The following is a 57,671-nucleotide window of genomic DNA, read 5'->3' as shown; positions in this document are numbered from 1 at the left end:
CCGAGGATCGAACTGACGTTGTACGAGATGCCGGACCCGGTGTAGCGCACGCTCGTCGGGAACAGCTCCGGCAGCAGCGCGCCCATCGGGCCGAAGGTCATGCCCATCAGGGTGAAGCCGAGCACCAGCCAGAGCACCACGCCGAGGGTGCCGAGGCCGATCAGCGGCACCCAGACCAGGCCGAAGACCACGATGGCGGCGGTGATCCAGATCAGGGTGGTGCGGCGGCCGTACTTGTCGGCGAGCGGTCCCGAGACCAGGGTGAACACGGCGAAGAACAGCACGCCGAAGATCATCATCAGGACGAACGTGGTGTAGCTGTAGCCGAGCCCCGGCACGTCGGCGTCCTTCGCGGCGCGGCCGTAGCTCAGCGAGAACGTGGTCATCAGGTAGAAGAGCACGTACGTCGCCAGCATGATGAACGTGCCCAGGACCAGCTGCCTCCAGTGGCCCTGGACGACCGTGGCCAGCGGCAGCTTGCGCACCTGGCCGCTCTGCCGGGTCCTGGCGAACACCGCCGACTCGACGAGCCGCGAGCGCACCCACAGGCCGATCGCGACCATCACGGCGGAGAACAGGAACGGGATGCGCCAGCCCCAGTCGGTGAAGGCTTCCGACGGCTGCGTGGGGTCGGCACCGGCCGCGGACGGCAGCAGCGCCCCGATGATCAGGAAGAGGCCGTTGCCGATGATGAAGCCGAGCGGGGCGCCCAGCTGCGGAAAGGTGCCGTACAGGGCGCGCTTGCCGCTCGGCGCGTTCTCGGTGGCGACCAGGGCCGCGCCGCTCCACTCGCCGCCGAGCGCGAACCCCTGGGCGAGCCGCATCAGCACCAGCAGTGCCGTGGCGGCCCAGCCGGCCTGCGCGTAGGTCGGCAGGACGCCGATGAGGAAGGTCGCGATGCCCATGGTCAGCAGCGAGACCACCAGCGTCTTCTTGCGGCCGAGCCGGTCACCGAGGTGTCCGAAGAAGACGGCGCCGATCGGACGCGCGACCATCGCCGCGCCGAAGACCGCGAAGGACGACAGCAGGGCCGTGGTCGGGTCGCTGTCCGGGAAGAAGAGCTTGGGGAAGACCAGTACGGCGGCGGTCGCGTAGATGTAGAAGTCGTAGAACTCGATCGTCGTGCCGATGAGGCTGGCGATGAGCACCCGCGACCGGGGGTTGACGGGCGTAGGGGCTGCTGGGCCGGAGACTGGTGCGGACATGACTCGGTCTTTCACGCGCGAAACATGGGGATCGCAACGATCTCAGGCGTCTTGGTTTTCGGAAAGCGCGTGTCACGATGTGAGACATCGTTTGCCGGGGTGCCGAGGTTCACTCGACGCACGGCTCCAGGCCCGCGTCGCGGGCCAGGAGGGCCGCTTGGACCCGGTTGTCGCAGTCGAGCTTGGTCAGGACGCGGCTGACATAGGTCTTCACCGTCGCCTCGCTCATGTGCAGGCGGGTGCCGGCGTCCGCGTTGGACAGTCCTTCGCCGAGCAGGGCCAGCACGTCGCGTTCGCGACCGGTCAGCCCGGCCAGGCGGCGGCGCGCCTCCTCGCCGCGCACGGTGGCGGCGGGGGAGGCGAGGGTGTCCACCACGTGGCGGGTGGCGGCCGGGGACAGGTAGGCGTTGCCGGCCGCCGCCGCGCGGACCGCGTGGATCAGCTCCTGCGGGGCGCTGTCCTTCAGCAGGAAGCCGGCGCTGCCGTGGCCGAGTGCCCGCAGGACGTTGTCGCGTTCCCCGAACGTCGTCAGGATCAGCACCCGTACCCCCGGCGCGGCACGGCCCAGTTCGGCCAGCGCGGTCAGACCGTCCATCACGGGCATCTGGATGTCCAGCAGGGCCACGTCGACCGCGGTGCTCCGGGCGGTGTCCACCGCCTCCCGGCCGTCCCGTGCCTCGGCGACGACCTCGATGTCCTCCGCGGAGGTGAGGATCATTCTGATGCCTGCTCTGATGAGCGGCTCGTCGTCGGCGATGAGAACCCGGATCATACGGTCTCCTGCGCGGGAACGGGTGTGACAGGCGGACAACAGGTCAGCTCATCATGCCCGATCCGGCCGGGAGCGCGGTCACAGACCTCCGGTCAGGGAGTCCACGGGTAGGACACCTTGGAGGCGAGCTTCCCGTCGCGGAAGCAGAACCGGTAGGTGATGTCCTTCTCGTCGTCCGTGAAGTGCTCGCAGTCCGCGTCGTCGGGCAGCGGGGGCCCCTTCTTCTCCTCGCCCTCGGTGAGTATCGATCCGCCTTCCGGGAGCTTCTTGCGCAGGTCCGCCTCGGCCTCGCCGACTCGTGCCCCCTCGTACACGCTCGCCGGTATGGTCCCCTTCTCCCACTCGTCGAGTCCTTTCGACACCCCCCACACCAGAAGGGCGCCGAGGCCCACGACGAGGACGACGGCAGTGGCGGCGCATCCCAGGGCGACGTTCTTCTTGCTGCTCATGATGGCGGTGAACTCCTTGTGCATTACGGCGTGTTCGAGAACGCCACCACTGTTTCCCGCCGGGGCCCCGTCGCTCTGCTCTCGGAAGTCGTCGTCCGCAGCCACCGAAGTCGCGCCGCCCGGAGGTGATTGCCGCTCGCCGCCGGCGTACGGCAGCACGCCGGCGAGGCGGAAGCCCCCGCCCGGGGTGCTGCCGGTGTGCACCATGCCGCCGACCAGACGGGCCCGCTCCCGCAGGCCCGTCAGCCCCTGTTGGCCGCCGATCGCGGGGGGCGCGGCCGGAACCCCGGCCGGTACCGGGCCGTTCGCCACCTCGACCACGAGGCTGTCCGGTTCGTAGCGCAGCGCGACCGTGATCGGGGCGCCCGGCGCGTGCTTGTGCGCATTGGTCAGTCCCTCCTGAGCGATGCGGTAGGCCGCCCGGTCGGCAGCGGGGGTGAGGGGCCGCTGGGCGCCGGAGCGGTGCAGTTCCACCGTCGCGCCCGCGGCCCGCGACGACGCGACCAGCTCGTCGACGGACACCGCGGCTCGGTCCGAGGAAGGCCCGGCTCCCTGTGGACCGGGCCCGGACGGCTCCCCGTCGTTGCGCAGGATGCCCACGGTTTCGCGCAGCTCCCGCATCGCCGATCTGGATGCCTCCCGGAGGACGCCCACCCCCTCCCGCTGACGGTCGTTGAGCTGCGGGTCCACCTCCAGCGCCCCGGTGTGCACGGCGATCAGGGCCAACTGGTGGCCAAGGCTGTCGTGCATGTCCTGGGCGATGCGCTGCCGCTCCAGCAGCCGGGCCTGGCGCGCCACCATCGCTCGTTCGCGCACCAGTTGGGCGTTGTGCCGCCGCAGGGCGTCCAGCAGGGCGTGCCGCTGGGCGCGGTACCGGGCAGCGAAAGCGGGTGCCACCACCAGCATCAGGAAGGGGCCCCCGGCCAGTACGACGGTCACCAGCGCCGGCAGTCCGAGGTCTTCGTCCGGCGCGGTGGCCACGTCGGCGGCAAGGTGGAGCCCGAAACCCGCCGCGAACGCGGCCAGTGCCCGCACCGGGCGCTCGATGCGGCTGCCGGCGGACCAGCCGGTGCAGACCAGCAGGGCGAACGCACCGGGGAAGGCGCCGGCCAGGGCCGACGCGGCCAGCAGTGCCGACGCCGGCAGGGCGCGACGCGCCAGGGACACCACGGCGACGAACAGGGCCAGTGCCCCGCCCTGCACCAGGGAGCCGGTCTCCGCCGTGCGGAGGATGCCCGCGATCCCGGAGAGCACCGGGGTGAGCACGGCCTCGCCGGCGATCCGCCGCCGGGGCCAGGGGGAGGCGGCGGCGAGACGGAAGCGGAACGACGGTCCGGTACGGGGAGTTTCTGCAGCATCCACGCGCAGACGATAAACGGCTGCTCTCGGGCGCCCGCATCCTCCCTTCGGTGCGGTCTCGCGCGACGAAAGTGGGTCCCCGGCTTTCCTGGGGGCCCTGTCTTCTTTGGTCGTTACGGGTGACGACTTATGGAGACTGCCGCAGGGCGGGCGGTCCGGTGACGATGGCTCCGCCGGACGCGCTCGGCGGCGGCACAGGGAACGACGGCTCAGGGAGTGGAACAGTGGGCAGTGCGGGACAGTGGACCGGCAGGCGCTTCACCGTCCGGCAGGAGAACCGGCTCAAGGCCGGCCGCTACACGGTGAGCGAGCTGATGCCGGACGGCTCGCAGGGCGAGGTCCTGGCCTGCGCCGAGGTGAAGCACCTCTCGCTCAAGGAGAAGATCACCTTCCACGCCGACGCGTCCGGGACCCGCGTGCTGTTCACCATCGAGGAGCGCGGCCTTCGCGGTGCCGGCGGTGGCTACGACGTGTGGGACGCGGAGGGCGACCTGGTCGGCGGTTTCGAGGAGCGGGAGATCGCCTCACTGGTGCGTTCGACCTGGGTGCTGGACGAGCCCGGATTCCCGTCCGCCGTCGGCCGCGAGCGCAACCGGTTCGTGGCCGTGCTCCGCCGCGTCTGGGACTTCCTGCCGCTGGACCTGGTGCCGTTCCTGTGGCCGTACCACTTCGACTTCGAGACGGGGGGCAAGCAGGTGCTGAAGGTGGACAGGAAATGGGGGCTGCGGGACCGCTACGTGGTCGACATCCTCATACCCGGTCTTGACCCCCGCCTGGCCGTCGCCCAGGCCGTGGCCCTTGACACGTTCCAGGACCGCTGACCCAAAGGGGCCGGCGGCGGGCAGACGGGCGCTGTCGCCGTGGCGTGATCATGGACGCGGAGGGCGAACACCTCACCCCTCACGGCCGTGAAAGGCCGGGGTCCGTTTCCCTAGCACTCGATGATGTTCACCGCGAGCCCGCCCCGGGCCGTCTCCTTGTACTTGACCGACATGTCGGCGCCGGTGTCCTTCATGGTCTTGATGACCTTGTCGAGGGACACCTTGTGGGAGCCGTCGCCGCGCATCGCCATCCGGGCCGCGGTGACCGCCTTGACCGCGGCCATGCCGTTGCGCTCGATGCACGGGATCTGGACCAGGCCGCCGACCGGGTCGCAGGTCAGGCCGAGGTTGTGCTCCATGCCGATCTCGGCGGCGTTCTCCACCTGCTCCGGGGAGCCGCCGAGCACCTCGGCGAGGGCGCCGGCCGCCATCGAGCAGGCCGAGCCGACCTCGCCCTGGCAGCCGACCTCGGCGCCGGAGATGGAGGCGTTCTCCTTGAAGAGCATGCCGATGGCGCCGGCGGCGAGGAGGAAGCGGACCACGCCGTCCTCGTCGGCGCCGGGGACGAAGTTCACGTAGTAGTGCAGGACCGCCGGGATGATGCCCGCGGCGCCGTTGGTCGGGGCGGTGACGACCCGGCCGCCGGCCGCGTTCTCCTCGTTCACGGCCATCGCGTAGAGGGTGATCCACTCCATGGCCAGCGCCTGCGGGTCGCCCTCGGAGCGCAGCTTGCGGGCCGTGTTCGCGGCGCGGCGGCGGACCTTGAGGCCGCCCGGCAGGATGCCCTCGCGGGTCATGCCGCGCTCCACGCAGGCCCGCATGACGCGCCAGATCTCCAGCAGGCCCTCGCGGATCTCGTCCTCGTCGCGCCAGGCCCGTTCGTTCTCCAGCATCAGGGCGGAGACGGACAGGCCCGTCTCCCGCGTCAGGCGCAGCAGCTCGTCGCCGGTGCGGAAGGGGTACTTGAGCACCGTGTCGTCGAGCACGATGCGGTCGGCGCCCACCGCGTCCTCGTCGACGACGAAGCCGCCGCCGACCGAGTAGTAGGTCTTGGTCAGCACCTCGGCGCCCTGCGCGTCGTACGCCCACAGGGTCATGCCGTTGGCGTGGTAGGGGAGGGCCTTGCGGCGGTGCAGGACCAGGTCGTCGTCGTAGGAGAAGGCGATCTCGTGCTCGCCGAGGAGGCTGAGGCGGCCGGAGGAGGTGATCGCCTCGACGCGGGCGTCGGCGGTCTCCACGTCGACCGTGCGCGGGGAGTCGCCCTCCAGGCCGAGCAGCACCGCCTTGGGGGTGCCGTGGCCGTGGCCGGTGGCGCCGAGCGAGCCGTACAGCTCGGCGCGGACCGAGGCGACGGAGCCGAGCAGCTCCTCGCCCCGCAGGCGGCCGGCGAACATGCGGGCCGCGCGCATCGGGCCGACCGTGTGCGAGCTCGACGGGCCGATGCCGATCGAGAACAGGTCGAAGACCGAGATGGCCACGGGGACTCCTCAGAACGGGGGTGGTGCAGAGGGGTGTGCCGCGGGCGGGGCGCCGGGCCGCTTGTGGCGGGTGCGGCGCCCCGTCCCGGGGCGCGGTGTCTACTTGTTCAGACCCGGGTACAGCGGGTGCTTGTCGGCCAGGGCCTTCACCCGGGCCTTGAGGGCCTCCGCGTCGTAGGACTGCTTGAGCGCCTCGGCGATCACGTCCGCGACCTCGGCGAAGTCCTCGGCGGTGAAGCCGCGGGTCGCCAGGGCCGGCGTACCGATGCGCAGACCGGAGGTCACCATCGGCGGACGCGGGTCGTTCGGGACGGCGTTGCGGTTGACCGTGATGCCGACCTCGTGGAGGCGGTCCTCGGCCTGCTGCCCGTCGAGCTCACAGGCGCGCAGGTCCACCAGGACCAGGTGGACGTCCGTGCCGCCGGTCAGGACGGAGACGCCCGCCGCCTTCGCGTCGTCCCGCACCAGGCGCTCGGCCAGGATGCGGGCACCGTCCAGGGTACGGGTCTGGCGCTCCTTGAAGTCCTCGCTCGCGGCGACCTTGAAGGCGACGGCCTTGGCGGCCACCACGTGCTCCAGCGGGCCGCCCTGCTGACCGGGGAAGACGGCGGAGTTGATCTTCTTGGCCAGGTCGGCCGTGGAGAGGATCACACCGCCGCGCGGGCCGCCCAGGGTCTTGTGCGTGGTGGTGGTGACCACGTGGGCGTGCGGCACCGGGTTCGGGTGCAGGCCCGCCGCGACCAGGCCGGCGAAGTGCGCCATGTCGACCATCAGGTACGCGCCGACCTCGTCCGCGACCTTGCGGAAGGCGGCGAAGTCCAGCCGGCGCGGGTACGCCGACCAGCCGGCCACGATCAGCTTCGGCCGGCTCTCCCTGGCGAGGCGCTCCACCTCGGCCATGTCGACCTGGCCGTCGTCGCCGACGTGGTAGGGCACGACGTTGTACAGCTTGCCGGAGAAGTTGATCTTCATGCCGTGGGTCAGGTGCCCGCCGTGGGCGAGGTTCAGACCCATGATCGTGTCGCCGGGCTTGAGCAGGGCGAACATCGCGGCCGCGTTGGCCTGGGCGCCCGAGTGCGGCTGCACGTTGGCGTGCTCGGCGCCGAACAGCGCCTTGACCCGGTCGATCGCGATCTGCTCGACCACGTCGACGTGCTCGCAGCCGCCGTAGTAGCGGCGGCCGGGGTAGCCCTCGGCGTACTTGTTGGTGAGGACCGAGCCCTGCGCCTCCATGACGGCGACGGGCGCGAAGTTCTCGGAGGCGATCATCTCCAGGGTGGACTGCTGGCGGTCCAGCTCGGCGTCGACGGCGGCCGCGACGTCGGGGTCGAGTTCGTGCAGGGGCGTGTTCAGAAGCGACATGCGGTCCGTGTCTCCTCAGCCGGCGGTGAAGGCGGTGTACTCGTCGGCGGAGAGCAGGTCGGCCGGCTCGTCCGTGACCTTCACCCTGAACAGCCAGCCGCCCTCGAAGGGCGCGCTGTTCACCAGCGACGGGTCGTTGACGACGTCCTCGTTGATCTCGGCGACCTCGCCGGAGACGGGGGAGTAGAGGTCGGAGACGGACTTGGTCGACTCCAGTTCGCCGCAGGTCTCGCCCGCGGTCACCGAGTCGCCCACCTCGGGAAGCTGCACGAAGACGACGTCACCGAGCGCGTTGGCCGCGTGCTCCGTGATGCCGACCGTCGAGGCGCCGTCCTGGGCGCCCGACAGCCACTCGTGCTCCTTGCTGTAACGCAGCTGCTGGGGGTTGCTCATGGCCTGAATTCTCCTGTACGCGGGGGAGCGGCTGGTGAAGGGGTGGTGCCCCCTGAGGGGCGGTGCCGCCCGGTGACCGGTTCCGGTCTCTTCCGGGCGCTTCCGATCTGAAGCTCGGAGGGGCTGAGGGGCCGGGGGGCGGAGGCTACTTCTGGCGCTTGTAGAACGGCAGCGCCACGACCTCGTACGGCTCGTGGCTGCCCCGGATGTCCACACCGACGCCCGCCGTGCCCGGCGCCGCGTGCGTGGGGTCGACGTACGCCATGGCGATCGGCCTGCCCAGCGTCGGCGACGGGGCGCCGGAGGTGACCTCGCCGACCACCGCGCCGCCCGAGACCACCTGGTACCCGGCGCGCGGGACCCGGCGGCCCTCGGCGACCAGGCCGACCAGGACGCGGGGCGGGCTCTGCTCCGCCTGGGAAGCCGCCTCGGCCAGCGCCGCGCGCCCGACGAAGTCGCCCTCCTTCTCGAACTTCACCACCCGGCCGAGCCCGGCGTCGAACGGCGTCAGCGCCGTGGACAGCTCGTGCCCGTACAGCGGCATGCCGGCCTCCAGGCGCAGCGTGTCGCGGCAGGACAGGCCGCACGGGACCAGTCCGACGCCTTCCCCCGCCCGGGTCAGCGCCTCCCACAGCTCCACCGCGTGCGCCGGCTGCACGAACAGCTCGAAGCCGTCCTCGCCGGTGTACCCGGTGCGCGCGATCAGCGCCGGGACCCCCGCGACGGTGCCGGGCAGCCCGGCGTAGTACTTCAGGCCGTCCAGGTCGGCGTCGGTGAGGCCCTTGAGGATGCCGGAGGCCTCGGGGCCCTGCACGGCGAGCAGCGCGTAGGCGTCGTGGTCGTCGCGCACCTCGGCGTCGAAACCGGCCGCCCGCGCGGTGAGCGCGTCGAGCACGACCTGGGCGTTGGAGGCGTTGGCGACCACCATGTAGTGGAGAGATCCGGCCTCGGTGTCGCCCAGGCGGTACACGATCAGGTCGTCCAGGATGCCGCCGTCCTCGCGGCAGATCATCGTGTAGCGGGCCCGGCCCGGCTTCACGCTGCCGATGTTGCCGACCAGCGCGAAGTTCAGCAGCTCGGCCGCCTGCGGGCCGGTGACGGTGATCTCGCCCATGTGCGAGAGGTCGAAGAGACCGGCCCGGGTGCGCACCGCGACGTGCTCGTCGCGCTCGGAGCCGTAGCGCAGGGGCATGTCCCAGCCGGCGAAGTCGGTCATCGTCGCGCCCAGCGCGCGATGCGTGGCGTCCAGCGCGGTACGGCGGAGTTCGGTACTGCTCATCGGTCGGTCGTCTCCCAGGACAGGACGGGGCGAGGTCGGTCCTCCCCATCTGTCATCGGAACCTGAGAGGTTCGCCGCGGCCACCGGAGTACGGCGGACTGGGCTTGCACCTTGGGTGGGACCGCCATCGGGGGCGGTCCGCTTTTCAGATGTGCCTCGCCCGCGCGGTAACGGTGCCTGAGAGATTCAAGGGAGGGACTTGCTCCTTCGGCGCCCCGGCGACGGCCGGGGACTCTCCCGCGCGGATTCGAACGGCCGGTATGCAGTTTGCGCCGCCATCATTGCACGCCCGGCCGACGGACGGCAGACCGTGATCTGTAACCGGCTTGTGGCAGTAAGCGAACCAAAACGCGAGACCCGCGCATTACCTTCTCTTTACACTCGACGGGGAGGCGGCTCGTGCACCGCCCCAGGGGAGGACGATCACGGTGAACAGGACCACGGCCTACGCCGCGAACCCGGGTCTCGCGCTGCCCGGGCAGCCCGCCGCTCCGGCTCCGGAGGCGTGCGCCGAACTGCCCGCACCCGTCGTCCGCGACCTCCGGGACCGCGGCGGCCGCAGCCCGCACGCCCTGCTCTTCGGGCCCCGGGACCTGGCGGTCATCACCGGACTGCCCGGCAGCGGCAAGTCCACGCTCATGCGGCGCACCGTGCGCGGACTCCGCATCGACTCGCAGGACACCCGCGACCGCTGGGACCGCCGCATGCCGCGCTCAGTGCCGTACGCGCTCTACCGCCCCTTCGTCCGCCTCTCCCACTACGCCGGGCTGCGCCGCGCGCTGCGCTCCGGGGAGGGCGTCGTCGTGCACGACTGCGGCACCCAGGCCTGGGTGCGCGCCTGGCTCGCCCGCGAGGCCCGCCGCCGGGGCGGCACCCTGCACCTGCTGCTCCTCGACGTCGCCCCCGGCGAGGCCCTCGCCGGCCAGCGCGAGCGCGGCCGGGGCGTGTCGCGGTACGCGTTCCTGCGGCACCGCAGGGCCAGTACCCGCCTGCTGCGCGCGGTGACCGACGGGGCCCTGCCCGGCGGCTGCACCTCGGCGGTGCTCCTGGACCGGGCGGCGGCCGACACCCTCCGCCGGATCGCCTTCACCGGCTGACGGACCCCGCGGGCCGCTGGGCCGAACGGGTTAGCCTTTCAGCCGCAACAGCGGTATCAGGCAGGCGGTAGGTAGGCAGATGGACTTCCCGGCACAGGCGCACCCCCACCCCCACCCGCACGGCGGATGGCCCGGCAACGAGCTGGAGGAAGTGCTGTCCGCCTCCTTCGGCGCACCCGGCGCCGGCGGCCGGATCGTGGAGGTGCTCGCCCGCAGTTTCGTCTGGGTCCCGCTGCCCAGCGGCGGCGGCCCCGACAGCGGCCCGCTCGACCTGCCCTCCCTGGAGATCGACGGCCAGGCCTACGTGCCGGTGTTCAGCTCGGAGGAGCAGCTCCGCCGGGTCGCGGGGGCGCACATGGCGTACACCGTGGCCCCGGCCGTGGAGTTCGCCCGCGGACTGCCCCCGCAGGTGGGCATCGCCGTCAACCCGGACGGCGTGGTCGGCGCCCCGCTGCCGCCGCCCGCGGTGGCCGAACTCTGCCGCTCCGGACGCACCGCGCTGGACGGACCCGACTCCGGCGGCCGGGTGCGCCTCTTCGAACCGGACTGGCAGGACGACCCGGTGGACTTCCTGGCCGCGGCCCGTGGGGAGTTCGCCGCCACCGGCGTCGTGCGCACCGCCCGCCGCTGCCTGGCCGCGATCGAGACCGCCGGCCCGGTCATGTTCGTCGGCGTCGAACTGACCCACTGGGAGGGCGACGCCCGAGCCCTCCCCCTGGAGGCCCTCGGCCGCGCCCTGACCGCGTCCCCGGTGCCCTGGCAGGTCAACCTGGTCCTCCTGGAGGCGGCCCACGACCCGGTCTGCGACTGGATGCGCGACCGGGTCCGCCCGTTCTACCAACGGGACCTCTGAACGCCGGCCTGGTGCGGCCGGCCCGGGGCGCGGGGCTGCGGCGTGTGCGGCCGGCCCGGGGGCGCCGGGCCGCGGGATGTGCGGCTCCGCCGCGTGGGCGCGAGAAGCCGCAGCGAGCCGCGGACGGAGGACCCGGCACCCCCCCCCGAGCGCTGAGACCCCGCCGGCCCGGCGGAGCCTTAAGCTGGTTCCGAAACCGGGGAACTTCTCGAAGGGGCGATACGCGTGAGCGCCAGCGGCACCACGACCGGGCAGGTCGAGCACATGCTGCGCCAGGTGACCCCCGGGCGCTACGACGCCTACGAGGCCCTGCTGCGCGCGCTCGCCACCCCCACGTCCGGCCAGGTCTGGATGCTGCTGTGGCAGGGCCAGTCCGGCTCCCCGGACGCCCAGTACGGGAACATGGAGGTCGACGGGTACGGCTACGCGCCCTGCGTCACCTCCGCCCAGGAGCTGTCGGCCAGCGGCTGGAACCGGTCGTACGAGGTGGTCGACGGCCTGGAGGCGGCCCGCGCCCTCTACCCGGACCACTACGGACTCTGGCTCAACCCGCACGCCCCCGGCGGCGGCGTCGGCATCCCCTGGCTCGACCTGCGCCGCATCGCCTCCGGCCTGGACCGCCAGCCCGCGGGGCCGCTGAGTCTGTCCGAACCGGCCATCGAGATCCCCCAGTTCTACGCCCTGCTCGCGCAGAACGCCCACCGCACCCCCGCAGTCCGGGCGCTGCGCCGTGCCTGGGTGCAGCCCGCGCTGGGCGCGCCGTACCTGGCCATCGGCCTCGACGTGTACGACACGTCCCCGCCGGCCGTCGACGCGGTGCGCGGGATGATGCAGCAGTCCGTCGGCGCCGTGCCGGACGGGCTGCCGGTGTCGACGGTCGCGATGACCGACGCCCACGACCCGGTCGCCATGTGGCTGCGGGCCCGCGCCCGGCCCTTCTACGACCGCGAGGCCCACGCGCCGGCCGCCGCCCCGGCACCGGCGGGCGGGTACGGCTACCCTCCCGCCGGGGGACGGTACTGACCCGCGCGCACCACACCGCCCGTCCGGCCCCCGGGTGACCGGCGGAAATCTTCGCGCGTAGATGGCGGCACAATGCCCCGCACTGTCCCTCATGTCCCAACTCGTACGCGTCCGGCCCCCGTTACCCGCTGTCCGGATAACGGAACACCTCAAACAGCATCACGGTTGCGCATCCATTCCCCGTCAAGTCTGGCTACAGATCGCCAAAGCGTTGAAGACTCCCGCTGCAAGGGGTGGAGTCTCGCTCCTTTGTACGACGGACTGATCACGCCGCTACCGCGGCAAGTGCGGGCCGGCTACCGCCGGTTGAGAGGGGTCCCTGCCAGATGACGGCACCATTGCACGAGCCGACCGCGGAAGCGGCCCCGAGTGCGGCCGAGGAAGCGGCGGTTGCCGGCGCCGACGCGAAGGCGGTCCAGGGGCGTTCCCTGGGCCGGATCGCCTGGGAGCGCCTGAAGAGGGACAAGCTCGCCCTGACGGGCGGCATCGTGGTGCTCGTCCTCATCGTGGTCGCGATTCTCGCGCCGCTGATCACCAACATCGTCGGGCAGGACCCGGACGCCTACCACGAGGACCTGATCGACCCGCTGTTCGGCACGCCCACGGGTTCCCTGGGCGGCATCAGCGGCGACCACTGGCTCGGCGTCGAGCCGGTCAACGGCCGCGACATCTTCGCCCGCATCGTCCACGGCGCCCGGATCTCGCTGCTCGTCGGCTTCCTGTCCGCGGTCGTCGCCGTGATCATCGGCACGGTCCTGGGCGTCCTCGCCGGCTTCTTCGGCGGCTGGGTCGACGCCCTGATCAGCCGCATCATGGACGGTCTGCTGGCCTTCCCGCAGCTGCTCTTCATCATCGCGCTGGTCTCGGTCATGCCGAACGACATGCTGGGACTCAGCGGCACGGGCGTGCGCCTGTTCGTGATGATCCTCGTCATCGGCTTCTTCGGCTGGCCCTACATCGGTCGCGTGGTGCGCGGCCAGACGCTCTCCATGCGTGAGCGGGAGTACGTGGAGGCGGCCCGCTCCCTGGGAGCCGGCCGGTTCTACATCCTGTTCAAGGAACTGCTGCCCAACCTGGTGGCGCCGATCATCGTGTACACGACGATGATGATCCCCACCAACATCCTCACCGAGGCGGCACTCAGCTTCCTGGGCGTGGGCGTCAAGCCGCCCACCTCGTCCTGGGGGCAGATGCTGTCGAGCGCGATCGACTACTACCAGTCGGATCCCATGTACATGGTGATCCCGGGCGTGGCGATCTTCATCACCGTTCTTGCCTTCAACCTCTTCGGTGACGGCGTACGCGACGCGTTGGACCCGAAGGGTTCCCGCTGACCTGCTGCCGTACCGCGGCAAGCGACCCGTGGCACCTACACGGGGTCTCTCATCTAATCCGGAGGATCCGAGATCGTGACTACCCAACGCACCTCAGGGCGGCGCAAGCAGGCCATGGCCGCTGCCGCAGTGGTCGCCGCGCTGCTGACCACGGCGGCGTGCGGCGGCGGTGACAGCGACAGCGGGGGATCGAAGAACGGCGCGGCCGGCTTCGACGCTGCGAACAACAAGATCGCCCAGGCGGACCAGGTCAAGAAGGGCGGCGAGCTGAAGTTCGCCAGCACCCAGGACGCCGACTCGTGGGACACCACCCGCGGCTACTACGGCTTCATGTGGAACTTCTCCCGCTACTACGCGCGCCAGCTCGTCACGAACACCCCGGCACCGGGTGAGAAGGGCGCGGGGGTCTCGCCCGACCTCGCGACCGACGTCGCCAAGGTCTCGGACGACGGCAAGACCTACACGTACACCCTGCGTGACGGCGTCACCTGGGAGGACGGCAAGCCGATCACGTCCAAGGACGTGAAGTACGGCATCGAGCGCGGCTGGGCGCAGGACGTGCTGGCCGGCGGTCCGACGTACCTCAAGGAGGTGCTCGACCCCGACGGCAAGTACGAGGGCCCGTACAAGGACAAGTCCGCGGACAAGCTCGGTCTGAAGTCGATCGAGACCCCGGACGACAAGACCATCGTCTTCAAGCTGCCCGAGGCCAACTCGGACTTCGAGGAGATGCTCGCGCTGACCTCGGCGTCCCCGGTCCGCCAGGACAAGGACACCAAGTCCAAGTACGGTCTGCACCCGTTCTCGTCGGGCCCGTACAAGTTCGAGTCCTACAACCCGGGCAAGGACCTCACGCTGGTCCGCAACACCGAGTGGAAGCAGGACTCTGACCCGGTCCGCAAGGCGTACCCGGACAAGATCTCGATCAAGTTCTTCACCAACGCGAACGAGCTGGACCAGCGCCTGATCGCCGGCGACTACGACATCGACCTGGCCCAGACCGGTCTGTCGCCGCAGGGCCGCACCTCCGCCCTGAAGGAGCACAAGGGCAACGTGGACAACCCGGTCTCGGGTTACATCCGCTACGCCGTCTTCCCGCAGAGCGTGAAGCCGTTCGACAACATCCACTGCCGCAAGGCCGTCCTCTACGGGGCCGACCACGTCTCGCTGCAGACCGCCCGGGGCGGCCCGCAGGCCGGTGGCGACATCGGCACCAACATGCTGCCGCCGGCGGTGCCGGGCTCCGAGGCCCAGAAGTACGACCCGTACGAGATGGCCGGTGCCAACAAGAACGGCAACATCGAGAAGGCCAAGGAAGAGCTGAAGGCCTGCGGTCAGCCGAACGGCTTCAAGACCACCATCGCGGTCCGCAACAACAAGCCGGTCGAGGTGGCCACCGCCGAGTCGCTCCAGGCGTCGCTGAAGAAGGTCGGCATCGAGGTCGGCATCGACCAGTACGACGGCTCGCAGACCGCCGGCATCATCGGTAGCCCCAGCAACGTGAAGAAGAAGGGCTACGGCATCATCATCATGGGCTGGGGCCCGGACTTCCCGTCCGTCCAGGGCTACGGCAAGCCGCTGTGGAACAGCGAGTTCATCCAGGAGAGCGGCAACAACAACTACGCCCTCATCGACGACAAGGAGATCGACGGGCTGTTCGACAAGTACGGCACGGAGCTGGAGGACTCGGCCAAGGCCGACATCGCCAAGCAGATCAACCACAAGGTGATGGAGGGCGCGTACTACCTGCCCTTCGTCTTCGAGAAGTTCATCAACTGGCGCTCCAGCCGCGTGGGCAACGTCTACACCTCGGACGGCTACAGCGGTATGTACGACTTCGTCAACATCGGCCTGAAGTCCTCCTCGAAGTAACCGGTACACCCGCCGTACGGCACGAAAGGCAGGTGAAGGCCGGCGCGGCGTGACCGCGGGCCGCCGGACAACCTCCGGCGGCCCGCGGTCCGCAGCGGGCCGTAAGCTGTGCTCGCTTACCTCTTCAGGCGGCTGTTCGCCGCCGCAGTGATGCTCGTGGTCATCATCCTGGTGGTCTTCGGCATCTTCTTCCTCGTCCCCAAGTGGGCGGGCGTCGACATCGCCTCGAGCTTCGTGGGCAAGCAGGCCGACCCGGCCGCCGTCGAAGCGGTGCGCCAGAAGCTGGGCCTGAGCGACCCGGTCTTCGTCCAGGCCTGGGAGTTCTTCAAGGGCATCTTCGCGGGCCGGACCTACTCGGGCGGCGGCGACGTCACCCAGTGCTCCGCCCCCTGCTTCGGCTACTCCTTCCGCAGCGAGCAGGCCGTGTGGCCGGTGCTGACCGAGCGCTTCCCGGTGACCCTGGCCCTCGCGCTCGGTGCGGCCGTCCTGTGGCTGATCTTCGGTCTCGCGGCGGGCGTGCTCTCCGCGCTCAAGCGGGGCACCCTGTGGGACCGCGCTGCGATGGTCGTCGCGCTCGCGGGCGTCTCCCTCCCGATCTACTTCACCGGTCTGCTCAGCCTCGCGATCTTCTCCCACAGCCTGGGGTGGATCAACGCGGAGTTCGTCCCGCTGGACGAGAGCTTCTCCGGCTGGTTCGGCGGCATGATCCTGCCCTGGATCACCCTGGCCTTCCTGTACGCGGCGATGTACGCGCGCATCACGCGTGCGACCATGATGGAGATCCTCGGCGAGGACTACATCCGCACCGCGCGGGCCAAGGGCCTCAAGGAGCAGGTCGTCATCCGCAAGCACGCCATGCGGTCGACCCTGACCCCGCTGCTGACCATGCTCGGCATGGACCTCGGCGCCCTGATGGGCGGCGCCGTCCTGACCGAGACCACGTTCAGCCTTCCCGGCCTCGGCCAGAAGGTGCTGGACGCGATCAAGAACCAGGACCTCCCCTTTATCCTGGGCGTCGTCCTGATCACTTCTCTCGCGGTGCTGATCGCCAACCTCGTGGTGGACGTCCTGTACGCCGTGATCGACCCCCGAGTGAGGCTCGCATGACCGAACCCAGCAAGAGCGGAGCAGCCGTGGGCGAGCCCACCGGCGACGCGCCCGGCTCCAACGCCTTCCTCGAAGTGCGCGACCTCAAGGTGCACTTCCCCACCGACGACGGCCTGGTCAAGTCCGTCGACGGGCTCAGCTTCCAGCTGGAGCGCGGCAAGACCCTCGGCATCGTGGGCGAGTCCGGCTCCGGCAAGTCGGTGACCTCGCTCGGCATCATGGGCCTGCACACCGCCGGCCAGTACGGCAGGCGCAAGGCCCAGATATCCGGCGAGATCTGGCTGGACGGCACCGAGCTGCTGTCGGCCGACCCGGACCACGTGCGCAAGCTGCGCGGCCGGCAGATGGCGATGATCTTCCAGGACCCGCTGTCCGCGCTGCACCCGTACTACACGATCGGCAAGCAGATCGTGGAGGCGTACCGCATCCACCACGACGTGGACAAGAAGACCGCCAGGCGCCGCGCGGTGGAGATGCTCGACCGCGTCGGCATCCCGCAGCCGGACAAGCGGGTGGACAGCTACCCGCACGAGTTCTCCGGCGGTATGCGCCAGCGCGCGATGATCGCGATGTCGCTGGTCAACAACCCCGAGCTGCTCATCGCGGACGAGCCGACCACCGCCCTGGACGTGACCGTCCAGGCGCAGATCCTCGACCTCATCCGGGACCTGCAGAAGGAGTTCGGCTCCGCGGTCATCGTCATCACCCACGACCTGGGCGTCGTCGCCGAGCTGGCCGACGACCTCCTGGTGATGTACGGCGGCCGGTGCGTGGAGCGCGGCCCGGCGGAGAAGGTGTTCTACGAGCCCCGGCACCCCTACACCTGGGGCCTGCTCGGCTCGATGCCGCGGCTCGACCGCGACCAGCAGGAACGCCTCATCCCGGTCAAGGGCTCCCCGCCCTCCCTCATCAACCTCCCGTCCGGCTGCGCCTTCAACCCGCGCTGCCCGTACGCCGACGTGCCCAAGGACGACGTCACCCGCACGGTCCGCCCCGAGCTGACCGAGATCGGCAGCAAGCACTGGGCCGCCTGCCACATGTCGCAGGAGCAGCGGGAGCGTATCTGGACCGAAGAGATTGCGCCGAAGCTGTGAGCGACGAAGCCAAGGACAAGACCACGGGCAAGGCCGAGAACGCGGCGTCGGGCATCCCGGCCCAGAGCGACGGCACGCAGGAGAAGTCCGGCGGGACCGCGACCCTCACCAAGGACGCCGCTCCCGGCGAGACCCTGCTGAAGGTGACGGGGCTGCAGAAGCACTTCCCGATCAAGAAGGGCCTGCTGCAGCGCCAGGTCGGCGCGGTGCGCGCCGTCGACGGCATCGACTTCGAGGTCCGCTCCGGTGAGACCCTCGGCGTCGTGGGCGAGTCGGGCTGCGGCAAGTCGACCATGGGCCGGCTGATCACCAGGCTCCTCGAACCGACCGCCGGCACGGTGGAGTTCCAGGGCAAGGACATCACCCACCTCGGGGTGGGCGGCATGCGCCCGATGCGCCGCGACGTCCAGATGATCTTCCAGGACCCGTACTCCTCGCTGAACCCGCGCCACACCATCGGCACGATCGTCAGCGCCCCGTTCAAGCTCCAGGGCGTCGAGCCCGAGGGCGGGGTCAAGAAGGAGGTGCAGCGGCTGCTGTCGGTGGTCGGCCTCAACCCCGAGCACTACAACCGCTACCCGCACGAGTTCTCCGGCGGCCAGCGCCAGCGCATCGGCATCGCCCGCGCGCTCGCGCTCAGCCCGAAGCTGGTCGTCGCCGACGAGCCGGTCTCCGCGCTCGACGTGTCGATCCAGGCCCAGGTCGTCAACCTGCTCGACGACCTCCAGCAGGAGCTGGGCCTGACGTACGTGATCATCGCGCACGACCTGTCCGTCGTCCGGCACGTCTCGGACCGGATCGCGGTGATGTACCTCGGCAAGATCATGGAGCTGGCCGACCGCGACCTGCTCTACAAGTCGCCGATGCACCCGTACACCAAGGCGCTGATGTCGGCGGTGCCGATCCCGGACCCGGCGCGGCGCGGCGCGAAGAGCGAGCGCATCCTGCTCAAGGGCGACGTGCCCTCGCCGATCGCCCCGCCGAGCGGCTGCCGCTTCCACACCCGGTGCTGGAAGGCCACGCAGGTCTGCACCACCACCGAGCCGCCGCTCAAGGAGCTGCGGCCGGGCCAGCAGGTGGCGTGCCACCACCCGGAGAACTTCGAGGACCAGGCGCCGCAGGACGTCGTGCTGCTCTCGGCCGCGAAGGAGGCGGCGGAGCTGGTGTCGGAGGACGCCCTGGCGGAGTCGGCGGCCACCTCGGCGGCGGTGGCCGCGGAGGTCGCGGAGACCGACGCCGACGCCGACTCGGGTGCCGGTGCCGGTGCCGGTGCCGGTGCCGACGCCGACTCGGGTGCCGGTGCCCGTGCCGACTCGGGTGCCGGTGCCGACGTCGACTCGGGTGCCGGCACCGAGGAGCCTCCCGCCCAGGAGAAGTGAGCTGACCAGCGCATGAGAGCGAGCCCCTGCCTTTGTTTGTAAGGCGGGGGCTCGCTGTCGGGTAAGAATAGAAGGGTGTACGAGCAACTCTTCAGCCCCACCGTCCAGCACACGCTCGACCTGATCGGCATCTTCGTCTTCGCCATCTCGGGCGCGCTGCTGGCCGTGCGCAAGAACTTCGACGTCTTCGGCATGGCCGTGCTCGCCGAGGTCACCGCGCTGGGCGGCGGGCTCTTCCGCGACCTGGTCATCGGCGCCGTACCGCCCGCGGCCTTCACGGACCTGGGGTACTTCGTCACCCCGCTCTTCGCCACGCTCCTGGTCTTCTTCCTCCACCCCCACGTGGAGCGCCTGCAGACCGGCGTGAACGTCTTCGACGCGGCCGGCCTCGGCCTGTTCTGCGTCGCCGGCACGACCAAGGCGTACGACTACGGGCTCGGCCTGACCGCCTCCGCCTGCCTGGGGCTGGCCACGGCGGTCGGCGGCGGCGTCCTGCGCGACGTGCTCGCCAACGAGGTGCCCTCCCTGCTGCGCTGGGACCGGGACCTGTACGCCGTCCCCGCGATCGTCGGCTCGGCGATGGTCGCCCTGTGCATCCGCTACGAGGCCCTGACCCCGTTCACCAGCGGGCTCGCGGTCGTCACCGCCTTCACCCTGCGCCTGCTCGCCCTCCGCTTCCACTGGCGCGCCCCACGCGCCTGGAACCGGCGGTCGACGGTGGTGGAGGGGGAGTGAGCCGTCAGCGCCGGTCCGGCACGTCCTTGACGAAGACGACGCCGTCGACGTCGGCCAGGTGCCCCGGGTCCAGCGGGGCGTAGCCGAACCAGGGGGAGACGCGGGGCGCGGGCAGCGGGTCGCCGAGGGCGGTGGCCGGCCACCCGGGTCCGACGAGGCAGCGGTCCTGGGGGAGGGCGTACAGGAGCCCTTCGAGGGTGTCCGGCGGCGGAGTCTTCACCCCCTGGTGCCGGATCGTGCCGAGGGCCGTGGCCAGGAAGGCGTACTCCTCGCCGAGCCGCGCGCTCACCAGCGCACCGGCGCTCCACCACTCCACCGGCCCCTGCCACATCCGCATCGTGCTGCGGGGGCGCTGGAGATGGGCGTTGTGGGCATGGACGAGGACCGGGCCCCGGGCGGCGAGGGCGAGGAGGTTGTCGGCCATCATCCGGTCCCGCAGGCCCAGCAGCCGGCCCATGCGGGCCTCGGAGGCGTCGGCCGTCCAGGAGTGGTAGAGCAGCAGGCCGGTCGCGGTACGCCCGTACAGCCGCGCCCGCTCCCACGCGTCCCGGCTGTCGCGGGCATCCCAGTCGTCCCCGCCGTCTCGATCCTCCCTGCTGCCCCTGCCGTCCCTGCTGCCCCCGCCGTCCCCGCCGTCGCGCGGGCCCGCCGCGAGCAGTGACGGGGTCTGCTCGTCGAGCAGGGACACCAGGTCGTCGGCGAGCAGCCGCAGCCGCCCGGCCTCGGCCGACCCTCCCACGGACCGGGCGGGGTCCAGCATCGCGTCGGGCTCCGTCCACCGGCCGTCGTCGCCGAGCAGGCGGTCGAGCTCCTCCGCGGTGCAGGGCAGCAGGCGGGGGCCGATCCGGGCCGCGAGGTAGTCGTGGAGGGCGATGAGGGCCCGCCGGGGGCTCGCGGCGCCGGTGATCTCCAGCGGGCCGTCGAACCCGGCGAAACGGACCTGTTCGGCCGGGGGCCGGCCGTCGTTGTGGGCGCGCATCCAGCGCACGAGTTCCCGGTTGGCGGCCGGGGCGCCGAAACCGTGGCTGAAGCCGCGCTCCATGGCCTCGTCGAGCGTGCCGGTGCCCGAGGTGACGTAGGCGTCCACGACCAGCCCCCGCAGGCAGTCGCTCTCGATCGCGACCGTCCGGTAGCCGGCCTGCTCGACCAGCTGCCGGAAGACGGCGTTGCGCACGTCCAGCAGCAGGTCCTCGCCGTGGGTGGGCTCGCCCAGGGCGAGCAGCCGGGGCCGGGAGGGGAGCAGCCCCAGGACCGAGGCGGCGTCGACGGGATGGACGGTGTCCTTGATGCCGGTATCCATGTCTTCAACGCTATCGTTGAACCCACGGTGAAAACTCTGGCGCGATCGTGCCCGCAGTAGACTGCGTTCCATGGCGGAAAAGCTTCAAAGCACAGTCAGGCTCCGGCCGGTCGACCTGGCACGCGGGCACGGCCTGTCCACGCAGGCCGTGCGGAACTACGAGGACTCCGGCATCCTCCCGCCCGCCCGTCGTACCGAGCACGGATACCGCACCTACACGGCGCTGCACGCGCGGGCGCTGGACGCGTTCCTCGCCCTGCTGCCCGGCCACGGGCACCGGACGGCCGCGGCCGTGATGCGGGCGGTGAACGAGGGGGCGCGGGGCGAGGCCTTCCGTCTCATCGACGAGAGCCACGCCCAACTGCGCGACGACCGGCTGACGCTGGAGGCGGTGGAGGCCGCCCTGCGCGACCTGCCGCTGCCCGCGGGACCCCCGGCGGCGACACCGCGCGGCGGATTCATCGGGCCGCTGGCGCGGGAGCTGGGCATCCGGCCCGCGACCCTGCGCAAGTGGGAGCGGGCCGGGCTGGTGCGCCCGCGCCGCGACCCGGTGACCGGGTACCGCGTCTACGCCGAGGCCGACCTCCGGGACGCCCGGCTGGCCCACCAGCTCAGGCGGGGCGGCCAATCCCTGAAGGGGATCGCCACCGTGCTCGAACAGGTGCGGACGGCGGGCGGGCCCGAGCCGCTGGAGGCCACCCTGCGCGACTGGCACGACCGCGTCTGCGCCCGCGGCCTGGCGATGCTCACGGGCGCGGCCGAGCTGGCGGCGTACCTGCGGGAGGAGCCAGGGAAAGCTACCGCTTAGTAGTCTCCTGTTGTACCGTGCAGCCATGGCAGAAGCAGCAGCCGCGCCCGCCGTGCGGGCCGCCGTCGGCGACAGCGAGTTCGACCGCGACACCGCCGTCACCCGGCGGGGCCCCGGGGTGTACGACATCGACCTCTCCGCCGGCTGGTCGATCCTCGGCGCCGTCAACGGCGGTTATCTGCTGGCCGTGCTGGGCCGCGCGCTCGGTGACGCCCTGCCGCACGCCGACCCGTTCACCGTCTCGGCGCACTACCTGACCGCCTCGCGGCCCGGCCCCGCGGTCGTGCGCACCGAGACCGTCCGCACCGGCCGCACCCTCTCCACCGGCCAGGCCTCCCTCTTCCAGTACGACGACGAGGGCAACGAGGTCGAACGCATCCGGGTCCTCGCCTCCTACGGCGACCTCGACGCGCTGCCCGGGGACGTCCGCACCTCGGCCGAGCCGCCCGCGATCCCGCCGGCGGAGCAGTGCTTCGGCCCCGAGGACGGCCCGGACCCCCTCGACGGCGTCTCCGCCATCACCGAGCGGCTGAGGCTCAGGCTCGACCCCGCCACGCTGGGCTGGGCGCTGGGGAAGCCGTCGGGGCGGGGCGAGATGCGGGCCTGGTTCGGGCTCGCCGACGGCCGCGACGCCGATCCGTTCTCGCTGCTCCTCGCGGTGGACGCGCTGCCGCCGACCGCGTTCGAACTCGGGCTCAAGGGGTGGGTGCCGACGGTCGAGCTGACCGTGCACGTGCGGTGCCGCCCCGCGCCCGGTCCGCTGCGGGTCTCCATCACCACCCGCAACCTCGCCGGCGGCTTCCTGGAGGAGGACGCCGAGGTCTGGGACAGTGCCGACCGGCTGGTCGCCCAGTCCCGCCAGCTGGCCCGCGTCCGGCTCGGCTGACCGGTTCCGCCGGGGCGCCCCTCCCGGGCGCCCTCAGTCCAGCCAGTGCCGGCGGCCGACGCCGATCAGCCGCAGCTGCCTGGTCGCCGTCGCGGCCGCCCGCCGGTGCTCCTCCCGGGGGGCGGCCGGCGTCTCCAGGAACAGGGACGCCGTGATCAGCATCTGGTCGACGTAGAGGCCCGCCAGCATCCGCAGGTCGGCGTCGCTCCAGCCCGCCGCCGAGGCGTCCGTGGCCAGCTCGGCCTTCACCTCCTCGGCGAACCGCGCCAGTTGCTCCCGTATGGCCTCCCGGACCGGCTGCACGCCGCCGTGCCGCTCCCGTGCGACGAAACGGACGTGGGCCGGGTGCGCGGCCACGTGGCCGGCGATCAGCTCGACTGCGCGAGCGATGCGCTCGTCGTCGTCCTCCACCGGGGACATCGTCGTCCGGATCATCGAGTGCAGGCTGCCCAGCGCCTCCTCGACCAGCGCCACCCCGAGATCCTCCGTGGAGCGGAAGTGCCGGTAGAAGGCGGTCGGCGCGACGCCCGCGGCGCGGGTGACCTCACGCAGGCCCAGGCTGCTCAGGCTCTGCTCCTCGAGGAGTCCGAGCGCGGCGTCCAGGAGCGCCTGCCTGGTTTTCTGCTTCTGCGCCTGCCGGACGCCCGGAGTGTGACCCATGCCATGCAGTTAACAACTGTTCTCCGGAATTGAAAAGCCGGGCGGCACGTTAGACTGAGGAGTCAGTGAACAAATGTAACCACAATCGTTCACCGAAGAGTTCACGAAGATGGGGGGACCCGCACCATGCTGTTTCTCGTCGTCGCACTCCTGCTCCTCGGAGCGGTGCTGGGCACCGTCGCCCACGCGCCACTCACCTTCTCCGTCGCCGCCGGACTGGTCATCGCCGTCTGGCTCGGCGTCTTCGCGGTCCGCGAGCGGTACGGCCGCCGGCGGACCACGTCCACGCACTGACGCCGGCCCGCCGCAGCCCGGCCCGGCCCGTCGCACCGTAGGGAGATACTCATGCAGCTCACCGCACCGGCCACCCGCACCGAGCGCACCACCGACCGCACCGGCACCCCGGCCGCGGGCACCCCGGACGCCGGCGTCCGGAAGACCGGCATCCGGGACACCGACGGGATGGCCGTCGCCTCCTTCGTCCTCGGCCTGCTCGGCCTGCTCGTGCTCAACGTCTTCCTGGGCCCGGTCGCCATCGTCCTGGCCGCCGTCGCCCTGTGGCGCGGCACCGCCCGCCGCGGACGCGCCCTCCTCGGGCTCGGTCTCGGCGTCGCCGACCTGCTGGTCCTCGTGGCGTTCATGTCCGCGGACAGCACCGTGTCGTGGAGCCTGTGAGCCGTCGGCAGCGCGGTCAGCGCGAGCGGGCGCAGGAGGCCGACCTTGATCTCGGGCGGGGCGCGGGCGCCCCGTAGAATCGGCCCCACCATGGCTTACCTCGACCACGCTGCGACCACCCCGATGCTTCCCGAGGCGGTCGAGGCACTCGCCGCGCACCTGAGCGTCACCGGCAACGCCTCCTCCCTCCACGCGTCCGGCCGCCGGGCGCGGCGCACCGTCGAGGAGGCCCGCGAGACCCTCGCCGAAGCGCTCGGCGCCCGTCCCAGCGAGGTGGTCCTCACCTCCGGCGGCACCGAGGCGGACAACCTCGCCGTCAAGGGCCTGTACTGGGCCCGCCGGACCGCCGACCCGGCCCGCACCCGGGTCCTGGCCAGCCCCGTCGAGCACCACGCCGTCCTCGACGCGGTCCACTGGCTCGGCGAGCACGAGGGCGCCCGGGTCGAGTACCTGCCGGTCGACGCGTACGGCCGCGTCCACCCCGAAGCCCTGCGCGAGGCCCTCGCCCGCGACCCCGACGACGTCGCCCTCGCCACCGTCATGTGGGCCAACAACGAGATCGGCACCGTCATGCCGGTCCGGGAACTCGCCGACGTGGCCGCCGAGTTCGACGTCCCGCTGCACGCCGACGCGGTGCAGGCCTTCGGTCAGCTCCCGGTCGACTTCGCCGGCTCCGGGCTCGCCGCCATGACGGTTTCCGGCCACAAGATCGGCGGCCCCTACGGCATCGGCGCCCTCCTCCTCGGCCGCGCGTACACGCCCGTGCCCGTCCTGCACGGCGGCGGCCAGGAACGACACGTCCGCTCCGGCACCCTCGACGTCCCCGCCGTCGCCTCCTTCGCGGTCGCCGGCCGCCTCGCCGCCGAGCAGCGCGCGTGGTTCGCCCGCGAGATCGGCGCCCTGCGCGACGACCTGGTGGACGCCGTGCGCTCGGCCGTGCCGGACGCGATCCTCGGCGGCGACCCGTCGCCCGGGGGGCGCCTTCCGGCCAACGCCCACTTCACCTTCCCCGGCTGCGAGGGCGACTCCCTGCTCCTCCTGCTCGACGCCCAGGGCATCGAGTGCTCCACCGGCTCCGCCTGCACGGCGGGCGTCGCCCAGCCCAGCCACGTCCTGCTGGCCACCGGCACCGATCCCGACCTGGCCCGCGGCACCCTGCGCTTCTCCCTGGGCCACACCTCGACGCGGGCCGACGTGGACGCACTCGCCAAGGCGATCGGCCCCGCGGTGGAACGGGCCAGGGCGGCGGGGCTGACGTAGGACGCAGGGGGCGGTCCCGTAGCCCCGTGCCGCCTACCCGCCGCTCAGGCGCCGGCCGGCGGCTTCGAGGACGCACCCGGCGACGGCTCGGAGGACCCGCTCGGCGACGGCTCGGCGGCCCCGCTGGTCACCGCCCGCCGCACCAGCTTCATGTACCGGTCCCAGTCCCAGTGCGGCCCCGGATCGGTGTGGTCGGTGCCCGGCACCTCCACATGGCCGATGACGTGCTTCCGGTCCACGGGTATGTCGTACCGCGCGCAGATCTGCGCGGTCAGCTTCGCGGAAGCCGCGTACATCGCGTCCGTGAAGTCCTGCGGGCGGTCCACGAAACCCGCGTGCTCGATGCCGACACTGCGCTCGTTGTAGTCGCGGTTGCCCGCGTGGTACGCCACGTCCAGCTCGCGGATCATCTGCGTCACGCGCCCGTCCTGCCCGACGATGTAGTGCGAGGACGCCTTGTGCCCCGGGTCCTGGAAGGCCCGCACGGCGCTGTCGAAGCTGCCCTGCGTGACGTGCACGATCACCATCTCGATGCGGTAGTCGTCCGGCCGGTCCGCCCGGCGCCAGTTGGCGTCCGAGGCCGCCACCCAGGTCGCGCCCGCGTAGTCGACCGCGCCGTCGTCGCGGGGCCGTTCCATACCGGGGATCCGCCACCAGAGCCGGGCCAGCTCGTCGCGGGCCAGTACGGCACTGCCCACGGCCGCCGCCGTACCCCCGACGATCAGGGCACGCCTGCCGATGCGCCGGTCGGCGTCCTTGGACCGGCCGGACGGGTCCGTGGGCCCACCGCCCGTGGGTCCCTTGGCGGACCCGCCGGCGGACCCGCTCGTGGATTCCTGGTCAGCCCCCATACGATCTTCAACGCATATCCGCGCGCTCCGGTTCCCGTCCTCCCCTTACTCTGGAGGGGCTATGACTGACACCCCGCAGCGCACCCGTCCCCTCCGCGTCCTCGCCGCCATGTCGGGCGGCGTCGACTCCGCCGTCGCCGCCGCCCGCGCCGCCGAGGCGGGGCACGACGTGACCGGCGTCCACCTGGCGCTCTCCGCCAACCCGCAGTCCTTCCGCACGGGCGCCCGGGGCTGTTGCACCATCGAGGACTCGCGGGACGCCCGCCGCGCGGCCGACGTCATCGGCATCCCGTTCTACGTCTGGGACCTCGCCGACCGCTTCCGGGAGGACGTGGTCGAGGACTTCGTCGCCGAGTACGAGGCCGGCCGCACCCCCAACCCGTGCCTGCGCTGCAACGAGAAGATCAAGTTCGCCGCGCTGCTCGACAAGGCGCTCGCCCTCGGCTTCGACGCAGTCTGCACCGGCCACTACGCCAAGGTGATCCTGCGCGAGGACGGCGTCCGCGAGCTGCACCGCGCCTCCGACATGGCCAAGGACCAGAGCTACGTCCTCGGCGTGCTCGACGACCGGCAGCTCGCGCACGCGATGTTCCCGCTGGGCGACACGCTCACCACCAAGGACGAGATCCGCGCGGAGGCCGAGCGCAGGGGCCTCGCGGTCGCCAAGAAGCCCGACTCGCACGACATCTGCTTCATCGCCGACGGCGACACCCAGGGCTTCCTGGCGGACCGCCTGGGCAAGGCGGAGGGCGACATCGTCGACGAGGCGGGCAACCGGCTCGGCACCCACGAGGGCGCCTACGGCTACACCATCGGCCAGCGCAAGGGCCTGAGGATCGGCACCCCGGCCCCCGACGGCAAGCCGCGCTACGTCCTGGACATCTCCCCGGTGGACAACACGGTGACGGTCGGCCCCGCCGACGCCCTCGACGTCGACGCCCTCCGCGCGATCAGGCCCCGCTGGTGCGGCGCCGCCCCCGCCGGACCCGGCACCTACACCGCCCAGCTCCGCGCCCACGGCGGCGAGACCGAGGTCCGGGCCCAACTGGTCGACGGCACCCTGGAGGTCTCCTTCACGGAGCCGGTGCGCGGCGTCGCGCCGGGCCAGGCGATCGTGCTGTACGACGGCACCCGCGTGGTGGGCTCGGCGACGATCGCGTCCACCACGCGCGCGACGGCCGACGCGGCCTGAGCCGTGCCGGCCGCCGCGGTCCGGCGCCGTCGGTGGCTCAGTCCGCCTCCACCTCGTAGAAGCAGAGGTGGTCCTTGATCTCCGCCACCTCCTGCTTCGGCTCCGGGTACGCCCAGACCAGGTCCGCCGCGTCCGGCAGCGACCAGTACGAGGCGTCGCCCTTGAAGGGGCAGTGCGTCCGCGTGCCGGACGGGGTCAGCAGGTCCAGGCGTACGTCCCGGGGCGGGATGTAGTACCGGTCGGGCAGGCCCGTCTCGTGCAGCACCAGCGCCGCGTCGCTCTCGGCCAGCACCTGCCCGCCGTGCACCACGCGCACGTGCCGGCCGCTCGGCTCGACGGTGACGCGGTGTCCCGTGAGCCCCTTGAGTCCTTCGTGTCCCTTGGTCACTTCGTCCTCCTCGACGGCAGTGGTTCCGGTCACTACAGCATGGCCGGACGCCGGGTTCTTCCCGTCCTGGCCGGGCCGTACCGTGGACGCCATGAACATCTGCGTCTTCCTCTCCGCCGCCGACCTGGACGAGCGCTACACGCGCCCCGCGCGGCAGTTCGCCGAACTGCTCGGCAGGGGCGGACACACCCTCGTCTGGGGCGGTTCGGACGTCGGCCTGATGAAGGTCGTCGCCGACGGCGTGCAGGAGGCCGGCGGACGGCTGCTCGGGGTCTCGGTGGACTTCCTGGCGGCCAAGGCCCGCGAGGGCGCCGACGAGATGGTGATCGCACCGGACCTCGCCGAGCGCAAGCGGCTGCTCCTCGAGAAGGCCGACGCCGTCGTCATCATGGTGGGCGGCACCGGCACGCTCGACGAGGCCACGGAGATCCTGGAGCTGAAGAAGCACGGACACACCGACAAGCCGGTCGTCCTGCTCAACACGGCGGGCTTCTACGACGGGCTCAAGGAGCAGTTCCGCCGCATGGAGGACGAGGGCTTCCTGCCCCGCCCCCTCACCGAGCTGGTCCTCTTCGCCGAGGAGCCGGTCGGCGCGCTGGCCCACCTGGAGGAGAGCCAGGGCATCGGGTGAGGTGCCGGTGATGCGAGCATGGCGGGCATGGCTACCCATGTGATCACCGGTGCGGGCTCCGGCATCGGCGCGGCCGTCGCCCGCCGCCTGCACGAACGCGGCGACCAGGTCGTGCTGCACGCCCGCGACGCGGGCCGCGCGAAGGAGCTGGCCGCCGCCCTGCCCGGCGCGAAGACCCTGGTCGGCGACCTCGCCGAGCCGGGCAAGCTGTCCTGGGCCCTCTCCCACCAGAGCCTGCCCGAGCGGGTGGACTCGCTGCTGCACATCGCCGGGGTCGTCGACCTCGGGCCGGTCGGCGACCTCACCCCGAAGACCTGGACACAGCAGCTGAACGTCAACCTGGTCGCCCCGGCCGAGCTGACCCGCCTCCTGCTGCCGCAGCTGCGCGTCGCCCAGGGCCAGGTGGTCTTCGTCAACTCGGGGTCCGGACTGAACGCGCACGCCGGCTGGGCGGCGTACGGCGCCTCCAAGCACGGCCTCAGGGCCCTCGCCGATGCCCTGCGCCACGAGGAGCACGGCAACGGCGTCCGTGTCACCTCGGTCTACCCCGGCCGCACCGCCAGCCCCATGCAGGCCAAGGTGCACCAGCAGGAGGGCAAGGAGTACGACCCCGGCAAGTGGATGGACCCCGACTCCGTCGCCACGACGATCCTGATGGCCCTCGACCTCCCGAGGGACGCCGAGGTCAACGACCTGACGGTCCGCCCGGGACGGTAACTCTTCACGTGCCGGTGCGCTTTCCAGCCCGTCCGGCGTCTGAGGACGAGGCCCGTCCAGGGCCGAAAGCGGGGGTCCGGGGGCGCGGCTCCCGGGGACGGGACGGGAAGGGGCGGCGGGGGGCGCGATCGAGGCCCGCGCCCCTGCGTAGGCTTTGCACGTGAACGACAACTTCGCCCCCGCCACCGGCATCGGCAGCCTCCCGGGCCACGACGCCCGAGAGGCCGCCAGAACCGCCACCGGCAGCTTCGAGGACTTCCCCTTCCTCCCCGAGCTGCCCGCCCGCGGCCCCGGCGCCGACATGATCGGCCGCACCGCCGGGATGCTCGTCGAGCTGTACGCGCGCGTGGAGCCCAGCGGCTGGCGGCTCGGCGACCGGCCGGGGCGGGACACCAAGCGGGCCCGGGCCTGGCTGGGCGAGGACCTCGACGCCCTTGAGGAGTTCACCCAGGACTACGAGGGGCCGCTCAAGATCCAGGCCGTCGGCCCGTGGACCCTCGCCGCCGCCCTGGAACTGCGCAACGGAGAGGCGGTCCTCTCCGACCCCGGCGCCTGCCGGGACCTCGCCGCCTCGCTCGCCGAGGGCCTGCGCCTGCACCTGGCCGAGGTCCGGCGCCGCGTGCCCGGCGCCCGGCCCGTGCTCCAGCTCGACGAGCCCTCCCTCACCGCCGTCCTGCGCGGCCAGGTCCGCACCGCCAGCGGCTACCGCACCCACCGCGCGGTCGACCGGCAGGACGTGGAGGCGACCCTCCGCGAGGTCGCCGGCGTGCACGGGGACGGCCCCGTCGTCGTCCATTCCTGCGCCCCCGACGTGCCCTTCGCGCTGCTGCGCCGGGCGGGATTCGCCGGCGTCTCCTTCGACTTCGCACTGCTCACGGAACGTGACGACGACGTGATCGGTGAGGCCGTCGAGGGCGGCACCCGGCTCTTCGCCGGTGTCGTGCCCGGCACGGACACGGCATTGTCAGACCCTGCCGGTAGCGTCATGGGTGTCAGGACGCTGTGGCGCAGGCTGGGGCTGCGTCCCGAGCTGCTCGCGGAGGCGGTCACCGTCACTCCGGCGTGCGGACTCGCGGGCGCCTCACCCGAGTACGCCCGCCGTGCGCTCGCCCACTGCGTCCGGGCGGCGAGATCCCTCGCGGACAACCCAGAGTAACGGGAGGACCACACGGTGGCCGGCGACAAGCAAGCGGAGACCACGAGCGTGCCCGCCGAGGCGCGCGAGAAGCACGTGCAGCTCGCTGAGCAGATCGAGGAGCACCGCTTCCGGTACTACGTGAAGGACGCCCCCGTCGTCAGCGACGCGGAGTTCGACCGGCTGCTGCGCACCCTTCAGGAGCTGGAGGAGCGGCACCCGGAGCTGCGCACCCCGCAGTCCCCGACCCAGAAGGTCGCCGGTTCCTACGCGACCGAGTTCACGGCCGTCGAGCACCCCACGCGGATGCTGTCCCTCGACAACACCTTCAACGACGAGGAGATGGCCGCCTGGACCGAGCGCATCGCGAAGGAGCTGGGCGAGCAGGAGTACCACTTCCTGTGCGAGCTGAAGGTCGACGGCCTCGCCGTCAACCTCACCTACGAGCGCGGCCGGCTCGTCCGCGCGGCCACCCGCGGCGACGGCCGCACCGGTGAGGACATCACGCCCAACGTCCGCACCATCGCCGAGATCCCCGAGCGGCTGGCGGGCGACCAGGTGCCCGACCTCGTGGAGATCCGCGGCGAGGTCTACTTCCCGATGGACAAGTTCCAGGAACTCAACGCCCGGTTGAACGAGGCGGGGGACAAGCCCTTCGCCAACCCGCGCAACGCGGCGGCCGGTTCGCTCCGCCAGAAGGACCCGCGGGTCACCGCCACCCGCCCGCTGCACATGGTCGTCCACGGCATCGGCGTCCTGGAGGGCTACTCGGGCATGACCCGCCTCTCCCAGGCGTACGGCCTGCTGAAGGAGTGGGGCCTGCCCACCTCCCCGCACAACCGCGTGGTCGACGGCCTGGACGGCGTACGGGAGTTCATCGGGTACTACGGCGAGAACCGGCACTCCGTCGCGCACGAGATCGACGGGGTCGTCGTCAAGCTCGACGAGATCCGCCTCCAGGGCCGGCTCGGCTCCACCGCCCGCGCACCCCGCTGGGCCATCGCGTACAAGTACGCGCCGGAGGAGGTCAACACCCGGCTCGTCGACATCAAGGTCGGTGTCGGCCGCACCGGCCGCGTCACGCCGTACGCGCAGGTCGAGCCGGTCACCGTGGCCGGCAGCGAGGTCGAGTTCGCCACGCTGCACAACCAGGAGGTCGTCAAGGCCAAGGGCGTGCTCATCGGCGACACCGTGGTGCTGCGCAAGGCCGGTGACGTGATCCCGGAGATCCTCGGACCGGTCGCCGACCTGCGGGACGGCAGCGAGCGGGAGTTCGTGATGCCGGCCGAGTGCCCCGAGTGCGGGACGCCGCTGAAGGCCATGAAGGAGGGCGACATCGACCTCCGCTGCCCCAACGCGCGTGCCTGCCCGGCCCAGTTGCGCGAGCGGGTCGCCTACCTCGCCGGCCGCCAGTGCCTGGACATCGAGCACTTCGGCGGAGTCGTGGCGGCCGCGCTGACCGGCCCGCTGGAGCCGTCCGAGCCGCCCCTGGTGGACGAGGGCGACCTCTTCGACCTCACCGTCGAGAAGCTGCTGCCCATCACGGCGTACGTCCTCGACCCGGACAGCGGTCTGCCCAAGCGCGACCCCAAGACCGGCGAGGAGAAGATCGTCACGGTCTTCGCCAACAAGGAGGGCGAGCCCAAGAAGAACACCCTCGCGCTGCTGCAGCACATCGAGGAGGCCAAGACCCGCCCGCTGGCCCGCTTCATCAACGGCCTCTCCATCCGGTACGTCGGACCGGTCGCCGCCCAGGCCCTCGCCCGCGAGTTCCGCTCCATCGACCGCATCGAGCAGGCCACCGAGGAGGAGTTGGCGAGCACGGACGGCGTGGGCGGCACCATCGCCACCGCCGTCAAGGAGTGGTTCGCCGTGGACTGGCACCGCGAGATCGTCCGCAAGTGGAAGGCGGCCGGGGTCCCCCTGGAGGACAGCTCGGGGGGCGAGGACGAGGGGCCGCGCCCACTCGAAGGGCTCACCGTCGTCGTCACCGGCACCCTGGAGAACTTCACCCGGGACGGCGCCAAGGACGCCCTGCAGAGCAGAGGCGCCAAAGTGACCGGATCGGTGTCGAAGAAGACCTCGTTCGTCGTGGTCGGGGACAACCCCGGTTCGAAATACGACAAGGCGATGCAGCTGAAGGTTCCGGTTCTGAACGAGGACGGTTTCGGCGTCCTGCTCGAACAGGGAGCCGAAGCGGCCACCGGTGTCGCGCTTTCGGCTGAGGAATAGCGGTTGAAGGCCACCCGATCGGCGCATATCAGATGCATACGGGTGGCCGGGTCGCATTCGGGCAACCGTCGACGACCGGTGCCCCTGGAAGCCTTCCGCGGCCTACTGTTGAGGTGTGCACCTGCCGTGCCCAGCTGCGGTCGGGGCATCTCCCTGCCCCGGATGACGGGAGCGGGGTCTCCAACGCGGAGCCGTTGAAGGTGGTCGAGACGGGGCCGCGTGGCGTGGGCACCGCCGGGCTGTGAGAGGGACGGGAATGGAACCGACCGAGAGCGCCGCCGCGGGCTCACGGCTGCGCCTGCGCCGCATGGTGGGCGCGCGGCACGTGAGCCGCTGGCTCGGGCAACGCGAGGGCGGTGCCGCGCATCCCGCGGCGGACGCCCGCGGCCCGCTGCCCCAGAACACCCGCGACACCCGCGGCTCCGTGCGGCACGCCCGCGGCTCCGTGCCGCAGGCCGTCGGCCACACCCCGGGCCTGCCGTACGCCGAAGCCGAACGACATCCGTCCCTGCCCGCGTTGCCCGCCGCGATCGTCGCGGCCGCCGCCTTCGTGCTGGGCGCCGGGTTCTACCGGGCGTTCACCGACGGCCACGCCCTCTTCCCGTCCGGCACCGTCGGCTGGTCGCTGGCCGTCCTCGCCGGTGTCGTCGTCGGCCACCTGGTCATGCTGGGCCGCTCCCGCTGGTGGGGCGGCACCGGCTCCGGCGCCGCCCTCACCCTGGCCGTCCTGCTGCTGTACGGCTGGGTTCCGGCCGGCATGGTCAGCCTCACCGTCGTCGTGCTGGTCGGCATAGCCCGCCGGGGCCGCTGGCGGCAGGGCGTGCTGCACGGCGCGGTGGACATCCTCGGCATCGCGGCGGGCGCCCTCGTCCTCGCCGTCTGCGGATCCGTCCCGTCCGTCGAGGAGCCCTGGGACCCCAACACCTGGGGCGTGACCGCGGCGCCCAAGGTGGTGCTCGTCGCCGTCGCCTACCTGGCCGTCACCCGCGCCCTGCTCTGGTACCTGCAGACTCCCCGCCCCGGCCTGCCGACCGTCGCCCGCACCGCCCTGGTCAGACAGGGCCTGGTCGCCGTGGCCCTGCTCGGCATCGCTCCGCTGGTCTGCGTCGTGGCCGTCGCCAAGCCGCTGCTGCTGCCGCTGTTCGCCATCCCGCTCATCGCCCTCGACTCCACGCTGTGGATCGCCCGCGCCCGGGCCGAGGAGCAGCTGCGCGACCCGCTCACCGGCCTGCCCAACCGGCAGTGGCTCCTGGAGCGCACCTGGGCCGCGCTGGACGACGCCGAGCGCATCGGCGCCCGCTCCGCCCTCATGCTGATCGACCTCGACCGTTTCCGGTCGGTCAACGACACACTCGGACACCTCGCCGGAGACCGGCTGCTGCTGCAGACCGCCGACCGGCTGCGCCAGGCCCTGCCGCGCGGGGCGGAGGCCGCGCGGCTCGGCGGCGACGAGTTCGCCGTGTTACTGCCCGTCGCGGACTCCACCACGTCGGCGGCCCGGCTCGCCCGCAGCCTCGCGGCCGCGCTCAGCTCCCCGCTGGACCTCGACGGGCTCACCCTCGTCCTGGAGGCCAGCGCGGGGGTCGCCGTCTTCCCCGACCACGCGCTGGACGCCGAGGGGCTGCTGCGCCGCGCCGACGTGGCCATGTACCAGGCGAAGCGGGACCGCACGGGAGTGGAGGTCTACGAGTCCAAGCGGGACTCCAACACCCCCGACCGGCTGGGCCTCCTCGGCGACCTGCGCCGCGCCCTGGACGCCCACGAGGTCCAGCTGCACTACCAGCCCAAGGTCCGCTTCGACGGACAGGTCGCCGGCCTCGAGGCCCTGGTGCGCTGGGTGCACCCCGAGCGCGGCAAGGTCCCGCCGGACGAGTTCATAGCGATCGCCGAGTCCTCCGGGCTGATGCCCCACCTCACCGAGTACGTGCTGGAGACGGCGCTGGAGCAGGTCGCCCAGTGGCGCTCCCAGGGCCTGTTCGTGCCGGTCGCGGTCAACGTCTCCCCGCGCGACGTCCACACGCCGGGCTTCGCGGGCGCCGTCGCCGCCCGGCTGGCCCGGCACGGGGTCCCCGCGGGAGCGCTCCAGCTGGAGATCACGGAGCACGTCCTCCTGGAGGACCCGCAGCGCGCGGCCGACACCCTCAACGCGCTGACCGGGCACGGCGTGAAGATGTCCCTGGACGACTTCGGCACCGGCTACTCCTCCCTCGTCCACCTGCGCAGGCTCCCGGTGAGCGAGCTGAAGATCGACCGTTCCTTCGTGGCCCGGCTGGCCGTCGACACCGAGGACGCCGAGATCGTGCGCTGCACCGTCGACCTGGCCCACTCCCTCGGCCTGCTCGTCGTCGCCGAGGGCGTGGAGGACGACGAGACCTGGGAGCGCCTGCGCGACCTGGGCTGCGACGCCGTACAGGGCTGGCTGGTCGCGGCCGCGATGCCGCCGGAGGAGACCACGCGCTGGCTGCTCGCCCGGGGCTCGCGCGGCTGGGTGCGCGCCGCCGCCGCACTGCCTGCGGCGGCGACCGACGACTGACCCGGGCGGGCCCGGTCCGGTCCGGGGCAGTCCGGGTCAGTCGTCGGGGCGGGAGCGCCGGGGCCGCAGGGTGAAGCGGCGGCCCGCGGCCCTCGGCCCGCGGCCCTCGACGGCGACGGGCCCGGCGGTCGGCGCACGGCCCACCGGACGTCCCTCGTGGACACAGGGCGAGAGAGGCCGGGCACGCGGCGTCCACCCCGCCGCCGAGGCCACCGCCTCACCACCGCGGTCGCCGTCCAGCTGCCGAGGGCCGTCGTCCCACCACCGCGGTCGCCACCCCGCCGCCGAGGCCACCGCCGCCACCGCGGTCGCCTTCCCGCCGCCGGGGCCGCCGCCTCGCCGCAGGGGGCGTCTTCCCGGACACCCCCGAGGTCCGCTTCCCGCCCTCCCGGCGCGTCCGCACCGCCGTCCGGAACCGGGCCCGGGGAAACCGTTTAACGGCCACGCGGCCCGGCCCCATAGGATTGGGCCAAACCGACCGGGACAAGCGACTGGTACCGGCCGATTCGCCCCGACCACACACTCACCCAGAGGAACGCTGCATGCCTGGCATCACGCGCGAGGAGGTCGCCCACCTCGCCCGGCTGGCGCGTCTGGAGCTGAAGCCCGAAGAGCTCGAGCACTTCGCGGGACAGCTGGACGACATCATCGGCGCGGTCGCCCGCGTCAGCGAGGTCGCCGACCAAGACGTACCGCCGACCTCGCACCCGCTCCCGCTGACGAACGTCATGCGGCCGGACGAGGTCCGTCCGTCGCTCACGCCCGAGCAGGCGCTCTCCGGCGCCCCGGCCCAGGAGCAGCAGCGTTTCAAGGTGCCGCAGATCCTGGGGGAGGAGTAACCGCCATGAGCGACATCATCAGGCTCACCGCGGCCGAGATCGCCGCGAAGATCGCCTCCGGCGAGCTGACCGCCGTCCAGGTCACCGAGGCCCACCTGGCCCGCATCGAGGCCGTCGACGAGAAGGTGCACGCCTTCCTGCACGTCGACCGCCAGGGCGCGCTGGCCCAGGCCCGCGCCGTCGACGCCAAGCGCGAGCGCGGCGAGAAGCTCGGCCCGCTGGCCGGCGTACCCCTCGCGCTCAAGGACATCTTCACCACCGAGGGCATCCCCACCACCGTCGGCTCGAAGATCCTGGAGGGCTGGATCCCGCCGTACGACGCGACCGTCACCCGGCGGCTGAAGGCCGCCGACGTCGTCATCCTCGGCAAGACCAACATGGACGAGTTCGCCATGGGGTCCTCCACCGAGAACAGCGCGTACGGCCCGACCGGCAACCCCTGGGACCTCACGAAGATCCCCGGCGGCTCCGGCGGCGGTTCCTCCGCGGCCCTCGCCGCCTACCAGGCCCCGCTCGCCATCGGCACCGACACCGGCGGCTCCATCCGCCAGCCCGCGGCCGTCACCGGCACGGTCGGCGTCAAGCCGACCTACGGCGGCGTCTCCCGCTACGGCATGGTCGCCTTCTCCTCCTCCCTCGACCAGGGCGGCCCCTGCGCCCGCACGGTCCTGGACGCGGCCCTGCTGCACGAGGCGATCGCCGGGCACGACCCGATGGACTCCACCTCCATCGACGCGCCGGTCCCCGCGGTCGTCGAGGCCGCCCGCAACGGCAGTGTGCAGGGCATGCGCGTCGGCGTCGTCAAGCAGTTCCGCGGCGAGGGCTACCAGGCCGGTGTCGTGCAGCGCTTCGACGAGTCCGTGGAGCTGCTGAAGTCGCTGGGCGCCGAGGTCGTCGAGCTGGACTGCCCGTCCTTCGACCTCGCGCTCTCCGCGTACTACCTGATCGCGCCCTCCGAGTGCTCCTCCAACCTCGCCCGCTTCGACGGCCTGCGCTACGGCGCGCGCGTCGGCGACGACGGCACGCACTCCGCCGAGGAGGTCACCTCCCTGACCCGCGAGGCCGGCTTCGGCCCCGAGGTCAAGCGCCGCATCATGCTCGGCACGTACGCCCTCAGCTCCGGCTACTACGACGCGTACTACGGCAGCGCCCAGAAGGTCCGCACCCTCATCAAGCAGGAGTTCGAGCGGGCCTTCGAGCAGGTCGACGTGATCGTCTCCCCGACGACCCCGACCACCGCCTTCGCGATCGGCGAGCGCGCCGACGACCCGATGGCGATGTACCTGGCCGACCTGTGCACCATCCCCACCAACCTGGCGGGCAACGCGGCCATGTCGCTGCCCTGCGGCCTCGCGCCCGAGGACAACCTGCCGGTGGGTCTGCAGATCATCGCCCCCGCCATGAAGGACGACCGGCTCTACAAGGTCGGCGCCGCCGTCGAGGCCGCCTTCGTGGAACAGTGGGGCCACCCGCTGATCGAGGAGGCACCGTCGCTGTGAGCGCACTGTCCAAGGCCAAGGGCTTCAAGAAGTCCAAGTCCGGTCTGTACGTCTCGATGGCCACCTCGGCGTTCGGCGCCGTGGGTGTCTACAAGCAGATCAAGAAGGCGCGTGACGAGAGCGACACGCTGCGGCTGCTCGACGCGGTCGTCACCGGAGTCGCCGTCGTCACCAACCTCGCCATCCTCTACCGCGAGGTCAAGCGCCTCGGCGACGACGACGTCCTGCTGGGCTGAGAGGGAAGTTTCACCGTGACCACCACGACCGACCTGGTGTCGTACGAGGACGCACTCGCCTCGTACGACCCCGTCATGGGCCTAGAGGTCCATGTCGAACTCGGCACCCGCACCAAGATGTTCTGCGGCTGTTCGACCGCGCTGGGCGCCGACCCCAACACCCAGACCTGTCCCGTCTGCCTCGGCATGCCCGGCGCGCTCCCGGCCGTCAACGCGACCGGCGTCGAGTCGGCGATCCGGATCGGCCTCGCGCTGAACTGCGAGATCGCCGAGTGGTGCCGCTTCGCCCGGAAGAACTACTTCTATCCGGACATGCCGAAGAACTTCCAGACCTCCCAGTACGACGAGCCGATCGCCTTCGACGGCCACCTCGACGTGCAGCTGGAGGACGGGGAGACCTTCCGCGTCCAGATCGAGCGCGCCCACATGGAGGAGGACACCGGCAAGTCGCTGCACGTGGGCGGCGCGACGGGCCGTATCCACGGCGCCTCGCACTCCCTGCTCGACTACAACCGCGCCGGCATCCCGCTCATCGAGATCGTCACCAAGCCGATCGAGGGAGCCGGCGAGCGCGCCCCCGAGGTCGCGCGGGCGTACGTCCGCGAGCTGCGCGAGCTGATCCGCGCCCTCGGCGTGTCCGAGGCCCGCATGGAGATGGGCCAGATGCGCTGCGACGTGAACCTGTCGCTGCGCCCGCACGGCCGGGAGAAGTTCGGCACCCGCAGCGAGACCAAGAACGTCAACTCGCTGCGCTCCGTCGAGCGCGCCGCCCGCTTCGAGATCCAGCGGCACGCCGCCGTGCTGAACGACGGCGGCACGATCATCCAGGAGACCCGCCACTTCCACGAGGACACGGGGTCCACCACCTCGGGCCGCGTGAAGGAGGAGGCCGAGGACTACCGGTACTTCCCGGAGCCCGACCTGGTGCCGGTGGCGCCCTCGCGCGAGTGGGTCGAGGAGATCCGCTCCGCCCTGCCCGAGCTGCCGCTCGTGCGCCGCAGCCGGCTCCGCGAGGAGTGGGGCATCTCCGGCAACGACATGCAGTCCATCCTCAACGCCGGGGCGCTCGACCCGATCGTCGCCACGATCGACGCCGGCGCCGACGCGGCCTCCGCCCGCAAGTGGTGGATGGGTGAGCTGGCCCGCAGCGCCAACGAGTCGGGCACGGCGCTCGACGAGCTGGCGATCACCCCGGTCCAGGTCGCCCGCGTCGCCGAACTGGTGACCAAGGGCGAGCTGAACGACAAGCTGGCCCGCCAGGTCATCCTGGGCGTCCTCGCCGGTGAGGGCACGCCGGACGAGGTCGTCGACAAGCGCGGCCTGAAGGTCGTCTCGGACGAGGGCGCCCTGACCGCCGCCGTCGACGAGGCCATCGCCGGCAACCCCGGCGTCGCGGACAAGATCCGCGGCGGCAAGGTGGCCGCGGCCGGTGCCCTGGTGGGCGCCGTCATGAAGGCCACCCGGGGACAGGCCGACGCGGCCCGCGTCAAGGAGCTGATCCTGGAGAAGCTGGGCGTGAGCGAGGGCTGAGCCCCACTCTCGTACTCCACGAGCACCACGAGCCCTGGAGGGCGTGCCGGTCCCGGCGCGTTCCTCCAGGGCCGTTGTTGTGAATAAGGCCACTAAGCCCGCAAAGGATCACTTCTGCCTGCAAGAGTGATTCCGCATTGCTCATGCGTTCTTTGCGGGCATTCGCACCAGGGATGACGGTTCGCACCACTGACGGCGGTTCGTGTCACCGGCGGCCGTTCCGGTGTGATCCCGGTCCATCCGGTGTTCCCGGGCAAAGATCCACAAACAGACACCCCTGGGAGCACGTTCGTGGCAGCCCTCGCACGCTGGTGTGTTCGACGTCGTCTCGTCACCGTTCTGCTCTGGCTGCTCGCCCTCGGCGGGGTGGCCGCGGCCGCCACCGCCGCGGGCTCCGCGTACTCCAACGACTACAGCATCCCCGGCACCGACTCCGACCGCGCCTCCCGGCTGCTCGCCTCCGACTTCCCCGCCCTCGGCGGCGACAGCGACACCGTCGTCTGGCACACCGCGGACGGCACCGTCCGCGCCGCCGACGTCGAACAGGCCATGACCCGCACCCTGGACCGCATCGCGGACCTGCCCGGCGTGGCCGCGGTGACCAACCCGTACGAGGACCCCGACTCGCCGCAGATCAGCGAGAACGCCCGCACCGCGTACGCCACCGTCACGTTCGAGGACGCCTCGCAGGACATCGACCCGGGGGAGGCGCGGGCCGTGGTCGACATCGCCGAGGCGGCCGGGACCGACGGGCTCCGCGTCGAACTGGGCGGCGGCGCCATAGAGCTCACCGAGAGCACCGGCAGCCACCTCGCGGAGGCCGTCGGCGTCGCCGTGGCCGCACTCGTGCTGTTCCTCGCCTTCGGCTCCGCCGCCGCGGCCCTGCTGCCCATCGCCACCGCACTGGTCTCCGTCGGCACCGCCTACGCCGGCATCACCCTCCTCGGTCACTTCATGACCGTCGCCGACTTCGCGCCCATGCTGGGCACCCTCATCGGCCTCGGCGTGGGCATCGACTACGCGCTGTTCGTCGTCACCAGGCACCGGCGCGGCCTGAAGCGGGGCCTGTCCGTCACCGAGGCCGCCGCCGGTGCCGTCGCGACCACCGGACGGGCCGTCGTCTTCGCGGGTGCCACCGTCTGCATCGCCTTGCTGGGCATGCTGATCCTCCGGCTGAGCTTCCTCAACGGCGTCGCCGTCGCCGCCTCGCTGACCGTCCTCCTCACCGTCGCCGCCTCCGTGACGCTGCTGCCCGCCCTGCTGGCGTACATCGGCCCGCGCGCCCTGAGCCGGCGCGAGCGGCGCCGGCTCGCCGAGCACGGGCCCGAGCCCGAGGTGCCGACCGGGTTCGCCGCCCGCTGGTCGGCCTTCGTCGAGCGGCGCCCCAAGCTGCTCGGCGCCCTCGCCCTCGTCGTCGTCACCGTCCTCGCGCTGCCCACCCTCGGACTGCGCCTCGGCACCTCCGACCAGGGCAACGACCCCGCGGGCACCACCACCCGCCAGGCCTACGACCTCCTCGCCGAGGGCTTCGGACCCGGCGTCAACGGACCACTCGTCCTGGTCACCGAGGTCGGCGGCGCCGAGGACCGCCTAGCCCTCGACAACCTCGACGCCACCCTGCGCACCACCGAGGGCGTCTCCTCGGTCACCCCTGTGACGTACGACTCCGCGGGCGACGCCGCGCACCTCACCGTCGTACCCGAGTCGGCGCCGCAGTCCCGGGACACCAGCGACCTCGTCGAGCGGCTGCGCTCCGAGGTGCTGCCGCGCGCCGAGTCCGGCACCGCGCTGGACCTGCACGTGGGCGGCGTGACGGCCGGCTACGACGACTTCGCCGGCGTCATCGTCGGCAAGCTGCCGCTCTTCGTCGGCGTGGTCGTCGGCCTGGGCTGCCTGCTGCTCCTGCTGGCCTTCCGCTCGGTCGGCATCCCCCTCAAGGCGGCCGCCATGAACGTCGCCGCCGTGGCCGCCGCCTTCGGCGTCGTCGTGGCGATCTTCCAGTGGGGCTGGGGGAGCGACCTGCTCGGCCTCGGCAGCGCGGGCCCGATCGAACCCTTCCTCCCCGTCATCATGGTCTCGGTGCTCTTCGGACTCTCCATGGACTACCAGGTCTTCCTGGTCAGCCGGATGTACGAGGAGTGGCTGGAGACGGGCGACAACCGGCGCGCCGTCCGGGTCGGGCTCGCCGAGACCGGCCGCGTGATCAACTCCGCCGCCGTCATCATGATCTCGGTCTTCCTCGCCTTCGTGCTCAGCGGCGACCGGGTGATCGCCATGTTCGGCATCGCCCTCGCCGCCGCGGTCGCCCTGGACGCCTTCGTCCTGCGCACGCTCCTCGTGCCCGCCCTGATGCACCTCCTCGGCCGCGCCAACTGGTGGCTGCCGCGCCGGCTGGACGCCGTTCTGCCGCGCATCAGCATCGAGCCGCCCGAGTGCCGGGCCGCGCACGGGCGGCCGGCCGCGGCGACGGACGCCGAGGTGGCGGACATCCTCGACGCCCGGGAGCGGCAGCGGAACGTGCGGGACACGGCCGGGTGACGACCGTGCCGGGCCGCGTCCCCCTCGGCGGAAGCGCCACCGGCCTCCCCGGCGAACACCCCGGGTGCCGGCGCCGCCCGGCGACTCGGCATGATGCGTGGGGCGTGCCGCGCGCGGCCTCCCCATCGGGGCGCCACACGCGCGTCACCGCACACAAGGATCATTAAGGGACCTCTCAGACAGCGTCCGTACGGTGCGAGGCATGGGAACGAAGACAGTGGACGAGAACGGCGTCAAGACCGACGAGCACAAGACGGACGAGGTGACCGAGGCCGCCGAGTCCACCGGGGCCGCGAAGAACGCCGAAGCGGCCGAGAAGGAGAGGGCCGAGACCCCCGGGACCAAGGCCTCCGACGGCACCGACACGCCGAAGGACGCCGGCGACACGCCGGAGGACGGCGAGGACACGCCGGAGAACGCCGACGACACGCCGGTGGACGCCGACGCCGACGACGAGGACGGCACCGGTACCCCGGCCGGCCCCACCGGCGTCGGCCAGGGCGCGGGCGCCGTCGTCTCCGCCGGGCTCGGCATCGTGTCCCTGACCGGCAGCTGGGTCGGCACCGTGGCCTCCGCGCGGGAGTCGCTGATCGGCCAGCTGGAGACGTCCTCGTCGTCCGACGTGGGCATGCTGATCGAGAAGGGCTACGGCAACGCCTGGCAGGCCACCGCGATGTGGGGCGGCGTCTTCGCCCTGGTCGCGCTGGTCGTCGGCGTGGTCGTGCTGGCCCGCCCCGCGTTCGGCGCGCCGGGCCGCCCGCAGGCCCCGTGGATCAAGTCGGTCGCCTGGGCGGGCGTCGCCCTCGGCGTCATCGGCCTGCTCCTGGCCGTCCTGAAGTACACGAACGTCCTGCTGGGCCTGCCCTCCACGGGCTGACCCGGGCACTGCTGAGGGGTCTTAGGGCATCCGCGCGCCGGCGGCGCGCGCCCTAAGGCCCCTCACGCGCGTCCGAGGCCCCGCACGGCGCCGAAGATGCGGAACTTGCCCGATGTGGCGCTCCCCCCTGGGAGACGAAGGTGGAGGCATCGCGGACGAGCGAAGCCGGGACCGGAGCCGGAACCGGCTCTCACCAGGGGACGAGGGAGACGCCATGTACGAGTACGAGATCCAGCGCTACCGCTACGCCGATCTGATCCGCCGAGGCGCCGAGGCCCGGCTCGCCCGCGAGGTCGTCCTGGCCCGCCGCGCCGCCCGCCGGGCCGCCCGGCGAACGGGCCGGCACGAAGCCTCCGGCACGGAGAGCCATACGCCGCGCCACCGCCGGCACCGGTCCGCCCGGGCCGCGTGAACGGGGGAGCCGGGGAGGGAGGCCGCACGGCCTCCCTCCCCGCCGCCGTTGCGGCCCCGCCGAAATCCGCTGCCGCGCTGTCGCACCCGCGTGCGATGCTCGGGCCCGTGGAGACCAGGTCCGTCAGTCCCGTGTTCGTCGGCCGCACCGGCGAACTGGACACGTTGCACGACGCCCTCGCCCGCGCGTCCGCCACCGGGGGCGAGCCGCAGGCGTTGCTGCTCGGCGGCGAGGCCGGAGTGGGCAAGACCCGGCTCGTCGAGGAGTTCGCCGCCGCCGCGGGCCGCCGCGGGCCGCCGGGGTGCCGTCGTCGCGCTGGGCGGCTGCGTCGAGATCGGCGGCGACGGACTGCCCTTCGCGCCCTTCTCCACCGCCCTGCGCGCCCTGCGCCGCCGGCTCCCGGACGAACTGGCCGGGGCCGCCCGGGGCCAGGAGGAGGAGCTGGCCCGGCTGCTGCCCGAACTGGGCGACAGCGGCGCCCCCGGTGGCGGCGGCCGGCCGGACGAGGAGGACATGGCCCGCCTCTTCGAACTCACCGCCCGCCTGCTGGAGCGCGTCGCCGCCGACCGCGCCGTCGTCCTCGTCCTGGAGGACCTGCACTGGGCCGACGCCTCGACCCGCCACCTGATCGCCTACCTCTTCCGCACCCTGCGCACCGGCCGCCTCGTCGTCCTGGCCACCTACCGCTCCGACGACATCCACCGCCGCCATCCGCTGCGCCCCCTGCTCGCCGAACTCGACCGGCTGCGCACCGTCCGCAGGCTCCAACTGGGCCGCTTCACCCGTGACGAGGCCGGCCGCCAGATCGCGGGAATCCTCGCCCGCGAACCCGACCCGCTCCAGATCGACGAGATCTTCGCACGCTCCGACGGCAACGCCTTCTTCGTCGAGGAACTGGCCGTCGCCGCCCACGAGGGCAGCCGCACCGGCCTCACCGACTCCCTGCGCGACCTGCTCCTGGTCCGCGTCGAAGCCCTGCCCGAGAGCGCCCAGCGCGTCGCGCGGATCGTCGCCGAGGGCGGCTCCACCGTGGAGCACCGGCTGCTCGCCGCCGTCGCCGGGCTCGGCGAGGACGACCTGATCGAGGCCCTGCGCGCCGCGGTGAACGCCCACATCCTGCTGCCCGCCCCCGACGGCTACCGCTTCCGCCACTCCCTGGTCCGCGAGGCCGTCGGCGACGACCTGCTCCCCGGCGAGCGCTCCCGCCTCAACCGCCGCTACGCCGAGGCCCTGGACGCCGATCCCACGCTGGTCCCGGCCGCCGACCGCGTGCTGCGCCTGGCCAGTCACTGGTACCACGCCCACGATCCCGCCAAGGCCCTGCCCGCCGTCCTGGACGCCTCCGTGGAGGCCCGCCGCAGGCACGCCTACTCCGAGCAGTTGCGGCTCCTGGAGCGCGCGATGGAACTGTGGGACGCGGCCCCGGACGACGTACGCGCCGGCCTGCGCCCGGTCGACCGGGCCGAGGTCCACCCTCCGCCACGGCCCGAACGGCACGAAGATCCTTCCGGCGGGCGCGATCCGGCCACCACGCCCCCGCGTTACCTGGACCTGATGGCCGAGGCCGCCGTCGCCGGCCGGTTGTGCGGGGAGCGCGAGCGTGCCATGAAGATCACCAAGCGGGCGCTGCGCCTCCTGGAGGGCGAGCCGGAGGCGGGTGCGGACGCGGCCGGCCGGGACCCGCGGCGCGCCGCCTGGTTCTGGACGCAGCGCTCGCTGCTGGTCCAGGCCCAGGGCCGGGGCGACGGCCGGCGCGAGCTGGGCATCGCCCAGGAACTGGTCCGGGGCCTGCCGCCCTCCGAGGTGCACGCCGAGGTGCTGGCCATGGCCGCCAACTGGTCCATGCTGCACAGCCCGGGACCCGGCGCCGTGACCGCGGCCGAGCGGGCCGTCGAGTACGCGCGGATGGTCGGCGCCGAGGAGATCGAACTCAACGCCCGGCTCACCCTGGGCGGCCTGATGGTGGACGCCGGGCACATCGAGGCGGGACTCGCGGAGATGTTCCGGGTCAGAGAGGTGGTGGTGGCGCAGCCGCGGTCCGCCGTGGTGGCCCGCAGCCACGTCAACCTGCCCTCCTCCCTGGAGGGCGTCGGCCGCTCCGAGGACGCGCTCGGCATCCTGCGCGAGGGGATCGAACTGACGCGGCGGATGGGGCTGCCGGAGTCCGAGGCCTGGGTCTGGGGCAACATCGCCGACTCGCTCGTGTCCCTGGGCCGCTGGGACGAGGCCGTCGAGGCCGCGGACAGGGCCGGTGCCCCCGGCCGAGGGCCCGCGCCCCGCGGAGACGCCGCCCTCCAGCGTGCCGTCGTCGGCCTCGCGCGCGGCGAGCGGACCGAGGCCGCCCGGTTCCTCGCCGAGGCCCGCGCCGCCTACGGCACGCACGACCCCATGCCGCAGCACTCCCTGCCGCTGGCCACCCTCACCGTCGCCCTCGCCGCCGCGGAGGGCCGCGTCCCGGACGCCCGCGCCGAACTCGCCCGGGTCCTGGACGCCGGCCTCCCGCCGGGCACCCAGCGGCACGCCTGGCGCCTGCTGCTCGCCGCGGCCGAGACGGAGGCCGACGCGCGGGCGCTGCCGGCCGCCGAGCAGGGCCGGGCCGAGGCTCTGGAGCGCCTCGCCGGGGCCGCCAAGACCCTCACGACGGGAGCCCCGGTCTGGGCCGCCCACGAGAAGTGGGTCCGCGCCGAACTCCACCGCGCCCACGGCCGCGACACCCCGGACCACTGGTCCGAGGCGGTCACCGCCTTCGAGTGCCTGGAGCGGCCCTACGAACTCGCCCGCGTCCGGCACCGGCTGGCGGGCGCCCTGCTGGCCACCGGCGGCGACGACGAGCGGGCCCGCGCCACCGAACTGCTGCGCCTGGCCCGCGGCGTCGCCGACCACCTCGGCGCCCGCCCCCTCGCCGAGGCCGTCGGCCTGCTCGTCCGGCGCGCCCGCCTCACCCTCGGCCGGGAGGCCGGACCCGCCGCCGGTCCCGGGCCCGCCGCCGGCCCGGCCGAGGCCCTGCGTCTCACCGGCCGGGAGCGTGAGGTGCTGCGCCTGGTCGCGGACGGCCGCACCAACCGGCAGATCGCCGAGGAGCTCTTCATCTCGCCCAAGACGGCGAGCGTCCACGTCTCCCACATCCTCGCCAAGCTCGGTGTCTCCGGCCGCGGCGAGGCGGCGGCGGTGGCCCACCGGCTGGCGCTGTTCCCCGCCGAACGGCTCACGTCCGGTTCGACCGAGTGACGTTTACGCTGTAAGGGACGCCGAGTGACGGAGGCCCCGTGTTCAACGCATTCGAGGAATTGTTCTCCCCCGGCCGCAAGCACACCCAGGACGAGCAGAACCGCCTGGAGCTGACCCGCGAGGACATCGGCGACGGCGACCCCGGCCGAGGCCCGATAGACCTCAGCTCGGGCAAGGTCGTCGTCCACCCGCCGGTCCCCGAGGACGAGGACACGGACGCCGCCCCGGAGCCCGGCACCGGGGAGCCGCCGGCCGGGGGATAATAGCGCTCAGTGCCCGAGCCACGGAGGAACTGTGTTGTACCAGATCGAGTTCACCGAGCGCGCTGCCACGCAGCGTGACGCGCTTCCGGAAGACCGGCGCAAGCTCCTGGAGCGAGGGCTCCTGAAGCTGGCCGAGGACCCGTTCACGTCGGTGTCGAAGGCCGTCAGCGGCGAGGACATCCGCGTGGTCTCCGTGGCCCCCGGACTCACCGTCGACTACATGGTTCACCGGGCCTTCCTGATCCTCGTGTCCGTGGCGATCCTTGACCGGTCGCTTATAGAGGGTGAGTGACCGCCCGGTCTACTTCACCCGCAGCTCGAGAACCCGGTCGTCGTCCCCCTTCGCGTCCCCCCGGCCGTCCGTGTTGCTGGTGACCAGCCACAACCTGTCGCCGCCGGCCGCCGCCACCGTGCGCAGCCGGCCGTACTCGCCCTCCAGGAACGCCTGCGGGTCGGCGGACGTCTCCGTGCCCTTCAGCGGGATCCGCCACAGCCGCTCACCGCGCAGGCCCGCCATCCACACCGAGCCCTCGGCGTACGCGACGCCGCTGGGGGAGGCCTCGTCCGTGCTCCACTGGGCGACCGGGTCCCGGAAGCCGGAGCCGCCCTCCTTGCCCTCGGCCTCGGGCCAGCCGTAGTTGTCGCCGGGCCTGATCGCGTTCAGCTCGTCCCAGGTGTCCTGGCCGAACTCCGAGGCGAACAGCCGCTGCTTGCCGTCCCACGCCAGCCCCTGCACGTTCCGGTGGCCGTACGAGTAGACGGGGGAGTCGGGGAAGGGGTTGCCGGGCGCCGGTTCGCCGTCCGGCGTCAGTCGCAGGATCTTGCCGCCGAGGGACTTCTTGTCCTGCGAGAGGCCGGTGTCACCGCTCTCGCCCGTCCCCGCGTAGAGCATCTTGTCCGGCCCGAACGCGATCCGGCCACCGTTGTGGATCACGCCCTTGGGAATGCCGCGGAAGACCGTGTCCGGCGCGCCGAGCTGCTCGCCCGCCGGCTTCTTCTCGTCGTACCGCATCCGTACGATCCGGTTGTCGGAGGCGGAGGTGAAGTACGCGTAGACCATGTGGTCCGAGGCGTAGTCGGGGGAGAGGGCGATGCCGAGCAGGCCGCCCTCGCCGGACGCCGACACCCCGGGCACCTCGCCCAGTTCGGTCGGGTCGCCGGTCTTCTCGTCGATCCGGACGACCGTGGCCTCGTCGCGGGAGGAGACCAGCAGGTCGCCGCCGGGCAAGGGGGCCAGACCCCAGGGGCTCTTCAGTCCGGTGGCCACCGTGCGGACCACCTCCACGGAGCCCTTCGCGGGCGGCGTCTGCTCGGCCGGCGACCCGGCGGGCGAGGACGGGGCCCCCGAACGCGTCGGTGTGGCGCTCCCGTCCGCCCCGGACGCGTCCCCGCCCCCGTCGCCGGAGGAGCACCCGGCCGTCAGCAGGAGGGCGGCGGCCAACACGGCCGGTACGGCTCGACGTTGCACGATCATGGTCCCTTCGACGCGGCGGGTTCTCCCTGTCATACACCGCACGGGCCCTCCAAGTTCCCGATCGCCGCAACCCGAACCGGCACACCGCCGCTCAGGTGGACGGCGTGCCGGGTCACTCCCAGGAGCCCTGGGCCGGCGGCAGCGCGCTCGCCTCCGCCAGGTCCCGCTCGGTCAGCCGCAGGTCGGCCGCGCCCGCGTTCTGCGTCACCCAGCGCTCCTGCTTGGTCCCCGGCACCGGCACCACGTGCCGCCCCTGCGCCAGTACCCAGGCCAGCGCCACCTGCGCCGGGGTGACAGCGTCGCCGTGCCGGGCCGCGATCCGGCGCAGACCGGCGACGATCGGCTGGTTGGCGGCCATCATCTCGGCGGTGAAGCGGGGATGCCGGGCCCGCAGGTCCTCCGGCTCGAAACCCTGCCCGGGCGTCAGCGTGCCGGTCAGATAGCCGTTGCCCAGCGGCATCGCGGCGAGGAAACCGACCCCGCGCGCGGCGCACCACGGAAGCAGCGTCCGCAGCGCCTCCGGCGACCACACCGACAGCTCGGCCTCGACCGCGGCGACCGGGAAGACCTGCTGCACCCGCTCCAGCTGGCGGACCGTCCCGTCGTGCAGCCGCGCCCCGGACCGCCGGCCGGAGCGGGCGCCGACCGCGCACAGCCCGAGCGCCCGGACCTTCCCGGCCCGCACCAGGTCCGCCATCGCACCCCAGGTCTCCTCGACGGGGACCTCGGGGTCGGCGCGGTGCAGCTGGTACAGGTCGATGACGTCCGTCTGGAGCCGGCGCAGCGAGGCGTCGCAGGCCCGTTTCACATAGCCGGGGCGGCCGTTGGCCACGATGTGCTGCTCGCCCACCAGCAGACCGACCTTGGTCGACACGAAGGCGTCCGGCCGCCGCTCCTTCAGCACCCGCCCCAGCAGCAGCTCGTTGGTGAACGGGCCGTACATGTCCGCCGTGTCCAGCAGGCTGACGCCCAGGTCGAGGGCGCGGTGCACCGCCCGGACCGACTCGTCCCCCCGCTGCCGCGACGTGCTGTACGCCCAGTTCATCGGCATGCACCCCAGTCCGACGGCCCCCACCGCGAGTGCCGTCGCGCCGATCGTCCTGCGCTCCACCTGGTCGTGACCCTCCCTCGTCAGGCCACCCAACCTAACCTCTGCCCCCGAACGCGACTGACATAGCCTCCTGACCATGACTGCTGACGTGTGGCTGCCCATCCCGCCCGACGAGATCGAGGGACTTCCCGAGGGTCCCGCCTACCGCCACTGGGACGGCGAGGAGACCTTCCCCGCCGACCCGGCGGACTGCGCGTACTACGTCGTCCCCTACATGAAGCCCGGCCCGGTCGGGCTGCGCCCGCTGCCCCGAATGCGCAACGTGCAGGTCCTCCAGACCCTCTCCGCAGGCATCGACAGCGTGGAGCCCGGTCTGAAGCAGCTGCCCGCCGGCGTCCGGCTGTGCAACGCCCGCGGTGTGCACGAGGCCAGCACCGCGGAGCTGACCCTCACCCTGATCCTCGCCTCGCTGCGCGGCGTCCCGGACTTCGTGCGGGCGCAGGACCGGGGCGAGTGGCTCGGCGGTTTCCGGCCCGCGCTCGCCGACCGGACGGTGCTCATCGTCGGGTACGGGTCGATCGGCGCCGCGATCGAGGACCGGCTCGTGCCGTTCGAGGTCGCGCCGGTGGTGCGCGTCGCGCGCTCCGCCCGTGCCACGGAGCGCGGCCCCGTGCACCCGCTCACCGACCTCCCCGCACTGCTGCCGAGGGCGGACGTCGTCGTCCTGTCGACGCCGCTCACCGAGGCCACCCGCGGGCTGGTCGACGCGGAGTTCCTGGCCCGGATGAAGGACGGGGCCCTGCTCGTCAACGTCGCGCGCGGGCCGGTCGTCGACACGAAGGCGTTGCTCACCGAACTGGAGAACGGGCGCCTGACGGCGGCCCTCGACGTGACCGACCCGGAACCGCTGCCGACGGACCACCCGCTGTGGCATGCTCCCGGCATAGTCGTCAGCCCGCATGCGGGCGGGCCGACCTCCGCCTTCCTGCCGCGCGCCAAGCGGCTGCTGGTGGACCAGTTGAACCGTTTCGTGAACCAGGAGCCGCTGCGCAACGTGATCCTGACGACGGGCGCGTAATCCGTTTCGGGCACCCTCCGCAATTCCCCGGATGCGGTGGGTACCGGCATATCCGCTGGTCGTCACGGAGAGTAGAGACACTATGTCCCTGAGTGACGAACCTGGTGTATCGTCCGACAGGGGATGCGCCGCGCACCGGTCGGCGCCGGGGATGGACATCAGACTGTGAGGGGGGCGACGGGCGATGCACGGCCTATGGACGAACGACCCGACGCGGCGGAGCCGCCGCCGGCGACCCTGGCGCACGACCACGACCGCGCGCAGACGAAACCACCACCGCCACCACGAAGGACCGCACGGCCCAAGCCGCTTCCACCGGCGCCGGCCGGACATCCGCAGGCGGCAGGTCCAGTCGACGCACCCGGGTCCGCGCGACACGGGGGCGGTACGGCCCGGGAGGCTCCGATGAGCCCGCCTCCCGCGTCCACGCTGGACGGAGCGCTGCGCACGCAGCCCGCGCCCGCGCCACCGCTGCCCCGGCCCTCGGCCGTCACCGGTGGACCGGCCCTCGTCCGCCAGCTCCTGCTGGCCCTGGTCTGCGCGGCCTACGCCGTCGGTGCCGCGCTCGGCTGGGGTTCGGACTACGTCGCCAAGATCATGGGCGACTTCGGACTGAGCGCCGCCGCGGCCGCCGCCGCCGTCTCCTGCTTCCTCTACGCCCGCGCGCGCCGCGTCCGCTTCCGACCGGCCTGGCTGCTGTTCGCCCTCTCCTCGGCCATGGCGTCCCTGGGCAACCTGGTCTGGGGGTGGTACGAGGTCGTGCTGCGCGTCCCCGTGCCCACCCCCAGCTACGCCGACCTGTTCTTCCTGTGCTTCGCGCCGCCCGCCATCGTCGGGCTCCTGGTGCTGGCCAAGCGCCCGGTGACCAAGGCCGGATGGATCTGCCTGGGCCTGGACGCCTGGCTGATCGGCGGTTCCCTGCTGACCCTGGCGTGGAGCCTCGCACTCGCCCAGGCGGCGAAGGCCGACGGCGGGTCCAGCGTGGCGCACTCCGCGCTCACAGTGGCGTACCCGCTGCTCGACATCGCTCTGGTCAGCATGGTGCTGGCGCTGCACTTCAGGCGGTCGCCCGTCGGCAGGTCCGCCGTCAACACGGCCATCGGCGCGCTCGCCCTGACGGTGGTGTGCGACGCCCTGTTCACCTCGCCGATGCTGCACAACAACTACCACTCCGGCCAGTTGCTCGACGCCGGCTGGTTCGCCGGCTCCCTGCTGCTCGCCTACGCGCCCTGGGCCGCGTCCCGGCGCGGCGGTCTGCGGCCGTGGGACGAGGAGTACGCCGACGGGCACACGCGCGTGGTGCGCGAACACCTCCCCGCACAGCGCGGTACCGACCGCCGCCCCGCGTCCGGCACGGCACCCGCCGCCGCTCCCGCACCGTCCCTGCCGGGGTCGGGACCGGGCGGCGGCGAGCGCGAGCGCTATCCGGCCGCCCGGCCCATCGCCGGCTCCCTGGCCGCGCTCACCCCGTACCTCGCCGCCGCGGTCTGCACCCTGGGCATCCTCTACAACGTCCTCAACGGCCGCAGCGTCGACCGGGTGGTGCTCCTGACCGGCGGCACGGTGGTGCTCGCGCTCGTCGTCCGCCAGGGCATCATGCTGCTCGACAACATCGTCCTCACCCAGGAACTGGCCCAGAAGGAGAACCACTTCCGCTCCCTGGTGCAGGGGTCGAGCGACGTCATCATGATCGCCGCACCCAACGGCGTCCTGCGCTACGTCTCCCCGGCCGCCGCGGGCGTCTACGGCCGCCCCGCGGAGGAACTGGTCGGCGGCGAACTGGCCGCGCTCATCCACCCGGACGACCTCGGCTCCGTCCTGCACGAGGTGCGGCGGTTCCTCGCTGCCAGCCCGGTCGAGGAACCGACCACCCGCATCGAGTGCCGCTTCCGGTCCGGCGGCGGGGGCAGCTCCCGGCCGACCAGGTCCGGGGCCGAGAGCGGGACCGAGGGCGGGGAAGCCTGGCTCAACGTCGAGTCCACCGTCAACCGGCACCACGGCGGCCTCATCTTCAACTGCCGTGACGTCACCGAGAGAGTGCGCCTGCAGGCGCAGCTCCAGCACAACGCCGAACACGACCCGCTCACCGACCTGCCCAACCGGGTCCTGTTCACCCGGCGCGTCCAGCAGGCACTCTCCGGCCGCCGCGCCCTGGACCGCGGCACCGCCCTGCGCGGCACGGCGGTGCTCTTCATCGACCTCGACGGCTTCAAGGGCGTCAACGACACCATCGGCCACCAGGCCGGGGACGAGCTGCTCGTGCAGGCCGCCCGCAGACTCCACGAGGCCGTCCGCAAGAGCGACACCGCGGCCAGGCTCGGCGGCGACGAGTTCGCGGCCCTGATCGTCGGGGACGGCGCCCGTGACCGCGCCGCCCGCGAGGGACACATCCGGGAACTCGCCGACCGGCTCCGGCTGACCCTCTCCCAGCCCTACCTCATCGACGGCAACGACGTCCGGGTCAACGCCTCCATCGGCGTCGCCTTCGCCGAACCGGGCCTCGGTGCGGGCGAGTTGCTGCGCAACGCCGACCTCGCCATGTACCGCGCCAAGGCGGGCGGCAAGGGACGCGTCGAGCTGTACCGACCGCAGATGCAGCAGGACGTCGTACGCAAGGCGGAGCTGGCCGGACGGCTGCGGGCCGCGCTGCACGACGGCGAGTTCGCACTGCTGCACCAGCCGGTGGTCGCCCTGGCGGACGGCCGGATCACGTCGGTCTGCGCCCAGGCGCGCTGGCGCTCCTCGCAGGGCGTGCTGTTCACCCCCGCCGAGTTCCTGCGGGTCGCCGAGGACGGCGACAAGACCGCCGAGCTGGACCGCTGGGTGCTCCGGGAAGCCGTCGAACAGGCCGCCGAGCGTGCCACGGCCGGCCTTCCGGTCAGCGTGGCCATACGCATGGGCGCCCGCCGCCTGCTGGACCGCTCCATGCCGCTCGGCTCGGTGGAGGCCCTGCTGACCCGCCACGGACTCCCGCCGGGCTCTCTTGTGATCGAGCTGTCGGACATCGACCCACGGGTCGGCCTGGACGAGCTGGACCGCCGGCTGAACGCGCTGCGCCGCGTCGGCGTCCGCATCGCCCTGGACGGCTTCGGCAGCGGCTACGCGGCGATCACCGCCCTGCGCCGCCTGCCCGTGGACGTCCTCAAGCTCGACCGCGGCCTGGTCGAGGGCGTCGTGGAGTCGGCCAGGCTGCACAAGATCACCAGCGGTCTGCTGCGCATCGCCACCGACCTCGGACTGAAGTCCGTGGCCGACGGCGTGGACCTGCCCGAGCAGATCGTCGCCCTGCGCGCCATGGGCTGCACACACGGGCAGGGCATGGCGTTCTGCGGCCCGCTGGACGAGTACCGGCTGCGCAGAGCGCTGGGAACCGGCCACTACCCGGTCCCGCACGGCCCCGCCGAACCGGCCTTCGCCGGCGGTGGCGCGGGGGTGTACGCGACGGGGAGCTCCGTGGGCGGCCAGGTCGGCGGCGGTGTCGTCGCCGGGCTGCCGGCGGTCCTCGGCGGTGGCACGGCACTGCGCTCACATAATGAGACCCCCGTCCCACCCACTTGACAGTGAGTGCGCGCCGGGGGGAGGGTCAGTGCCATGCGCACCCGAATTCTCGTACTTGGAAAGCGCGTCGGCTGAAGCCGGTGACGTCCGGATACACCCGGACTCCCGGCGACCCACTCCCGGCGCGCTCCCCTCGCTTGCCTTTTGGCACGAGGGGTTTTTTGTTGCACAGGCACCTGCCGAGCAGCATCCGCAGCCCGTACAAACTTCGCAAAAACCCTCAGCATCGAGAAGAGAACGCCGATGACCGAGCAGGCCACCGGGGCTCACCCGCAGCCCCGGCCCCGATCCGGAGGACAGTCCGCCCCCGAGCACGTCACGGGTGCGCAGTCCCTCATTCGCTCTCTCGAGGAGGTCGGCGCCGACACCGTATTCGGCATCCCCGGCGGCACGATCCTTCCGGCCTACGACCCGCTGATGGACTCCACCAGGGTGCGCCACGTCCTGGTCCGCCACGAGCAGGGCGCCGGACACGCGGCCACCGGCTACGCGCAGGCCACCGGCAAGGTCGGCGTCTGCATGGCGACCTCCGGCCCCGGCGCCACCAACCTGGTCACCCCGATCGCCGACGCCAACATGGACTCCGTGCCGCTGGTCGCGATCACCGGGCAGGTCGCGTCGTCCCTGATCGGCACGGACTCCTTCCAGGAAGCGGACATCGTCGGCATCAGCATGCCGATCACCAAGCACAGCTTCCTGGTCACCAAGGCCGAGGACATCCCCCGGGTGATCGCGCAGGCGTTCCACATCGCCTCCACCGGCCGCCCCGGGCCGGTCCTGGTCGACATCCCCAAGGACATCCTCCAGAAGAAGACCACCTTCTCCTGGCCGCCCGTGATGGACCTGCCCGGCTACCGCCCGGTCACCAAGCCGCACGCCAAGCAGATCCGCGAGGCGGCCAAGCTGATCTCCGCCGCGAAGCGCCCCGTGCTCTACGTCGGCGGCGGAGTGCTCAAGGCGCAGGCGACCGCCGAGCTGAGGGTCCTCGCCGAACTCACCGAAGCGCCCGTCACCACCACCCTGATGGCGCTCGGCGCGTTCCCCGACAGCCACCCGCTGCACGTGGGAATGCCGGGCATGCACGGCGCGGTCACCGCCGTCACCGCGCTGCAGAAGGCCGACCTGATCGTCGCCCTCGGCGCCCGCTTCGACGACCGCGTCACCGGCAAGCTGGACAGCTTCGCCCCGCACGCCAAGATCGTGCACGCCGACATCGACCCGGCCGAGATCGGCAAGAACCGGGCCGCCGACGTCCCGATCGTCGGCGACGCCCGCGAGGTCCTCGCCGACCTCGTGCAGGCCGTCCAGAAGGAGCACGACGAGGGCAACCGGGGCGAGGCCGCCGCGTCGGGGTACGCGGCCTGGTGGAAGGACCTCAGCCGCTGGCGCGACACCTACCCCCTGGGGTACGACCAGCCCGAGGACGGTTCGCTCTCCCCGCAGCACGTCATCGAGCGCATCGGGCAACTGGCCCCGGAGGGCACGATCTTCGCCGCCGGCGTCGGCCAGCACCAGATGTGGGCCGCGCACTTCGTCCAGTACGACAAGCCCGCCACCTGGCTGAACTCCGGCGGCGCCGGAACCATGGGCTACGCCGTCCCGGCCGCCATGGGCGCGCAGGCCGGCATGCCCGGCCGCACCGTCTGGGCGATCGACGGCGACGGCTGCTTCCAGATGACCAACCAGGAACTGACCACCTGCGCCCTGAACAACATCCCGATCAAGGTCGCCGTCATCAACAACGGCGCCCTCGGGATGGTCCGCCAGTGGCAGACCCTGTTCTACAACCAGCGGTACTCCAACACCGTGCTGCACTCCGGCCCCGAGGACGTCAACCCGGACGCCCGCGGCACCCGCGTCCCCGACTTCGTCAAGCTGTCGGAGGCCATGGGCTGCTACGCCATCCGCTGCGAGGACCCCGCCGACCTCGACAAGGTGATCGAGGAGGCGAACTCCGTCAACGACCGGCCCGTCGTCGTCGACTTCGTCGTCCACGAGGACGCGATGGTCTGGCCGATGGTCGCCGCCGGCGCCTCCAACGACGAGATCATGGCCGCCCGGGACATCCGCCCCGACTTCGGCGACAACGAAGACGACTGAGCGAGAGAGACCGAAGAGACCATGTCCAAGCACACGCTCTCCGTCCTGGTGGAGAACACCCCCGGCATCCTCGCCCGGATCGCCGCCCTCTTCTCCCGCCGCGGCTTCAACATCGACTCGCTCGCGGTCGGCGTCACCGAGCACCCCGACATCTCCCGCATCACCATCGTGGTGAGCGTCGAGGAGTTCCCGCTGGAGCAGGTGACCAAGCAGCTCAACAAGCTCGTCAACGTGCTCAAGATCGTCGAGCTGGAGCCGGCCCAGGCCGTCCAGCGCGAACTCGTTCTGGTGAAGGTGCGCTCCGACAACGAGACGCGCTCCCAGATCGTCGAGATCGTCCAGCTCTTCCGCGCGAAGACCGTCGACGTCTCCCCGGAGGCCGTCACCATCGAGGCCACCGGCAGCAGCGACAAGCTGACCGCCATGCTCAGGATGCTGGAACCGTACGGCATCAAGGAACTCGTCCAGTCCGGCACGATCGCCATCGGCCGCGGCGCCCGTTCGATCACGGACCGCTCGCTGCGCGCACTGGACCGGTCCGCATAACGACGGAACCGGGCGGCCGGCCGGAGTCCGGCCGCCCGTATTCCGAGACCCCGAAACTCCGCCTCCCTCCACCGGCATACGGTGGGACGCAACACCTGCACACCAAGGAGAGAACCCAGTGGCCGAGCTGTTCTACGACGCCGACGCCGACCTGTCCATCATCCAGGGCCGCAAGGTCGCGGTCATCGGGTACGGCAGCCAGGGCCACGCCCACGCCCTGTCGCTGCGCGACTCCGGTGTCGACGTGCGCGTCGGTCTGCACGAGGGCTCCAAGTCCAAGGCGAAGGCCGAGGAGCAGGGCCTGCGCGTGGTGAGCCCGTCCGAGGCCGCCGCCGAGGCCGACGTCATCATGATCCTGGTCCCGGACCCGATCCAGGGCGAGGTCTACGAGAAGCACATCAAGGACAACCTGAAGGACGGCGACGCGCTGTTCTTCGGCCACGGCCTGAACATCCGCTACGGCTTCGTCAAGCCCCCGGCCGGCGTCGACGTCTGCATGGTCGCCCCCAAGGGCCCGGGCCACCTGGTGCGCCGCCAGTACGAGGAGGGCCGCGGCGTTCCCTGCATCGCGGCCGTCGAGCAGGACGCCACGGGCAACGCCTTCGCGCTGGCCCTGTCGTACGCGAAGGGCATCGGCGGCACCCGCGCCGGCGTCATCAAGACGACCTTCACCGAGGAGACCGAGACCGACCTCTTCGGCGAGCAGGCCGTGCTCTGCGGTGGCACCGCGGCGCTGGTCAAGGCGGGCTTCGAGACGCTGACCGAGGCGGGCTACCAGCCGGAGATCGCCTACTTCGAGTGCCTGCACGAGCTGAAGCTGATCGTGGACCTCATGTACGAGGGCGGCCTGGAGAAGATGCGCTGGTCGATCTCCGAGACCGCCGAGTGGGGCGACTACGTCAGCGGCCCGCGGATCATCACCGACGCCACCAAGGCCGAGATGAAGAAGATCCTCGGCGAGATCCAGGACGGCACCTTCGCCAAGAACTGGATGGACGAGTACCACGGCGGCCTGAAGAGGTACAACGAGTACAAGAAGCAGGACTCCGAGCACCTCCTCGAGACCACCGGCAAGGAGCTGCGCAAGCTCATGAGCTGGGTCGACGAGGAGGCGTAAGCCCCCTTCGTCCCGTGACGGCGCGCAGTGCCGCGGCGCCGTCACGGGACGCCGCACCGCCCCGGCGGGCCCCGTCGGCCACGTCCGGGTGATCCTTCCGCGCAGGCGCAGGACGACTCCCGCCACGCCACTACACTGCTGAACACATACGCGTCAGGCCCACAGCGTCGTGCGTCTTCCACGCGGCTTAGCGACAACGAAGAAGTGCAGGCACGTTGCCGCTCCCCCCTCCACCGCATGCGGCCGTCGGGACGGCCGTCCGCATTGGACTTGTGAGGACTCACGTGAGCTCGAAACCCGTCGTACTCATCGCCGAAGAGCTGTCGCCCGCGACCGTGGACGCGCTCGGCCCCGACTTCGAGATCCGCCAGTGCAACGGCGCGGACCGGGCCGAACTGCTCCCCGCCATCGCCGACGTGGACGCGATCCTGGTCCGCTCCGCCAC

General features: G+C 72.2%; 50 protein-coding genes, 1 pseudogene and 2 riboswitches (2 of these 53 cut by a window edge). Of the genes and pseudogenes, 38 read left to right on the top strand and 13 right to left on the bottom strand.

Features of this window, described 5'->3' with window-relative positions:
• From IG94_RS0111735 to IG94_RS0111725, 3 genes are all read right to left on the bottom strand, one after another.
• Positions 1-1,205 carry the 5' portion of an MFS transporter gene (locus IG94_RS0111735; RefSeq protein WP_031034351.1) on the bottom strand. Its footprint begins 214 nt before the window's first position, so 1,205 of the gene's 1,419 nt are visible here — the first part of the coding sequence; it begins with the start codon at positions 1,203-1,205; its stop codon lies beyond the left edge, outside the window.
• Positions 1,206-1,314: 109 nt separating this feature from the next.
• Positions 1,315-1,977 (bottom strand): response regulator transcription factor, encoded by a 663-nt coding sequence (locus tag IG94_RS0111730; protein WP_031034350.1) that lies wholly within the window; start codon positions 1,975-1,977, stop codon positions 1,315-1,317.
• Positions 1,978-2,069: 92 nt separating this feature from the next.
• Positions 2,070-3,788, bottom strand: coding sequence for a sensor histidine kinase (locus IG94_RS0111725; RefSeq protein WP_043483405.1), 1,719 nt, complete (start codon positions 3,786-3,788; stop codon positions 2,070-2,072).
• Between the two features lie 221 nt (positions 3,789-4,009).
• Between IG94_RS0111725 and IG94_RS0111720 the strand changes: the two genes are divergently transcribed.
• Positions 4,010-4,606 carry an LURP-one-related family protein gene (locus IG94_RS0111720; protein ID WP_031034348.1) on the top strand — a complete coding sequence of 199 codons (597 nt, stop codon included), beginning with the start codon at positions 4,010-4,012 and terminating at the stop codon, positions 4,604-4,606.
• Between the two features lie 110 nt (positions 4,607-4,716).
• Here the strand turns inward: IG94_RS0111720 and IG94_RS0111715 are convergent, their stop codons facing one another.
• The 4 genes from IG94_RS0111715 to gcvT all read right to left on the bottom strand — a co-directional run bounded on the left by IG94_RS0111715 (position 4,717) and on the right by gcvT (position 9,118).
• Positions 4,717-6,084 (bottom strand): L-serine ammonia-lyase, encoded by a 1,368-nt coding sequence (locus tag IG94_RS0111715; protein ID WP_031034347.1) that lies wholly within the window; start codon positions 6,082-6,084, stop codon positions 4,717-4,719.
• 99 nt (positions 6,085-6,183) lie between these two features.
• Positions 6,184-7,446 carry a serine hydroxymethyltransferase gene (gene glyA / locus IG94_RS0111710; RefSeq protein ID WP_031034346.1) on the bottom strand — a complete coding sequence of 421 codons (1,263 nt, stop codon included), beginning with the start codon at positions 7,444-7,446 and terminating at the stop codon, positions 6,184-6,186.
• Between the two features lie 15 nt (positions 7,447-7,461).
• On the bottom strand, positions 7,462-7,839 hold the full coding sequence (gene gcvH / locus IG94_RS0111705) for a glycine cleavage system protein GcvH (protein WP_031034342.1): 378 nt from the start codon (positions 7,837-7,839) through the stop codon (positions 7,462-7,464).
• Positions 7,840-7,984: 145 nt separating this feature from the next.
• Positions 7,985-9,118 carry a glycine cleavage system aminomethyltransferase GcvT gene (gcvT, locus tag IG94_RS0111700; RefSeq protein ID WP_031034340.1) on the bottom strand — a complete coding sequence of 378 codons (1,134 nt, stop codon included), beginning with the start codon at positions 9,116-9,118 and terminating at the stop codon, positions 7,985-7,987.
• Between the two features lie 39 nt (positions 9,119-9,157).
• A riboswitch (glycine riboswitch) is annotated at positions 9,158-9,273 on the bottom strand.
• Positions 9,274-9,368: riboswitch (glycine riboswitch) on the bottom strand.
• Positions 9,369-9,546: 178 nt separating this feature from the next.
• Here gcvT and IG94_RS0111695 point away from each other — a divergent pair.
• The 9 genes from IG94_RS0111695 (at position 9,547) to IG94_RS0111655 (ending at position 19,612) form a co-directional block, all read left to right on the top strand.
• Entirely contained in the window at positions 9,547-10,215 is a 669-nt protein-coding gene (locus IG94_RS0111695) for an AAA family ATPase (RefSeq protein ID WP_031034338.1), read from the top strand.
• Between the two features lie 79 nt (positions 10,216-10,294).
• On the top strand, positions 10,295-11,068 hold the full coding sequence (locus IG94_RS0111690; protein WP_031034334.1) for an enhanced serine sensitivity protein SseB: 774 nt from the start codon (positions 10,295-10,297) through the stop codon (positions 11,066-11,068).
• A gap of 225 nt (positions 11,069-11,293) precedes the next feature.
• Entirely contained in the window at positions 11,294-12,091 is a 798-nt protein-coding gene (locus IG94_RS0111685; protein ID WP_031034332.1) for an enhanced serine sensitivity protein SseB C-terminal domain-containing protein, read from the top strand.
• Positions 12,092-12,417: 326 nt separating this feature from the next.
• The gene (locus IG94_RS0111680) at positions 12,418-13,425 is read left to right on the top strand and encodes an ABC transporter permease (protein ID WP_031034330.1); all 1,008 of its coding nucleotides are present in this window, start codon (positions 12,418-12,420) and stop codon (positions 13,423-13,425) included.
• Positions 13,426-13,500: 75 nt separating this feature from the next.
• The gene (locus IG94_RS0111675) at positions 13,501-15,297 is read left to right on the top strand and encodes an ABC transporter substrate-binding protein (protein ID WP_031034328.1); all 1,797 of its coding nucleotides are present in this window, start codon (positions 13,501-13,503) and stop codon (positions 15,295-15,297) included.
• 108 nt (positions 15,298-15,405) lie between these two features.
• The gene (locus IG94_RS0111670) at positions 15,406-16,404 is read left to right on the top strand and encodes an ABC transporter permease (protein ID WP_031034324.1); all 999 of its coding nucleotides are present in this window, start codon (positions 15,406-15,408) and stop codon (positions 16,402-16,404) included.
• Positions 16,401-17,498 (top strand): ABC transporter ATP-binding protein, encoded by a 1,098-nt coding sequence (locus IG94_RS0111665; protein WP_031034322.1) that lies wholly within the window; start codon positions 16,401-16,403, stop codon positions 17,496-17,498. Before IG94_RS0111670 ends, IG94_RS0111665 begins: the two co-directional genes overlap by 4 nt.
• Positions 17,495-18,877 carry an ABC transporter ATP-binding protein gene (locus IG94_RS0111660; protein ID WP_031034318.1) on the top strand — a complete coding sequence of 461 codons (1,383 nt, stop codon included), beginning with the start codon at positions 17,495-17,497 and terminating at the stop codon, positions 18,875-18,877. The genes IG94_RS0111665 and IG94_RS0111660 overlap by 4 nt, the downstream gene beginning before the upstream one ends.
• A gap of 75 nt (positions 18,878-18,952) precedes the next feature.
• Positions 18,953-19,612, top strand: a complete 660-nt coding sequence (locus IG94_RS0111655; RefSeq protein ID WP_031034316.1) for a trimeric intracellular cation channel family protein — start codon at positions 18,953-18,955, stop codon at positions 19,610-19,612.
• Between the two features lie 4 nt (positions 19,613-19,616).
• Here the strand turns inward: IG94_RS0111655 and IG94_RS0111650 are convergent, their stop codons facing one another.
• The gene (locus IG94_RS0111650) at positions 19,617-20,912 is read right to left on the bottom strand and encodes an erythromycin esterase family protein (protein ID WP_031034313.1); all 1,296 of its coding nucleotides are present in this window, start codon (positions 20,910-20,912) and stop codon (positions 19,617-19,619) included.
• 70 nt (positions 20,913-20,982) lie between these two features.
• Between IG94_RS0111650 and IG94_RS0111645 the strand changes: the two genes are divergently transcribed.
• Positions 20,983-21,720, top strand: a complete 738-nt coding sequence (locus IG94_RS0111645; RefSeq protein ID WP_031034310.1) for a TioE family transcriptional regulator — start codon at positions 20,983-20,985, stop codon at positions 21,718-21,720.
• 25 nt (positions 21,721-21,745) lie between these two features.
• Positions 21,746-22,606: a thioesterase family protein gene (locus IG94_RS0111640; protein ID WP_031034309.1), complete on the top strand. Its 861-nt coding sequence runs from the start codon at positions 21,746-21,748 to the stop codon at positions 22,604-22,606.
• A 33-nt stretch (positions 22,607-22,639) separates the two neighbouring features.
• On the opposite strand, the gene IG94_RS0111635 is transcribed toward IG94_RS0111640, so the two are convergent.
• Positions 22,640-23,266, bottom strand: a complete 627-nt coding sequence (locus tag IG94_RS0111635; protein WP_031034308.1) for a TetR family transcriptional regulator — start codon at positions 23,264-23,266, stop codon at positions 22,640-22,642.
• Between the two features lie 126 nt (positions 23,267-23,392).
• Between IG94_RS0111635 and IG94_RS41640 the strand changes: the two genes are divergently transcribed.
• The 3 genes from IG94_RS41640 to IG94_RS0111620 all read left to right on the top strand — a co-directional run bounded on the left by IG94_RS41640 (position 23,393) and on the right by IG94_RS0111620 (position 25,201).
• Positions 23,393-23,560 (top strand): hypothetical protein, encoded by a 168-nt coding sequence (locus tag IG94_RS41640; RefSeq protein ID WP_031034305.1) that lies wholly within the window; start codon positions 23,393-23,395, stop codon positions 23,558-23,560.
• 51 nt (positions 23,561-23,611) lie between these two features.
• Positions 23,612-23,941, top strand: a complete 330-nt coding sequence (locus IG94_RS43105; protein WP_031034303.1) for a hypothetical protein — start codon at positions 23,612-23,614, stop codon at positions 23,939-23,941.
• Positions 23,942-24,031: 90 nt separating this feature from the next.
• Complete coding sequence (locus IG94_RS0111620) at positions 24,032-25,201, top strand: cysteine desulfurase family protein (protein WP_031034302.1); 1,170 nt, start codon at positions 24,032-24,034, stop codon at positions 25,199-25,201.
• Positions 25,202-25,245: 44 nt separating this feature from the next.
• Here the strand turns inward: IG94_RS0111620 and IG94_RS0111615 are convergent, their stop codons facing one another.
• On the bottom strand, positions 25,246-26,052 hold the full coding sequence (locus IG94_RS0111615; protein ID WP_078892265.1) for an N-acetylmuramoyl-L-alanine amidase: 807 nt from the start codon (positions 26,050-26,052) through the stop codon (positions 25,246-25,248).
• A gap of 61 nt (positions 26,053-26,113) precedes the next feature.
• Here IG94_RS0111615 and mnmA point away from each other — a divergent pair, with 61 nt between their 5' ends.
• Positions 26,114-27,244, top strand: coding sequence for a tRNA 2-thiouridine(34) synthase MnmA (mnmA, locus tag IG94_RS0111610; protein ID WP_031034298.1), 1,131 nt, complete (start codon positions 26,114-26,116; stop codon positions 27,242-27,244).
• A 37-nt stretch (positions 27,245-27,281) separates the two neighbouring features.
• Here mnmA and IG94_RS0111605 read toward each other — a convergent pair whose 3' ends face one another.
• The gene (locus IG94_RS0111605; RefSeq protein ID WP_031034295.1) at positions 27,282-27,632 is read right to left on the bottom strand and encodes a DUF427 domain-containing protein; all 351 of its coding nucleotides are present in this window, start codon (positions 27,630-27,632) and stop codon (positions 27,282-27,284) included.
• 91 nt (positions 27,633-27,723) lie between these two features.
• Between IG94_RS0111605 and IG94_RS0111600 the strand changes: the two genes are divergently transcribed.
• The 16 genes and pseudogenes from IG94_RS0111600 to IG94_RS0111525 all read left to right on the top strand — a co-directional run bounded on the left by IG94_RS0111600 (position 27,724) and on the right by IG94_RS0111525 (position 46,594).
• Entirely contained in the window at positions 27,724-28,263 is a 540-nt protein-coding gene (locus tag IG94_RS0111600; RefSeq protein WP_031034293.1) for an LOG family protein, read from the top strand.
• 27 nt (positions 28,264-28,290) lie between these two features.
• On the top strand, positions 28,291-28,980 hold the full coding sequence (locus tag IG94_RS0111595) for an SDR family oxidoreductase (protein ID WP_031034291.1): 690 nt from the start codon (positions 28,291-28,293) through the stop codon (positions 28,978-28,980).
• Positions 28,981-29,140: 160 nt separating this feature from the next.
• On the top strand, positions 29,141-30,136 hold the full coding sequence (locus tag IG94_RS0111590; RefSeq protein ID WP_031034289.1) for a methionine synthase: 996 nt from the start codon (positions 29,141-29,143) through the stop codon (positions 30,134-30,136).
• Positions 30,137-30,151: 15 nt separating this feature from the next.
• A complete protein-coding gene (gene ligA, locus IG94_RS0111585) occupies positions 30,152-32,347 on the top strand; it encodes an NAD-dependent DNA ligase LigA (RefSeq protein ID WP_031034286.1) in 2,196 nt (731 codons plus the stop codon).
• A 256-nt stretch (positions 32,348-32,603) separates the two neighbouring features.
• Positions 32,604-34,880, top strand: a complete 2,277-nt coding sequence (locus tag IG94_RS0111580; protein ID WP_031034284.1) for a putative bifunctional diguanylate cyclase/phosphodiesterase — start codon at positions 32,604-32,606, stop codon at positions 34,878-34,880.
• A gap of 542 nt (positions 34,881-35,422) precedes the next feature.
• A complete protein-coding gene (gatC, locus tag IG94_RS0111570; RefSeq protein WP_003973500.1) occupies positions 35,423-35,719 on the top strand; it encodes an Asp-tRNA(Asn)/Glu-tRNA(Gln) amidotransferase subunit GatC in 297 nt (98 codons plus the stop codon).
• Positions 35,720-35,724: 5 nt separating this feature from the next.
• Positions 35,725-37,218: an Asp-tRNA(Asn)/Glu-tRNA(Gln) amidotransferase subunit GatA gene (gene gatA, locus IG94_RS0111565; RefSeq protein ID WP_031034282.1), complete on the top strand. Its 1,494-nt coding sequence runs from the start codon at positions 35,725-35,727 to the stop codon at positions 37,216-37,218.
• A complete protein-coding gene (locus tag IG94_RS0111560) occupies positions 37,215-37,454 on the top strand; it encodes a hypothetical protein (protein ID WP_031034279.1) in 240 nt (79 codons plus the stop codon). Before gatA ends, IG94_RS0111560 begins: the two co-directional genes overlap by 4 nt.
• 15 nt (positions 37,455-37,469) lie before the next feature.
• Positions 37,470-38,984, top strand: a complete 1,515-nt coding sequence (gene gatB, locus IG94_RS0111555) for an Asp-tRNA(Asn)/Glu-tRNA(Gln) amidotransferase subunit GatB (protein ID WP_031034277.1) — start codon at positions 37,470-37,472, stop codon at positions 38,982-38,984.
• A gap of 291 nt (positions 38,985-39,275) precedes the next feature.
• Positions 39,276-41,522, top strand: a complete 2,247-nt coding sequence (locus IG94_RS0111550; protein ID WP_031034275.1) for an MMPL family transporter — start codon at positions 39,276-39,278, stop codon at positions 41,520-41,522.
• Between the two features lie 202 nt (positions 41,523-41,724).
• Complete coding sequence (locus IG94_RS0111545) at positions 41,725-42,399, top strand: hypothetical protein (RefSeq protein ID WP_031034273.1); 675 nt, start codon at positions 41,725-41,727, stop codon at positions 42,397-42,399.
• 214 nt (positions 42,400-42,613) lie between these two features.
• On the top strand, positions 42,614-42,811 hold the full coding sequence (locus IG94_RS0111540) for a hypothetical protein (protein ID WP_031034271.1): 198 nt from the start codon (positions 42,614-42,616) through the stop codon (positions 42,809-42,811).
• Positions 42,812-42,906: 95 nt separating this feature from the next.
• Positions 42,907-43,134 (top strand): annotated as a pseudogene (locus tag IG94_RS44325) (ATP-binding protein); the annotation flags it as partial.
• On the top strand, positions 43,127-46,039 hold the full coding sequence (locus IG94_RS44055) for a helix-turn-helix transcriptional regulator (protein WP_372459495.1): 2,913 nt from the start codon (positions 43,127-43,129) through the stop codon (positions 46,037-46,039). The pseudogene IG94_RS44325 and the gene IG94_RS44055, both read left to right, overlap by 8 nt.
• A gap of 38 nt (positions 46,040-46,077) precedes the next feature.
• On the top strand, positions 46,078-46,302 hold the full coding sequence (locus IG94_RS0111530; RefSeq protein WP_031034269.1) for a DUF6191 domain-containing protein: 225 nt from the start codon (positions 46,078-46,080) through the stop codon (positions 46,300-46,302).
• Positions 46,303-46,333: 31 nt separating this feature from the next.
• Complete coding sequence (locus IG94_RS0111525) at positions 46,334-46,594, top strand: type II toxin-antitoxin system RelE family toxin (RefSeq protein ID WP_031034266.1); 261 nt, start codon at positions 46,334-46,336, stop codon at positions 46,592-46,594.
• A 9-nt stretch (positions 46,595-46,603) separates the two neighbouring features.
• Here IG94_RS0111525 and IG94_RS0111520 read toward each other — a convergent pair whose 3' ends face one another.
• Together IG94_RS0111520 and IG94_RS0111515 are read right to left on the bottom strand one after the other, a co-directional pair.
• Complete coding sequence (locus IG94_RS0111520; RefSeq protein ID WP_031034264.1) at positions 46,604-47,776, bottom strand: PQQ-dependent sugar dehydrogenase; 1,173 nt, start codon at positions 47,774-47,776, stop codon at positions 46,604-46,606.
• A 112-nt stretch (positions 47,777-47,888) separates the two neighbouring features.
• Positions 47,889-48,887 carry an aldo/keto reductase gene (locus IG94_RS0111515; RefSeq protein WP_031034262.1) on the bottom strand — a complete coding sequence of 333 codons (999 nt, stop codon included), beginning with the start codon at positions 48,885-48,887 and terminating at the stop codon, positions 47,889-47,891.
• Between the two features lie 76 nt (positions 48,888-48,963).
• Here IG94_RS0111515 and IG94_RS0111510 point away from each other — a divergent pair, with 76 nt between their 5' ends.
• From IG94_RS0111510 to serA, 6 genes are all read left to right on the top strand, one after another.
• Entirely contained in the window at positions 48,964-49,905 is a 942-nt protein-coding gene (locus IG94_RS0111510; RefSeq protein WP_031034260.1) for a 2-hydroxyacid dehydrogenase, read from the top strand.
• A gap of 405 nt (positions 49,906-50,310) precedes the next feature.
• The gene (locus IG94_RS0111505) at positions 50,311-53,463 is read left to right on the top strand and encodes a putative bifunctional diguanylate cyclase/phosphodiesterase (protein ID WP_031034258.1); all 3,153 of its coding nucleotides are present in this window, start codon (positions 50,311-50,313) and stop codon (positions 53,461-53,463) included.
• Between the two features lie 243 nt (positions 53,464-53,706).
• Positions 53,707-55,563 carry an acetolactate synthase large subunit gene (locus tag IG94_RS0111500; protein ID WP_031034255.1) on the top strand — a complete coding sequence of 619 codons (1,857 nt, stop codon included), beginning with the start codon at positions 53,707-53,709 and terminating at the stop codon, positions 55,561-55,563.
• Between the two features lie 21 nt (positions 55,564-55,584).
• A complete protein-coding gene (gene ilvN, locus IG94_RS0111495; protein WP_031034253.1) occupies positions 55,585-56,109 on the top strand; it encodes an acetolactate synthase small subunit in 525 nt (174 codons plus the stop codon).
• Between the two features lie 118 nt (positions 56,110-56,227).
• Complete coding sequence (gene ilvC, locus IG94_RS0111490; protein ID WP_031034250.1) at positions 56,228-57,226, top strand: ketol-acid reductoisomerase; 999 nt, start codon at positions 56,228-56,230, stop codon at positions 57,224-57,226.
• A gap of 284 nt (positions 57,227-57,510) precedes the next feature.
• Positions 57,511-57,671 carry the 5' portion of a phosphoglycerate dehydrogenase gene (gene serA, locus IG94_RS0111485; RefSeq protein ID WP_031034248.1) on the top strand. The gene runs 1,429 nt beyond the window's last position, so only the first 161 of its 1,590 coding nucleotides appear in the window; the start codon lies at positions 57,511-57,513; its stop codon lies beyond the right edge, outside the window.

Source organism: Streptomyces olivaceus (assembly GCF_000721235.1).
Lineage (GTDB): Bacteria > Actinomycetota > Actinomycetes > Streptomycetales > Streptomycetaceae > Streptomyces > Streptomyces olivaceus.
Note: the sequence above shows the minus strand (reverse complement) of the source record. Positions and strands in the feature narration are given on the sequence as shown.

What these genes read in the sequence shown, in the direction of transcription:
- IG94_RS0111730 (WP_031034350.1), bottom strand. Translation starts at nt 1,977, where the DNA reads ATGATCCGGGTTCTCATCGCCGACGACGAGCCGCTCATCAGAGCAGGC.
- glyA (WP_031034346.1), bottom strand. Translation starts at nt 7,446, where the DNA reads ATGTCGCTTCTGAACACGCCCCTGCACGAACTCGACCCCGACGTCGCG.
- gcvH (WP_031034342.1), bottom strand. Translation starts at nt 7,839, where the DNA reads ATGAGCAACCCCCAGCAGCTGCGTTACAGCAAGGAGCACGAGTGGCTG.
- gcvT (WP_031034340.1), bottom strand. Translation starts at nt 9,118, where the DNA reads ATGAGCAGTACCGAACTCCGCCGTACCGCGCTGGACGCCACGCATCGC.
- IG94_RS0111690 (WP_031034334.1), top strand. Translation starts at nt 10,295, where the DNA reads ATGGACTTCCCGGCACAGGCGCACCCCCACCCCCACCCGCACGGCGGA.
- IG94_RS0111680 (WP_031034330.1), top strand. Translation starts at nt 12,418, where the DNA reads ATGACGGCACCATTGCACGAGCCGACCGCGGAAGCGGCCCCGAGTGCG.
- IG94_RS0111665 (WP_031034322.1), top strand. Translation starts at nt 16,401, where the DNA reads ATGACCGAACCCAGCAAGAGCGGAGCAGCCGTGGGCGAGCCCACCGGC.
- IG94_RS0111650 (WP_031034313.1), bottom strand. Translation starts at nt 20,912, where the DNA reads ATGGATACCGGCATCAAGGACACCGTCCATCCCGTCGACGCCGCCTCG.
- IG94_RS0111645 (WP_031034310.1), top strand. Translation starts at nt 20,983, where the DNA reads ATGGCGGAAAAGCTTCAAAGCACAGTCAGGCTCCGGCCGGTCGACCTG.
- IG94_RS0111640 (WP_031034309.1), top strand. Translation starts at nt 21,746, where the DNA reads ATGGCAGAAGCAGCAGCCGCGCCCGCCGTGCGGGCCGCCGTCGGCGAC.
- IG94_RS0111635 (WP_031034308.1), bottom strand. Translation starts at nt 23,266, where the DNA reads ATGGGTCACACTCCGGGCGTCCGGCAGGCGCAGAAGCAGAAAACCAGG.
- IG94_RS41640 (WP_031034305.1), top strand. Translation starts at nt 23,393, where the DNA reads ATGCTGTTTCTCGTCGTCGCACTCCTGCTCCTCGGAGCGGTGCTGGGC.
- IG94_RS43105 (WP_031034303.1), top strand. Translation starts at nt 23,612, where the DNA reads ATGCAGCTCACCGCACCGGCCACCCGCACCGAGCGCACCACCGACCGC.
- IG94_RS0111620 (WP_031034302.1), top strand. Translation starts at nt 24,032, where the DNA reads ATGGCTTACCTCGACCACGCTGCGACCACCCCGATGCTTCCCGAGGCG.
- IG94_RS0111615 (WP_078892265.1), bottom strand. Translation starts at nt 26,052, where the DNA reads ATGGGGGCTGACCAGGAATCCACGAGCGGGTCCGCCGGCGGGTCCGCC.
- mnmA (WP_031034298.1), top strand. Translation starts at nt 26,114, where the DNA reads ATGACTGACACCCCGCAGCGCACCCGTCCCCTCCGCGTCCTCGCCGCC.
- IG94_RS0111600 (WP_031034293.1), top strand. Translation starts at nt 27,724, where the DNA reads ATGAACATCTGCGTCTTCCTCTCCGCCGCCGACCTGGACGAGCGCTAC.
- IG94_RS0111595 (WP_031034291.1), top strand. Translation starts at nt 28,291, where the DNA reads ATGGCTACCCATGTGATCACCGGTGCGGGCTCCGGCATCGGCGCGGCC.
- IG94_RS0111580 (WP_031034284.1), top strand. Translation starts at nt 32,604, where the DNA reads ATGGAACCGACCGAGAGCGCCGCCGCGGGCTCACGGCTGCGCCTGCGC.
- gatC (WP_003973500.1), top strand. Translation starts at nt 35,423, where the DNA reads ATGCCTGGCATCACGCGCGAGGAGGTCGCCCACCTCGCCCGGCTGGCG.
- gatA (WP_031034282.1), top strand. Translation starts at nt 35,725, where the DNA reads ATGAGCGACATCATCAGGCTCACCGCGGCCGAGATCGCCGCGAAGATC.
- IG94_RS0111545 (WP_031034273.1), top strand. Translation starts at nt 41,725, where the DNA reads ATGGGAACGAAGACAGTGGACGAGAACGGCGTCAAGACCGACGAGCAC.
- IG94_RS0111540 (WP_031034271.1), top strand. Translation starts at nt 42,614, where the DNA reads ATGTACGAGTACGAGATCCAGCGCTACCGCTACGCCGATCTGATCCGC.
- IG94_RS0111520 (WP_031034264.1), bottom strand. Translation starts at nt 47,776, where the DNA reads ATGATCGTGCAACGTCGAGCCGTACCGGCCGTGTTGGCCGCCGCCCTC.
- IG94_RS0111510 (WP_031034260.1), top strand. Translation starts at nt 48,964, where the DNA reads ATGACTGCTGACGTGTGGCTGCCCATCCCGCCCGACGAGATCGAGGGA.
- IG94_RS0111505 (WP_031034258.1), top strand. Translation starts at nt 50,311, where the DNA reads ATGAGCCCGCCTCCCGCGTCCACGCTGGACGGAGCGCTGCGCACGCAG.
- IG94_RS0111500 (WP_031034255.1), top strand. Translation starts at nt 53,707, where the DNA reads ATGACCGAGCAGGCCACCGGGGCTCACCCGCAGCCCCGGCCCCGATCC.
- ilvN (WP_031034253.1), top strand. Translation starts at nt 55,585, where the DNA reads ATGTCCAAGCACACGCTCTCCGTCCTGGTGGAGAACACCCCCGGCATC.